The sequence below is a fragment of the Pandoraea sp. genome (assembly GCF_041919235.1).
GTDB lineage: Bacteria > Pseudomonadota > Gammaproteobacteria > Burkholderiales > Burkholderiaceae > Pandoraea.
The window spans coordinates 1-55039 of the sequence record NZ_JAYRUC010000020.1 but is presented as its reverse complement, the minus strand read 5'-3'; the positions used below and the strand labels follow the sequence as shown (position 1 = coordinate 55039).

The window sequence follows — 55039 nt, the reverse complement described above, 5'->3', positions numbered from 1 at the left end:
GCGAGACCGGCGCGGGAATATAGATGAGCTTGCGGCGTGCTTCGAGCATCAGCCGGTCCTGCACCAGATCGAAGGCCGATTTTCCTGCGATACGACGGCATAACCGATTGAGCTTGCTCTCGGTCACGTGCAGTCGTTCGGCATAAGCCGGCACGGCCCACGCTTCGGTGTAATGCGCCTCGACGAGGGCGCGAAAGCGCGCGAACAAATCCAGCTCCGTACGCCCGGCGCGAGTGGCCGAATCGTGATGCGCATGCAGGCGCGCGAGTAGCAACAGCACGCTGCGCGTGAGCCATCCCACCATTTCCGCGTGCCCTAACTGCGGGCGCGAAAACTCGTCCATGATGAGACCGAGCAGCGTGTCGAGGCGGTCGCGCGTCTGGGGCGCCTCGCCCAGCGGAAAGAGCCATGGCTTGCGCAGCAGAGACGCCATGTCGGCGTCGGCGCCGAGCGTGGCATCGAACGGTACGCTCTGCGCCATGGTCAGCACGAAGCCGTGCGCGCCGCGCGAGAAGCGGAAGTTATGGACGGCCGACGGATGCACCGTGATGACGGCCGGCCCTTGCACTTCCCACGTGGCATCGTCGACGTTCGCCTCCACCTTGCCTTCGAAAATCGCGAGGACCTGAAACAGTCCCAGATGTCGATGGGTGTCGATATGCCAGTCGTAGAGGCGGCTGCGCGTTTCGATCCATTCGATATGGACGAAATCGGCGCTGTCCGTCCCCGTCAATTCACCGTACAGCGAAAATTCCGGAATCGCCTCGCGCGCCGCGCGCAGCCGGGGTGACGCGCCTGACATACTGGTTTTCCCTTGGTTGAAGTTGTCGAAAAAGTACAAGAAAGGCGTCGATTCATCCATTCAATACAACGCGCGCGGTCCATAAGATATGACGCATTCACCCCTCGTGACAAGGCGTGAAAACCACTTTGGGCATGCTCGTTTACGCGCAGTCCTAAGGTGGCGCAGCGAGCGCAAGGCAGCAGAGAAATGCAAGCCGCACGCATGCGTCGACCTGTCGCGAGATGCCCCGGCACGACGGTGCCGGGCGCGGACAATGCCACTAAAGGAGACAACGCATGCGTACCCATTTCCCCGTCATCGTCGTCGGCGCCGGTCCCGCCGGACTCTTGCTTTCCCATTTGCTGCATCTGCAAGGCATCGAGTCCATCGTGCTTGAATCGCGTTCGCGCGCAGCGGTCGAGTCGACCATTCGCGCCGGTGTGCTGGAGCAGGGCACGATGGATATTCTCAACGAGACAGGCGTGGGCGAGCGCATGCGTCGTGAGGGCGCCTTGCATCACGGCATCGAACTGGCGTTCGGCGGCCAGCGTCATCGTATTGCGCTCACCGACCTGACGGGCCGCGCCATCACCGTCTACGCGCAACACGAAGTCATCAAGGACCTGATCGCGGCGCGCGCGGCGGTTCATGGCGACATGCTGTTCGACGTGTCGGACGTCTCCGTGCACGACATCGATAGCACGCAACCGAGCGTGCAGTTCAGGGTGAACGGCCAGGTGCGGCGGCTGACGTGCGACTTCATCGCGGGCTGCGACGGCTTCCATGGGGTGTGCCGTCCCGCCATGCCCGCTTCGGTGCGCGAGGAGTATCAGCGCGTGTATCCGTTCGGCTGGTTCGGCGTGCTGGTCGAGGCGCCGCCATCGTCGGACGAACTGATCTACGCGGCCCATGAGCGTGGCTTCGCGTTGATCAGCACGCGCTCCCCGACGGTGCAGCGCATGTATTTTCAATGCGATCCGAGCGAGCGTGCCGAGGCGTGGAGCGACGAGCGCATCTGGCACGAACTGCATACGCGCACGGAAAGCCATGACGGCTGGCGACTCAAGGAGGGCCCGATCTTCCAGAAGAGTGTGATCGCCATGCGAAGCTTCGTCTGCACGCCGATGCAGTACGGTCGCTTGTTTCTGGCGGGAGACTCGGCGCATATCGTGCCGCCGACCGGTGCCAAGGGCATGAATCTGGCCGTGGCCGACGTGTGGCGTCTGGCGCGCGCGCTCGACGATTTCTTCCACCGCGACGACGAAGCCGGTTTGCGAGGCTACTCGGAGGCCGCCCTCAAGCGGATCTGGCGCGCGGAGCACTTCTCGTACTGGATGACGCGCATGATGCACCGCCTCGACGACGCCCCCCCGTTCGAGCAGCAAATGCAGCGCTCGGAGCTGGAGTACGTTGTGAGTTCGCGCGCGGCGTCGCTCATGCTGGCGGAGAACTACGTGGGGCTGCCGATCGCTTGAGGCGCAGCGTGGAGTCATCGGCGCGCGGGCGTCGGTGCTCGCTGGCTCGTGTCCATAACCGTGCGTTATGGATGGTCTGACGAAAGATCATTTCGGCGACCGCTCGAAAGCCTTACAGTAGCGGCAGAAAATCGACGCCGCCAACCCGCGCATCACCTTGACCGACAAGCATGCCGCCGCCCCCCCGCGGGCACGGCGACGCGCATCCGCAGCGGCGAGATCCAAAATAACAAAGCGGTGACAACCGGGGTGGCAACGCCCCGAGGAGACAGTTTCATGAACCGGACGAGAACGGTGGACGTGCCCGCCTATATCAATGCACATCGATTTTCACGCTTCCAATGGCTGGTGCTGATCCTGTGCTTCTTCGTCGTTGCCATCGACGGCTTCGATACCGCCGCCATCGGCTACATTGCGCCGTCGCTGGTGCAGCAATGGCACATCGACCGAGGCTCGCTTGGCCCGGTGCTCTCTGCGGCGCTCTTCGGTCTGGCGGGCGGAGCGATCTTCGCCGGCCCGCTTGCCGACAAGCTCGGACGCAAAACGTTGCTGGTGCTCTCCGTCGTCTTCTTCGGCGTCGCGAGCCTGGCCACGGCTTTCGCTCAGGATCTCCAGACACTGACCGCGCTGCGCTTTCTGACAGGGCTCGGTCTGGGCGCGGCGATGCCCAACGCCGTGACGCTGATCTCGGAGTACGCACCGGAATCGCGCCGTGCGATTGTCGTCAACACAATGTTCTGCGGCTTTCCGCTGGGTGCATCGATGGGCGGCTTCGTCGCCTCGTGGCTGATTCCCCACTTCGGCTGGCATAGCGTGTTGGTGCTCGGTGGCGTGCTGCCGCTGGTGCTCTCGGTGCTGCTTATCGCGTGCTTGCCGGAGTCGGTCAGATTTCTCGTCGTGCGTCAGCGGCCGGTCGAGCGCGTGCGCCGCATTTTGTCGCGTATCTCGGGCGAATCGCTCGACGACGTCGGTACGTTCACGGTCAATGAGGCGGCACCGAAGCGCGCCGGTTCGGCCATCGGTGTCGTGCTGTCGAAGCCATACGGATTCGGCTCCTTGATGTTGTGGGTCACGTACTTCATGGGACTCGTGATCTTCTACTTGCTCACGAGCTGGATGCCGATTTTGTTCAAGGACGCAGGCTTCACGATCGAACGTGCCGCGCTCATTACGGCGCTATTCCCGCTCGGCGGCGGCATTGGCACGATTCTCTCGGGCTGGTGCATGGACAAGTTCAACGCGCAGAAAGTGGTCGCCGTGGGCTACGCGCTTACGGCAGTGCTGGTCTATGCGGTTGGCCAGGCCGTGGGCCACATCGGCTGGCTGGTGGTGCTGATCTTCCTCGCCGGTACCGCGATGAACGGCGCGCAGTCGTCGATGCCGTCGCTCGCGGCCATGTTCTACCCGACGCATGGCCGTGCCACGGGCGTGGCATGGATGCTCGGCGTTGGGCGCTTCGGCGGCATCGCGGGCGCGTTGCTCGGCGCGGAGCTGATGCGCCGTCATCTCGGCTTTGCCTCGACGTTCTCGCTGCTGGCAGTTCCTGCGGTGATCGCCACCTTCGCACTACTCGCGAAGAACGCCTGGGAGCGCGCGAGCGGCAATCGGCCCGAGACCTCGCGCGAGGCGCGCAACCCGGCGGCGATGCATTGACGTTTCGCCAAGTCGGCCGGGCTTGCGCCCGGGTGGCGGGGATCAGTTGCGTCGGCGTCCGAGATGAAGCATGCGCTCGCGTACCTCTTCTTCGGCGCGCCAGTGCTCGGCCGGTTTGACGAGATCGCTGCGGCTGATGATGCCGACGAGCTGACGCGATGTGGCATCGCTCACTACGGGCAGGCGTTCCAGTTGATGCGCCGCGAAGCGCGCCGACACGATCCGCCCGGTCTCCGACGCCAGCGCGACGAGCGGCGGATTCACACCGTATAGCTGGCCGAGGGTTTGCAGCCCTTGCGCCTGCGCGCGTGTGAGCGCTTGCCGGTCGACCATGCCCAGCACGGCGCGCGAGGCGTCGATCACGGGATACGCGCGATGGCGTTGGCCCGCGCCAAACGCCTGTTGTGCGGCGTCAGCAACCGCCATGTCGGCGGCGAGCGACACCGGCTCGCGGGTCATCAACTCGCCGACGTGCAGGCGTTCGAGCGGATCGACACCGTATTCGCGATGGATGTGGCGGCCGCGTCGCGCAATCTTCTCGGTCATGATCGAGCGCGGCATGATCCAGATCGTGACGCCGTACGAAATGCCACAGGTGAGCAGCAACGGCAGCAGCGCGTTCACGTTATGCGTGAGGCCGAGCGCGAAGACGATCGCGGTGAGGGGCGCGCCGAGCACGCCCGCGAGCGTGGCCGCCATGCAAACGAGCGCCCACAGCGAGACATCGCCGCCGGGCAGCATCGGCGCGAGCAGTGTGCCAAGTCCCGCACCGATCATGAGCAGCGGCGCGAGCACGCCGCCCGACGTGCACGAACCCAGCGCAATCGCCCAGATGATCGCCTTGACCAGTAGCAGGGCCAACGCGGCGTGCAAGGTGAAATGTCCGGCGAGCAGGTCGGCGATGACGTCATAGCCAACCCCCAGCGCTCGCGGCTCGAAGTAACCGCCAATGCCGACCGCCAGACCGCCGATGGCCGGCCACCACATCCAATGCACCGGGAGCTTGTGAAACCCGTCCTCGATGGCGTAGAGGGCGCGCGACATGCCGGCGGAAAGCGCGCCTGCGCAGACCCCGGCGATCACGCACGACAGCAGCGCGATGGGCGCGACATCGGAGGCCGCCATGGGGAAGAGCGGGCCAGCGTCGAGCATCAGCGGCCGCGCGAAGCCCGCGACTGCGCAAGCCACGATCACTGGCAGCAGGCTGCGCGGACGCCATTCGAACAGCAGCAGTTCGACCGCGAGCAGGACGGCCGCGACCGGGGTGCCGAACACGGCGGTCATGCCGGCGGCGGCGCCGGCGACAAGCAACGTCTTGCGCTCGGCGGCGCTCAGATGAAAGTACTGCGCGATAAGCGAGCCGACGGCACCGCCCGTCATGATGATCGGGCCCTCCGCACCGAACGGGCCACCGCTGCCGATCACGATACCTGACGATAGCGGCTTGAGAATGGCGACGCGCGGCGACATCTTGCTCTTGCCGAACAGAATCGCCTCGATGGCTTCGGGAATGCCGTGGCCGCGGATCTTGTCGCTGCCGAAACGCGCCATTGCACCGACGATCAGTCCGCCGACGACCGGCAGTGCGATGACGGCGGCGCCGAGCGTGTTACCTGCGGGCGAGCGAGGCGCGAACGAGAACGTCTGATAGAAGAAGAGGTTGGTGAAGCCCTGAATCAGGTGCAGCAGCAGCCATGCGGCAGGCACGCCGCAAAAGCCGATCACAGCGGCCAGTGCAATGAGTCGCGGCAGGCCTGGCGAACGCGAAAAGTCGCGCGCGTTGGCGGGCGCAGTCATCGGCGCGTGGGGCGAAGCGGTATGAGGAACGGAAGCCATGACAATGCCGTAATTACAGATGAACGCCACGAATGTGGAAGATGTCCGCGAAGGTGCTCAACTCGTTGCGGTGCTGCGCGGCGAGATTGGCAAGACACGCGTCGCCCGCCGCTGACAGATGCACTTCCACCACCCGCCGGTCGCTTTCGTTTTGGCGGCGGGTGACCAGCCCGGCCTTCTCGCAGCGAGCGACGAGCGCCACCACGCTGTGATGCACGGCTTGCAGACGCTCGGCCAATTCACTGATGGACGCCCAGTCGCGCCCCGGTATACCTTTGACGTGCAGCAGCAACAGGTATTGCTGCGGCGTGATGCCTTCGTCGCGCGCGGCCGTCTCGCTGAAATTGAGGAAGCGGCGCAGTCGGTAGCGGAATTCGGAGAGTGCTTCGAAATCGCTCTTGGTCAGCGCGTCGCGGGTGACCGGCGAAGTGGGCGAGGCAGGTGGAGGCATGAGTTGGGCAGGCGCTGGGCGCCGGGAAGTCCGAAAACGGGAAAATATATCATTTTGCGATATATTTTGGGGTCTTGGGGATGCCGGGGGTGACAAACGGGGTCCACTACGTGCAGAATCGCGAAAAAACGAGACTCAGCAGTGACTGGAACTCGACTCCCGCCGAGATGCTGGAATGCTGGTTGCCGCGCCGTGTTCATCGCGCGTTGGCAGCGAGCGTTGTTCGAGCGGGCCGACCTCTGACAGGGAGGAGACATGGCTTCCACGGTCCGACGCCGTTGGCGTACGGGAACGTTGTTGTTGCTATCGGTGGCCCTCGGCTCTACCGTTGCCGCCTATCATTACGCCACGGGTTTCGAACTCGGTGGTGGCGTCTTTCAACAGATCGGCTTCGGCCGTCAGAACGCGTCGTCCGGGCCGGGCGCGCATGCGCGCGGTGCGACGCCTTCCTGTTCGGGAAGCGATTGCCGCGGGAGTCCTGCCTCTGAGCCGCATTGATGCCGATCGGGGCATTACTATGGCGCGATGGACGCTCTGATTGCCGCTTCCGCACGTGCATTGACCGCCGGTGACCCGCTGGGTGCGCTGGACCGGGTCGCCCTTCGCGACGATCCGCCGGCGCTGGCGCTGCGCGGCATCGCGATGGCCCAGCTCGGCGACTATTCGCGGGCGCGCGAATTGCTCAAGCGCGCCGCGCGCGGCTTCGGCACCCATGAAGCGCTCGCCCGTGCGCGGTGCATCGTCGCCGATGCCGAAGTGGCCCTCGCCATGCGCGATCTGGGCGGTTCCACGCGCGCGCTGCACGCGGCCGCGTCGCTTCTCGCGGCGCACGCCGATATCCCCAATGCCATGCTCGCGCGGCTGCTCGTCGCGCGCCGTCTGTTGCTGCTCGGCAAGCTCGACGCTGCCGCACAGGCGCTGCATGAGGCCGCGTCGCCGAATGCGCCGGCACGCCATGTCGCGGTCCACGCGCTGGTCGTCGCGGAGCTGGCGCTGCGCACCCTGCGCGTCGCCGCCGCGCGCCGTGCGCTCGACCGTGCCCGGGTGGCCGCCGTCAATGCCGGTGTTCCCGCCCTCAGCGCCGAAATCGAACACCTGCGCGACACGTTGGCGCGTCCGGCGGCACGACAATGGCACGCCAACGGTGAACGTACGTTGAATCTGGACGAGGTCGCGGTGCTGCTGCACTCGGATACCCTGGTGATCGACGCCTGCCGCCGCGGCGTGAGCCTCGGCAACACGTGGCGTCCGTTGGCGAAGCGCCCCGTGCTGTTCACCCTGGCGTTGCACTTGGCACGCGCCTGGCCTGGCGATATCGATAGGGAAACGCTGATCGCCGAAGCCTTCCGTCTTCGCCGCCCCGACGAGACGCATCGTGCGCGGCTTCGGGTCGAAGTCGGACGCCTGCGCGCGTTGCTGGCGGGACTCGCCGAGATCGACGCGACAGCGCGCGGCTTTGCCTTGCGTGTCACCGCCGCGAAGGCGGTTACGGTGCTGCTGCCGCCGATCGACGGCGAGCGGGCGTCGCTGGCCGCACTGCTCGCGGACGGTGCGGCGTGGTCGACGTCCGCACTCGCGTTGGCGCTCGATGCGAGCCAGCGTACCGTCCAGCGCGCGCTGTGCGAGTTGGAAACCCAAGGACGGGTACGTGCCGTTGGCCGCGCGCGGGCGCAGCGCTGGATTGCGCCGCCGCTCACCGAATTCACGACGATTTTGTTACTCCCTGCTGGATGGTCGTTTGGCTAGAGTGGACATGCACGCCGACGACGGCGTCACAACCGGAGCCTGACATGACTAGCAAGCCTCAACGAGTGGAACGTAGCCTTCGCCCCGCGGCCGTGATGGTGGCCGATATCGTTTGTGAGTACGGCCCGTTTGCGGGCAACGAACGCATCCATGGCGTGACGTTCGACGGACGGCAGGTGTGGGCCGCGACGGGCGAGACCCTGATCGCCTTCGATCCCGCCAACGGCGAAGTCCAGCGCACGATCGACGCCCCGAGCGATGCCGGCACGGCCTTCGACGGCACGCATCTCTACCAGATCGCCGAGTCGCGTATCGACAAGATCGACCCGTCGACCGGCAAGGTCGTCTCGTCGATTCCCGCCCCTGATAGCGGCAGCAACTCGGGACTGACATGGGCCGAGGGCAGCCTATGGGTTGGGCAATATCGCGATCGCCGCATCCTTCAGATCGATCCCGCCAACGGGCAGGTGTTGCGCAGCATCGCGTCCGACCGGTTCGTGACCGGCGTGACCTGGGTGAACGACGAACTGTGGCACGGCACTTGGGAGAACGACGAGAGCGAACTGCGTCAGGTCGATCCCGCCAGCGGCGAAGTGCTCATGCGCATGGAGATGCCACAGGGCATCGGCGTGAGCGGGCTGGAGTACGACGGCGCCGATCTCTTCTTCTGTGGTGGCGGTGGAAGTGGCAAGGTTCGCGCCGTGCGTTACCCGCAGCGCTGACACGGTGACACGCTGAGCGCCGGGCAACGGCCGGTCCGGCGCAGTGTGGACAGGATGGCGGGAAAACCCACGAATCGCGGCATAAACCCGTCCAGGATTCTTGCCGCAATTCCACCGGTTCAACGCTCAATGACGCTCGACAGCAGGAGGTGCGGGAAGGCTACCGGTGCCGATAGCCCAAGCCAATCGAATAGATTTCAATAATCAATTTTGATGATTCGATAGCATTCGTCATACTGTCAACACTTTCCACCCCGTCAGAGAGACAACGACATGCCGATCATCAACAGCCAGATCAAGCCGTTCAAAGCCAACGCCTACCAGAATGGCGATTTCATCACCGTGACCGACGAAACCCTCAAGGGCAAGTGGTCCGTCGTGGTGTTCTACCCGGCCGACTTCACGTTTGTGTGCCCGACCGAGCTGGGCGATCTGGCCGATCATTACGATGAATTCAAGAAGCTGGGCGTGGAGATCTACAGCGTCTCGACCGATACCCACTTCACCCACAAGGCCTGGCACGACACGTCGGATACGATTCAGAAGATTCAGTACCCGATGGTGGCCGACCCGACGCTCGCGATCTCGCGCAACTTCGATGTCCTGATCGAAGAAGAGGGTCTGGCACTGCGCGGTACGTTCGTGATCAACCCGGAAGGCGAGATCAAGCTGTGCGAAATCCATGACAACGGCATCGGCCGCGACGCCAAGGAACTACTGCGCAAAGTGCAGGCTGCGCAGTACATCGCCGCGCATCCGGGCGAAGTCTGCCCCGCCAAGTGGACGCCGGGCGCGCAAACGCTGAGCCCGTCGCTCGACCTGATCGGCAAGATCTAAGCGCCACGCGCCACTACCGCAGCAAGCGCCGCGCTCTCGCAGAGCGGCGTCCCGCCAGCGCGGCGGCCCCCTGAACCCGCCGCGCCGGCCCCCGATTCCGATTGCCCGACGCTTACCTGCGCCTGCCTCCGGCCGACGCGGTGGCCTCTGCTCGCCCTTTCACCTATCGAGACGGATAAACGCCATGTTGGACGCCAACCTCAAAGCCCAGTTGCAAACGTATCTTCAGAAAGTCACGCGCCCCATCGAGATCGCCGTGTGGCTCGACGATAGCCCCAAGGCGGCCGAGATGAAGGCGCTGGTCGACGAGATCGCGCCGCTCTCGCCGCAGATCGCCGTCGCGGTCCACAACGACACCACTCAGGACGCCGGTGAGCGCCGTCCGTCGTTTGCCATCGGCACGCCGGGTGAGGCGCCGCGCATTCGTTTCGCCGGGCTGCCCATGGGCCACGAGTTCACGTCGCTGGTTCTTGCGCTGCTGCAAGTGGGCGGCCATCCGGTCAAGCTCGATGACGACACCATCGCGCAGATCCGGGCGCTCGACGGCGATTTCCGCTTCGAGACCTATATTTCCCTGTCGTGCCAGAACTGCCCGGAAGTCGTGCAGGCCTTGAACGTCATGGCGCTCATCAACCCGCGCATCCAACAGGTCACCATCGATGGTGCGCTGTTCCAGGGGGAAGTCGAAGCGCGTCAGGTGATGGCCGTGCCCACCGTGTTCCTCAACGGCGAATCCTTCACGCAAGGCCGCACGAGCGTGAAGGAACTGCTCGCGAAGCTCGATACCGGTGCGAGCGCACGTGCCGCGAAGGCCCTCGAGAAAAAGCCGGTCTACGACATGCTGATCGTGGGCGGTGGCCCGGCTGGCGCCGCTGCGGCCATCTACGCGGCGCGCAAGGGCATTGCCACGGGCGTGGTCGCCGAGCGTTTCGGCGGTCAGGTACTCGACACGATGGCGATCGAGAACTTCGTCTCGGTCTCGCATACGGAGGGGCCCAAGTTCGCGACGGCGCTGGAGCAGCACGTCAAGACATATGAGGTCGACGTGATCGACGCACAGCGCGCCGACGCCCTGATTCCGGGCAAGATTCATGAAGTGCATCTGGCCAGCGGCGCGGTGCTCAAGGCGCGTGCGGTGGTGCTCGCCACCGGGGCGCGCTGGCGCGAAATCGGCGTGCCGGGCGAGCGCGAGTACCGCAACCGAGGCGTGGCCTACTGCCCGCACTGTGACGGTCCGCTCTTCAAGGGCAAGCGCGTCGCCGTCGTCGGCGGCGGCAACTCGGGCGTGGAAGCCGCCATCGATCTGGCCGGCCTCGCCACGGAAGTCACGCTGATCGAATACGGCGCGCAACTGCGCGCGGACGACGTGCTTCAGCGCAAGCTGCGCAGCCTGCCGAACGTGCGTGTCCTGACGAACGCACAAACCACCGAGATCCGTGGCGACGCGCAAAAGGTGAACGCGCTCGTCTATCGGGATCGCACATCGGGTGCGACCGCCACGATAGCGCTCGAGGGCGTGTTCGTGCAGATCGGCCTCGTGCCGAACACCGAATGGCTCAAGGGGACCGTCGCGCTCTCGCGACACGGCGAGATCGAAGTCGATGCAAAGGGCGCGACTTCCGTGCCAGGCGTTTTCGCCGCAGGCGATGTCACGACCGTGCCATTCAAGCAGATCGTGATCGCCGTCGGCGAAGGGGCGAAGGCGTCGCTGGGCGCATTCGAGCACCTGATGCTCAGCTCGGTGGACGACGTGGCGACAACGCCCGAAAAAATCGCTGCCTGACATCCACAAAAGCGGCCTCGGCCGCGCACCCATGCCAGCAAAGCCCTCACGCCCAATGCGCGTGAGGGCTTTCTGCTTTTGTCGACGTCGCATGGAGCGGTCCACCAACGGACGAACGCACGAACGCGCGAACGCCGCGCGATATGCGGTAACGCATCGATTCAACTGTTAATGGGAAATTGCACCAAAAATATGGTTTGGATGCGGATGATGCCCAAAGACTACGCAGATTTTCGATAGTTGACGAAATCGTTGTCAACATGTGCTCCTTCAAATTGGCACACGACGCATGCGTCCATTGCGTCGAGCCTATGCCATGTAACGGACGTCGGATTGCGATCTGGCCGATCCGTGACTGGGTCAAGTGAATCGACATATGGGAATCGACAACATTTTTCGTGCGCTAGGCAGTGCGGGCACGCGATCGCGTGAGCGATGGCTGAAATGGCGCGCGCAGCCATCGGGCTTTGCCGGACAGTTGCGCAGCGCTGTACCGATCGTCGTCGCCGCCGGCGCCATTACCGCAGCCACGCTCGCCTGGTACTCGCGCGATACCGGCTATGCGCCGCTGTTCGGTCAGCACCAGCGCATTCCGATCGCGCAGGCGACCGGCGTGCTGGAGGCAGAGCAGATTCCGTTCCGCATGCATCCGGACACCGGCGCGATTCTCGTGCCGCATGACCGGCTGGGCCGTGCGCGTCTCGCGTTGGCCGCCAAGGGGGTCACACCGGAGCTGCCGCCTGGGTTGGAGCTGGTCGACCGAGACGAGCGTCTGGGCGTGCGCCAGTTCGTGCAGGACGTGCGCTTTCGCCGCGGGCTCGAGGGCGAGCTTGCGCGCACCATCATGTCGATCGATGCCGTCGATGCCGCCCGCGTGCACATCGCCCTCGCACCGCAGACGTCGTTTGTCACGCATACCAAGGCGTCGGCCAGCGCGTCGGTGCTGATCTCCGTTCGACCGGGGCAAAAGCTTGCGCCGCAACAGGTGAGCGCCATCGTCAAGCTTGTGTCCGGCAGCGTGAACGGCCTGGCGGCGGAGCAGGTTTCCGTCGTCGACCAGAAGGGCACGCCGCTCACCGCGAATCTCGATCTGGACGACGCGACCTACGGCAACGCGGAAGCCCGCACCCGCTCGCGGGACGACGCGCTTCGCAACGTGCGCGGCCTGCTCGACGGCATTCTCGGACCCGAGCGCTATCGCGCGAGCGTGAGCATCGATCTGGACGAAGACCTCGTGTCCAACACCACCGAGGCGCTTGGCGCCGATCCGCGCCTGATGCAGGAAGCCGTGCGCGAAGCGCGTGATGGCGACGCCCTCGTCGGGGGCGTGCCGGGCGCGATGTCCAACCGCCCGGTGGATGCCGCGCCGCTGCTCGCTGGCGAGGACGGTGCGACGCGCACGACCTCGGCCACGCGTCAATTCGCCTATGACCGCTCGATTACGCAGACGAAGCGTCACCGTGCGCGTGTGCGTCAGATGCACGTGGCTGTCATGGTCGATGCGCAGGCCGCACCGAGCGCCAACGGCTGGACGCCTGAGACCCTCGCCGAACTTGAGCGCGCATTGCGCGCGGGCACCGGAATTCAGGCGGCGCGCGGCGACACCCTGGTCGTGAGCGCAATACCGTTCGCCGCGTTCGATGGTGCCGCGAAATTCGATGCGCCGGAAGCTGCTTCGCAGGGCTCGCGCTTTACCGATACGCAATTGAAGTACGCCGCCATCGCTGGCGCGGCAGCGCTGCTGATCGCGCTGGTTCTGTGGGCAGCACTGGCCCGGCGGGCGCGACGCCGTAAGGCCGCCGCACGCGCCGCCGAGGCGCAGGCCCTTGAGCGCAGCCGCCGCGAGGCCGAGAGCGCCGCACAGAATGCCGCGTTGCCGGCATTCGCCTCGGACTTGCCGCCCGCGTCGGACGCCTCGTTCGACACGAAGCTGGCACGGCTGACAACACTGGCCGACACCGAGCCCGAGCGGGTCGCCCAAATCATCAAACAATGGATTGGAACGCATGCTTCTTCCCGCTGACACTTCCGCACTGAGCGAGATCAATGGCGTCGACCGTGCCGCCGTCCTGTTGCTTTGCATGGGTGAGAAAGCTGCCGCCGCCGTGATGGCGCAGCTCGCACCCGCCGAACTGCTGCGTGTGGCCCATGCCATGTCGCGTGCAGGGAGCGTGAAGAAGCACGACGTGCATGCCATCGTCGACCGATTTCTCGATGCCTGCATGCAGCACGGCGGCGCGAATGCCGCACCGCGTGCCTATCTTGAGCGCTCGCTTGCCGCCGCGCTCGGCGAGGGCATCGCGAGTAACGTGCTCGATGGCATCTATGGCGACCGGGTGCGTCCCAAGCTGGCGCGTCTGCAGTGGGTGAGCGTGGCACGGCTGGCCGACGTGCTCTCGCGTGAGCATCATCGTATGCAGGCGTTGCTGCTCGCCTATCTGCCCGCCGATCTTGCAGGGCAACTGCTTCGTGCGCTGCCCGAGTCGCAACAGGAAGCCCTGTTGTTGGCGACGGCGCAGCTCACGCGTGTCGATCGTGAAATGCTGGTCGACCTGGAACTGATCGCAGACCGTTGTCTGGCCGGATTGTCGGCCGAAAACGCCGATGTTCCGGGCACCCGCCTTGCCGCGCAGATCATCGGCCATGTGCCCGACGATCAGAAGCGCCTCATGGAGGCGTTGCGGGCACACGACGCGTCGCTCGCCGAGTCGGTGGAGGCAAGCATGTACAGCTTCGACATCCTCACGTATCAGGCCCCGGAAATCATCGATCTTGCCGTGGGCGAGGTGCCGACCGACATTTGGGCCATCGCGCTCAAGGGGACGGACCCACGGATGCGGCAAGTGGTGCGCGAGCGGATGTCCCGCCTTCAGGAAGACGCGCTCACGCAGGCGATGCAGCGCCTTGGCGCGGTCTCCGCTGCGCGAGTCGAAGCGGCACGCAGCGAGATCATGGCCGTGCTGCGCGCGCGAGCGCGCGAGGCGGATCTCTTCCTGCGTCTGGCCGACGGCGAGGTGCTCGAATGAAGCCGCACCGCTTCGGCACGAAGTCCGATGTTGCAGCCCAGCGCGGCTGGGTGCCGGTACAACCCGATTTGGACACCCTGCGCGCGCAAGCCTTCTCGCAGGGTGTAGCGCACGGCGCCGCGCAGGCGCATGACGCCGTTTGGCAGGAAGCCTTCGACGCGGGGCGCACTGCCGGTGAACAAGCGGCCGAGGCTCGCTTGCAGGCGTCGTACGCGGCGCGGCTGCGCGAGGAACTCGATGCGGTGACGCTACCGCTCGCCGCACTGCACGCGGCACGCGAGCAGGTGCACGCGCGGCTCGCCGCGAATGCGATCGATCTGTTGAGTGAAGTGGCCGCCAGCGCGGTGCAAACGATCGTGCAGCGCGAGTTGCACGCGGCGCCCGCCGACATCGCCGGCGTTGTGCAGCGTGTGCTTTCGCAGTTGGGTGCGAACGACGAGGCCGTCACCGTCTACGTCAGCCCGGACGACGCCCAGGCGATCACGGCGCGCATAGGCGACGCGCCGTCGCACGCCGATGGGCACAACCCGGTGTGGCGCATCGTTGCCGATCCCTCGCTCGTTCGTGGCGAGAGTCGCGTCGACGTCGACGGCCTGTGGTACGACGCGGGCTGCGACAGCCGCCAGGCGGCCGTACAGGCCGTCATGCGCGAGCGTCTGGCGGCATGGGTCGAGGCGTCGGTACAAGCTCCGATGCCAGTCGCGACGCACGAGGCACGACGATGAACGGCGATATCGCGCTCGCGACTCCGATGGCGTTCGTCACCCGGGCACATGGCGCGGTGCTTGAAGCGCGAGGGCAACGCTTCCCGCTCGGGCAACCCTGTCGCGTGGAGACAACTGCGGGACGATGGACCGACGCCGAAGTGGTCGGGTTCGCCGACGGCGCGCTGCAGCTTTTGACGTATGCGTGTGTGGCCGACATTGTGCCCGGCGCGCGTGTCTTGCCCGGGGCGTCGACGCAGGCGCTGCGTATCGGGCCTTCGTGGCTCGGTCGCGTGGTCGATGCGTTTGGACAGCCGCTCGACGGCAAAGGCGCGTTGCGGGGCGATGCGCTACTGGATACCCATTGCTCGCCGCCGGCCCCGCTGGAGCGTCGCGCCATTACCGAGCCGCTGGCCGTGGGCGTGCGTGCGATCGATGCTTTGCTGAGTCTTGGAAAGGGGCAGCGCGTAGGACTGTTGGCTGGCAGTGGGGTGGGCAAGAGCGTGCTGCTGGGCATGATGACCCGGCAGACCGAAGCGCAAATCGTCGTGGTCGGCCTGATCGGCGAACGCGGGCGGGAAGTGGGTGAATTCATCAGCGAGACCCTCGGCCGCGCGGGCCTTGCCAAGGCGATCGTGGTTGCCGCACCGGCCGACGCGCCGCCCGCGCAACGGATGAAAGCCACCGAGTTGTGCCATGCCGTCGCCGCGCATTTTCGCGACGCAGGCCACGACGTGCTGTTGCTCGTCGACTCGCTCACGCGATATGCCATGGCGTGCCGCGAGGTGGCGCTCTCGCTGGGTGAGGCCCCCGCCGCACGCGGCTACCCGGTATCGGTGTTCGCGCGCTTGCCACGGTTGGTCGAGTGTGCGGGCAATGGCGCGGGCGCAGGCAGTCTGAGCGCGATCTACACCGTGCTGGCCGAGGGCGACGACTTGCAGGACCCCGTCGTCGACACGGCCCGCGCAGTGCTCGACGGCCATATCGTGCTCTCACGAGCGCTGGCCGACGCTGGTCACTACCCGGCGATCGATATCGGCGCGTCGGTGAGCCGCTGCATGACGCAAGCGGTGGGTGCACGCCACGCTGCGGCGGCGCGCGCGTTCAAGGCGCAGTGGCACGCGTATCAACAAATTCGCGAACTGATTCCGCTGGGTGCGTACGTGCCGGGCGCTCACGCCGAGACCGACCGCGCCGTGTCGCGGCATCCCGCCATGCGCGAGTTTCTGTGCCAGAGCGCGGCGGATGACAGCGCGCCGCGCGATCTGTGCGCGCGACTGGAGGCGTTATGTCGATGACCGCCAGGACGCCCCGCGCACTGCTCGCCCTGTTGTCGATGCGCGATCGGGAACTCGAGGCGGCACAACGCGATGGCCGGCAACTTGCGGAACGCCATCTACGGCTTGCGCGTAACGTTGCCCAGCTCACGCAGCTCTACCGTGCTGTGGCGATCGTCGGCACGCGCGCGAGCGCGCACAGCTTTCAGAATCGCGCCGATTACAAGCGCACGTTAGTGGACATGATCGAGACGCAGCAAGCGCCCATGGCGCAGTTGGTGCGCTGGCAGTCGGTGGCGGCGCAAGCGGTGCGCGAGGCCCAGCGTCGACGCGAAGGTGTGGCGACCCTTGTCGCCCGCCACGAAGCGGCGGCGCGGCAAGCGCGATTGCAGCGCGAGGCGCGCGAGCAGACCGCGCAGGCGCTGGCGATTTGGCAGCAAGGTGTCTCCACGCGTGAGCGAAATGGGGAAATCGCCCCGGGTCTTTGCGTTGACAGGGCGCGGGCGGCGGTCGCTTTGTTCGGGAAAACCACGCGTTTCGCGTCTCGTGAACAACCCGAACCAGGAGTTTCGCCATGCTGCAAGTGAAAGACCGTATCGAGAAGCTGGCCCAAGATGTTGCCTCAAACCGCATGCGCGCCGAGTTCGGCCGCCTGGGAAAGGATAAAACCAGCAATGATGCGCGCCAGAAGGGCGTCGCAACGCTGAAGGACGTTCTGGGCACCTTCGAGAAGCAATTGCGGCGCATTGGCGACAGCGCGGATCTGCGTCAGCACAAGGCGACGCAATCGGGCGACCAGGCGTTCTCCGTCAAGCTGGAGAAGGGCGCGCAGCAGCTCGATTTCGATGTGCGCGTGAAGCAGCTTGCAACGGTGCATCAGGTGCAGATCCAGGATGTGGCGGCGCTTGTCAACGGCAAGGTGGCGCTTGCGGGGAACGGCACGCCGATCGCGCTCGATACGTCGGGGCTGAATCTGACGACGCCCGAGGGCGTCAGGGAACTGGCCCGACGGATCAACGCCGATCCCCAACTGAGCGCAAGCGTTCGCGCCGATCTGCGTTACGTCGCCAGCGAAGCCGTGCCTCGCCTGTTGCTGACGGCGACGACGTCCGGACTCGATGCCCGGTTCAGCGTCAGGAATGGCGCCGACGCGGAAAGCGGGACGGTGCTTGCGAGAGGCGACAACGCGATTGTGAGTCTCGGCGGCCCATCGGGGCAAGACGAGGCGTATCCGACCAACGAAATAGCGCTGTTCTCCGGTATCCGCCTTTCGTTGAAGAAGGCGCATGCCGGCACCGACACCACGCGCGTGTCGGTCGTGCCGGACATGGAGGGCACGGCTGCCAACATGCGAGCCCTCGTTCAGGCGTACGACGCGCTGCGCAAGCAGGTGCGCGAACTGATGGACCCCGGCACGCCGGGCACGACCGTTTCACTTGAAGACGACGAGAACAACGCCGAAAGCCAACCGGCCGGTCCGTTCTATGCCGATACCAGCGTGCGGGCGTTGTTACGCGATCTGGAGCGCAATTTCGAGAAGGCCGTGACGATCGACGGCAAGACGTTCGATCCCGCCAAGTTCGGGGTGACGCGCAATGCCGATGGCTCAGTCACCTTCGACCAGAAGCGGTTCGAAGTGGCCTATGCCGAAGACAAGGAGCTGCTTGCCAAGTGGTTCGGCGAGAGCGCCGATGTCATGAAGCGCGATACCCAGGCCGACCTGGACAAGCAACCGGCGGGCATGCGACTGGCGGTGCGCGTCCGGGAATGGACCGACGAGATCACTGGCGTGCTGAAACATCGTACGGATAACGACGAGATCGCTGCTCGCCGCTTATCCGAACAACAAGACCGGTTGGAAACCCGCTTTCGCGCGCTTGTGGCGCGCTACACCGGCGAATTCGCTCGCGCAGAGCAGGTTCGCCAGCAAATGAACGAGACACGCAGCTTTGTCGACGCGCTCTTCCGTGGATCGCGAAAGTCCGACGAGTGATGCGCGTCGTTATCCTTTAGGGAGTCACACCGATCATGACTTACCAGCACTACCACGCGTCGGATCTCGATGCCCGCATCGCTGGCGCGACGCCGTTGCAGCTCATGCTGATTCTGCTCGACGGCCTGCTCGACGAGCTGGCCCGCGTGCGCGCGCACATCGAACATTCGCGCCATGACGCGCGCCTGCGCAGCGTTACCAAATGCCTGAATCTGCTCAATGGGCTGGCGTCGCACATCGATACCGCCGACGGCCCGGGCGTGACGCAACCGCTGGCGACCGTATATGACTTCTGCATGCGCGGCGTTGCACAGGCGAGCGTGGACCTCGATGTCGCCAAGCTCGACGAGGTGACGGCCGTGATCACGCAGCTCACGCAAGGGTGGCGCTCGCTGGAGACGCGGTGTGGCTGATGCGGCGACCTTTCGGGCGCTGGCGCGCGACTTGCGACGACATTCTGCGGCGCGCGAGTGGGACTTGCTGCAGGCCACCGATGCGCTGTTCCGGCGCGCGTGGCGGCAGGCCCCCGCGCCTGCCGCTCGCGACGCGTTGCTCGCGCAGGCCATGGCCGATGCGCGCATCGCGCACGACCAGGCTTACTTGCTGTGCCAGAGAGCCACGTCGGAAGCCCGTCGGCATCTGGCCGGACTCGGCCATTGGCGCGACGGTGCGCTTGGCTATCTGAGGATGCACGATGATCGTTGAACCTGGACGTCTCATGACTCGCCCCTGTGCGGACCGATCGGCCAGCGTGGCCGATGGCCCGCTGCCCGTCGGGCCGGCGCAGATCGTATCGGACGCCGAGGCCGGGATGGCGTCGCTGGCGTCGCTCGACTTTGCCGAGTCGCTGGGTCGCTCGGCGGCACAAGGGCTCGATCGGCGTGCACACGCGGGCGAAGCCGAAGCAATTCCGGCCGCGACGGCGCCGCAGGACGCATCGACCGCAGAGGATGCCCTCGCCGCGACGATGGTCGTCGAAGCGTCAATCGTGCCCGCGCCGCCTTTGGCTGCGTCGGATTCGGCGAACGCCTCCGAGACGCGCGATAGCGCCGGCTTCGATGGCGACGGCGGCAATGACGGCAATGACGGCAATGACGGCAATGACGGCGACGCGGCCGGTGCCGCGCCGACGATTCCGGTCGCGACGACGGACGCCGCTCGGAATCTTGCCGATCTCATGGACGCCATGAACACGCACGGGCGCGCGGACCGATCGACCGCCGATGCGGCGTCGTCGCAAATCGCGACGCTGCTCGCCGCGCATGAGCATCGTATGCGGGGCGCGCTCGGTAGCGTGGCACAGCCGCAGCGGGCCGATGCGGCTGTCGGGGGGGCGACGCTTACTTTTGCGCCTGACGCCGTTGCCCGTGTCGCGATACCCGGGGGAGCAACGCCCGCTGGCTTGCCGTTCGCAGTGCCATCGGGATCACCATTGGCGATGCCCTCAATCGCGGTGGAGCCGGCGACGCTGGCCGGTACCGCAACCGACGGTGGCGCGACGCACGCGCTTCGCGCGATACATCTGCCTGCGTCGTTTGGAAACATGTTCGCCGGTGATGCTCTGGCGGCCGTGGGTCCGTCGGGGTTGGCGAGCAATGCGGCGGTGCCGGGCGGACAACTGGGTGGATACGGGGTGGCGGGCGACGCCGTGGGCGTTTCCCGGGCGCTGTCCGAACACGTGCAGTCGATGACGGCCAACGGCACCCATGAGGCGCGCATGCGCCTGATGCCGGCTGAACTGGGCGAGATTGGTGTTGTGGTGCGCAAGTCACCCATGCAGCTCAGTGTGAACCTGCAAGTGGCGCGTCCCGAGGTGTTGAGCCTCGTTCAGGGAACGGCGGCGCTGCTGCGCGACATGCTCTCGCAGCGGCACGCCGGGGAAGTTGTTGTGAGCGTCGCGGGCCTGCCGCAATACGGTGGTGACGGTGCGTCGGGTCACGCGCGTGAGCGGCATTCGCGCGATGACCCGTCCGCCGAGGCGACCCCGAGCCGCGCGCTTGGCGTGGCGGATCGCGACGGCGAGACATTTCAGCTATGAATACTCTGATGTACGGCCCCGTCACGCGCGCGCGCGATGAAGTGCGCGACGCACGGCGAGATGCAGAACGTGACGCTGGCCGCGATGCCGAGCGTGGTGCTGCCGCTAATACGCCGCGCCATGACCCGCGCCCGGCGAAGGTCGACGGCGGGCGGCGTGCGTCGACGCGCACGCATGCGTCTGCCGCAGTGCCGTCGAGCGCCGCATGGCATGCGATGCCGGTGGCCGATGAGCAAGCGCACGTATTGCGTCTGATGCCGGTGGTCGCCCGCATCGTGCGCTCGCTGGCGCCGCAAACAAGCGTCGCGATTGCCCAGGAAGACATGACGCAGATTGCGCTGATCGCGGCACTCGATGCCATCCGGCGATACGGCCCGCCCGACGAGCGATTTGTCGCCTACGCCGCAACGCGTATCCGCGGCGCCGTACTCGACGAACTCCGGCGGCTCGACTGGCGCCCGCGCACGCTGCGTCAGGCGTCGCACCGGCGGCGCGATGCCGAGCGCGAACTGACGCGCTCGCTCGGGCGCGCGCCCACCCGCGAGGAACTGCGTGCGCACGCCGGGATGGACGCCGCCACGTTGGAAGAAGCCGAGATGGCCGAGTACGCGGAGAGCATCGCGAGCTTCGATCAGTTGCTCGCCGATGGGGGCATGGCGGCAAACGAGGCGCTGGTCGAGCGGCGCAGTCCGGAAGACTTGGTCGCGATGCGCCAGAGCCTGTCGCGCTCGCTCGATGCGCTCGACGAGCGCGAGCAGCGCGTCGTGCAGTTTTACTACGAATTCGATATGAATCTCGAGGAGATCGGTGAAGTGCTGGGGCTGACCCGGGCGCGGATCTGCCAGATTCATCAGGTGGCGCTCAGGAAAATGAAGATCGCCATGCAAGACGCAGGGCGACGCGGCGCGCGCACGGTGCGCGCCCCACAACGCAATTGTTAGACGAGGCAAAGGAAATGAAACTACTGCTACTTGGGGCTGCCGTTATCGCGGGTAGCGTGTTCGGCATGTTCTGGCTCAATGGCGGCCAGTTCGAAACCGTATTTCATGTGAACGAGCTGGTGCTCGTTCTCGGCACCGCGCTGGGCGCGTTTCTGGTCGGCAATACGTCGCGCGTGTTGGGCGACCTGCGTGCCGTCGTCGCGGCGGCCATGCGTCGTCGCCGTCATGGCGCGGCGTTCGAGCAGGAATTGCTCACGCTCACCTACACGCTGCTGCAAACCTCGGCCCGCGACGGCGATCGCGCGCTCGACGCGCATCTCGACGAGCCGGCGCGCAGCCCCATCTTCCAGCGCAGCGCGCACGTGCTGGCAAACACGAAGCTGGTCGACTTCACGGTCGACGCGTTACGTGTCGCGGCGCTGAGCAAGGGCTCGCGCGGTGAACTCGATAGCCTGCTCGCGATGGAAATCGACAGCCGGGAGCGTCGCATGATGCATCCGGTGCACGCACTTCACAAGCTTGCGGAATCGATGCCGGGCTTCGGCATCATCGCGGCGGTGCTCGGTCTGGTGCTCGCCATGTACGACATCGGCGCCGGTGCGGCGACGGCCATGATTACCCGTCAGGTGGCGGTGGCCATGGTCGGCACGTTCTTCGGCGTGTTCGCGTGTTACGCCGTGTTGAGCCCGATCGCGAACCGCCTGTCGCAGTCCGTCGCCGTCGAGATGACCGGCTACGAATGCGTGCGCGCGGCGATCGTTGCATTCCTGAGCGGAAAAACGCCGCTGCTCTGCGCCGATGCCGGGCGCCGCATGTTGCAATATGGCGAGTTGCCGAGCTTCAATGCGCTCGAAGCCTGGGTGCGAAACGCCGAGGACGGGCGATGAGCACGCGTCGTTCGCGCGCCCCGCAGGAAGAGGGCAGCCATGCCTGGAAGGTGGCGTTTGCCGACCTGTGTCTGGTGCTCATGTGTCTGTTCGTCGTGATGTGGGTGCTCGAGCGGCGCGTATTCGAGTCGCCGCCGGCATCGGAGGCGCAGGCGGTCGGCACGCTGACCTCAACCGCTCCGAATTCGCCGTCGCAAGGTGCGTCGGCCGCGCAGCTCGAAGCGCTCCCCAACGGTCAGTTCGAGTCGCCCGCCGACATGGCGCGTCTGGCCACTGCCGTGCAACAGCTCAGCCAAGCCGCCCAGTTGTCGGATCACGTGAGTACGTCCATCACGCCGGACGGACTGCGTGTGCGTCTGGCCGATTCCGACGAACGGGGCATGTTCGAGCGCGGCAGCGCGACGCCGTCGCCGGGCGCGCGCGCACTGCTCGCGCGCATCGGTGCGCTGCTCGCCGGTGTGGACAACGCCCTGATGATCGTTGGGCACACCGATGCCGTGAGATACCGAACTTCCGCTGCCGACGGTTACACGAACTGGCACCTGTCGTCGGATCGTGCGCTGGCTGCGCGTACCGCACTTGTCGGCGGGGGCCTGCCGATCGGACGCGTGCTCATGGCCGTCGGCATGGCCGACCACGCGCCGTTGCTGGCGGACAATCCCACCGCAGCGGCGAATCGGCGGATCGAATTCGTGGTGCTCACGAAGACCCGAGCGACGCAGCTGGCCCAGATGTTCGGCGCATCGCATGAGGCGGAAATCGTGCTCTCTGGGCATAACGCTCAGGCGGATGCCGCCGAGATCGCCAAATTGCCCGCGCGTTTAACAAATGACGGCGATCGGTCGCCTGATTCGAGTGAACCGTAATTTCCGAGGACTTCTCTCATGCCCAAGATCGACGCGATAGCCAACGTCATGCCCATCGACATGGTGCGCATGCGCCCGACGGCAGCCGACGCCAGGCCGTCTTCCAAGTCGCCTGCGCCCGCCGGTGCGGCACGCGCCGTGGTGGCAGGCGCGAGCGAATGGCTCGCGAATGCACAAGCCGCAGTGGAATCGGTTCCCCGTATCGACGCGGGCAAGGTCGCCCGAATCAGGGCGCTGCTCGCGAGTGGCGAGTTGACGTTCGACAGCGAGCGCGTGGCGAGCCGGATTCTCAACCACCACGGGATGCTGCGTTGAGCACCGATGCCCAGCGTCTGCGCGATACATGCGTGGCGCGCATCGTGGCCGATGTCGATGCCGATCTCGCGGACTACCGCATGCTGATCGAAACGCTCGACGCGCTGCATCGCGCACTCATCGACGAGGCGCGCGACGCACTCGTGCTCGCGCACGAGCGCGCGGCGAAACTGGTGAGTCGTTTGCAAGTCCGCGCACGACGCCGCGTGCAGTATTTGTCACAGGCGTTCGGCGAAGCGTCGGCCGATTCGATGGCGCCGGTGTTGCAGTGGCTTGATGCCCCCGCCCGGCAAACCTTCTCGGCGCGCTGGCAAGCACTTCAATCAAGCGCAGCCCGCTGCAAGGCGAGCAACGCGCGAAACCTGCACGATATCGGCACGCGCCTTCAGGCACTCGAAGTCGTGTTGTCCGCTGTCCCGGCGACCTACGCGCCCCAGCGGTAAGTCGCCATTGGCGCCCGTCGTCGTCGGCAGCATTGCGTAGCCGCAAAAAACGAAGTCAATAGAAAGAGCGCTACGCAAGCAACGTCTTTTGCCCAAAACCGGCCTGTCCGTTTGGGAAACCCGTCAATTTCACGCGCATTTGTGCCGCTTTTCGATAGTTTTGCCGAAAATGGGGGTGTTCGTTATCAGTCACCCATGGAGGCGGAGTTTTGCAGACATTTTTTGCTCAGGCGCTAGGCGTTCACGCGGCGGCTTTGCGCGCGAGAGAGGAGCGCACACGTGTGCTTGCGGCCAACCTCGCGAATGAGGCAACACCCGGCTATCAGGCGCGTGACCTCGATTTCGGTGCGCGGGTGCAGCAGCATCTGAATGCAGGCGCGGCACCGGCGCACGGCGCGCACGGATTCGATGCAAGCGCGTCGTCCGAGGCGCTGCGATATCGGGTGCCGATGCAGGCACGCGCCGATGGCAACACGGTTGAACTCGGTATCGAACAGGCGCTCTTTGCGCAGAACCTGTCCGACTGGCAGGCCAGTCTTTCCTTTCTGAATCGACGTCTTTCCGGATTGCAGAAAGTCATCGATGGAGGCCGTTGACGATGAGCTTCAGAGAAATTGCGGGAATCGCCGGCTCGGCGATGGCCGCACAAACGATACGACTGAACACGGTGGCGAGCAATCTCGCGAACGCCAGCGCTGTCGCGGGTGACGCCGAGACGGCGTATCGCGCACGCAAGCCGGTGTTCGCCACCGTGCTCGGTGAAGCACAAGGCGCGCAGCATGTGCAAGTGATCGACATCTACGAAAGCGAGGATTTGCCGCGCGTTGCGCACGAGCCGGGAAACCCGCTCGCTGACGCCGACGGCAACGTCTTCTATGCGAACGTGAACGCGATCGAGGAAATGACGGACATGCTCGATGCGTCTCGTGCGTTCCAGACCAATCTGGAAGTGCTCGCTCGCGTGCGCGCGGCGCAGCAGGAACTGTTACGAATCGGAGAGCGCGGATGACGTTCACTATTGGAAGCGACGACGTCGCACGCGCGGCAGCGGCCGGCAGCGACGCGGCGTCCGTGTCAGCGAATGGCGCGGGCGAAGAGATGCGCGAGATGTTTACGAAGCTGCTCGTTGCGCAGATTCGCAATCAGGATCCGCTGAACCCGACCGATCCGGCGCAGTTCGTCGCCCAGCTCACGCAACTGAGTCAGGCGGAGTCGATGCAGCAGGTCAGTCAGCGTGTGCTTGCGCAAACCAAGGTGCTCTCGGGCATGCAAGGGTACGCCTTGGGCAGCCATGTCGGCCGCGAAGTCAGCGTAGAGACGGCGAGCGTCGAGCGCGTGCAAGGTCAGCCGATTCGAGGCTCGGTCGATCTGCCTGCCCAGAGCGAGGGTGCGCAGATCGTGCTTCGCGGCAGCGATGGCAAGACGATCCGCAAGCCGCTGCCGGCGGCCTCGGGACGAACGGAGTTCCGCATCGACGACGCCTGGTTCGCCGAGAACAATCTGGGCGCGGGCAAGTTCGAGATTCATGTCCAGGCCGGCAGCGTGACGCTGCCGGTCCGTATTTCGGGCCGTGTCGAACGCGTGCATCTGGGAGATGCCGGGGCGCGTGTCGATGTGTCCGGCGTAGGTGCGGACATCGATGCGGCAAATATCAGGGAATTGTCGGGCAGTGCGCCATCGGGCGCGGCCTAAGAACAGGAGTACAGCATGAGTTTCGATATCGCCCTGTCGGGCATCAACGCGATCAATCAGTCGCTTGACACGATCTCGCAGAATATCTCCAACGTTTCTACGAAGGGATACAAGTCTGCAAGAACCAATTTCGCCTCGGCGATGGCCGAAGCGCAGCCCGCCGGCGTGAAGGTCAGCGGTACCGAGTATTCCGTCGGCGCCAGCGGCAGCCTGCAAAATTCCGGCAATCGCCTTCACCAGGCGATTCAGGGCGACGGCTTCTTCGTGCTCAAGGAGACGAACGGGCAGCGCGTTTATTCGCGCGTCGGCGATTTCAATGTCGACAAGAACAACACGCTGGTCGATGGCAGCGGCCGGGCGGTGCAAGGCTTTGCGCAGGGGCAGACGAACGTGTCGGATGTGACGATCGACAAGAGCCCGGTGGCGGCCCTGCCGAGCACGGCGATCAATGTCACGGGACGTTTGCCCAACCCGTTGCCGGCAACGCCCGGACTCGTCGGTGAAACGTCGGTCACGTTCCGCGACGCCGGCGGCGAACTCGCGGTCAGGAACCTGCGCTTCACCATGACGGCGGGCAGTCCCGCAGCGCTCGAGGTTGCCGAGGTCGACGGGAGCAATGCGACCGTGCTGGGCACACTCGATCCGACGACGATGGATCTGGCCCGCGCGCCGGGTACCGGGACCCTGCCGACGCTCGACTTCAGCGGCATGACCTATCAGCTTGGCGCATTCTCCGCGAGTGCGACCGAAGTCGGTGGCCGCGAGGCGGGCGAGTTCGTTCGTGCCCGTATCGACAAGGATGGGTCGGTGGTCGCCGAGTACAGCAATGGCGCGAGCGAAACGCGATATCAACTCGCCCTCGGCGAATTCGCCAACGCGGGCGGCCTCGCCCCCGCAGACGGAACCGTCTGGCGTGAAACCGGCGAGTCCGGCGTTGTTCAACTGCGTCGTCCGGGCGAGGGCGCCACGGGCGTGCTCGTGAGCAATTCGCTGGAAGGCTCGAACGTCAACGTCACGGACGAACTCGTGAACCTGATGTCCGCACAGCGCAACTATCAGGCGAACACGAAGGTGATCTCGACGCAGAACGAGATGATGCGCAACCTGATGCAGTCGATCTGACGCGATGGATGCTCTGATCTATACCGCCATGTCCGGCGCGCAACGCGCGCAGGACTCGCAACATGTCGTGGCGCAGAATCTCGCCAACGTGTCGACGACCGGCTTTCGCGCTTCGCTGGCCGTGGCGCAGGCCAATGCCCTGCCTGGGGCGGGGCTTGCATCGCGCCACTATGCCGTGCAGGCGCCAGCCGGTCTGGACGCCACCCCCGGCGTGCTCGAACCGACCGGGCGCGCACTCGACGTTGCCATCGATGGCGACGGCTATCTCGCACTCGCCGCGCGGCCGGAAGACGACGCCGACGTTGTCTACGCGCGCGGTGGTTCGCTCACGCTCGATGGCGACGGCACCTTGCGACTCCACGGTCGCGCCGTGTTGGGCGACGGCGGCCCGATCGTGGTGCCGCCGCATCGCGAACTCGACATCGGCGAAGACGGCACGGTGGCGGTGGTGCTTGAGGGGACGTCCGATCTCGTACCCGTCGGCCGTTTGCAACGGGTGCTCGCCCAGCCGGGTGACATGCGCAACGCCGGTCATGGCGTTCTCGTCAGCGAGGCCGGCGTGCTGCCTGGCGACGATGTCACGCTGCGTGGCGCGCATCTGGAGGCGAGCAACGTGTCGGCCGTGGGCGCCATGGTCCAGAGCATGAACGCGAGCCGCGACTTCGAAATGCAGATGCGCGTGCTCAAGATCGCCGACGACATGGCGGAAGGCGGCAATCGCCTGATGCGCAGCTAAACCGACTCCATCCCCCAAATTTCCTTCGAGATGTCATGAATCCCGCTCTTCTCATCGCCCGCACGGCGGTCCACGCGCAAGACGCGCAACTGCAAACCATTGCCAACAACCTGGCCAATGTGAATACAAAGGGCTTCAAACGCGACCGGCTTGCGTTCGAAGACACTTTCTATCGCGCCGCTCGCCCGGCGGGCGCCCGCACGCAAGGTGATGCGACGTTGCCCGGCGGCATGTATTTCGGCACCGGCGTGCGACTGGCCGGCACCCAGAAGCAGTTCCTTAACGGCGCAGAACAAGACACGCAGAACCCGATGGATATCGCCATCACGGGCCGCGGCTTCCTCCAGATCGAAATGCCCGACGGCGAGACCGCGTACACGCGTGCCGGCAATCTTCGCCTCGACGCGGACGGACGTATGGTCACGCAGGCGGGCCTTCCTCTTGTGGGCGATATCGTTGTGCCGCCAGGGGCTCGCGATCTGACGATCAGCGCCGATGGCGACGTGAGCGCGCTGGAGCCTGGCGACACCGAACCGACCTCGCTCGGCCGCCTGCAACTCGCCGACTTCGTGAACCCGTCCGGCCTGCGCCCGATGGGCAGCAACCTGTTCGCCGAGACCGCCGCGAGCGGACCGGCCATCGAAGGCAATCCGGGGGAGGAGAACCTCGGCCTGTTGCGGCAGAAGGCGCTCGAAGGCTCGAACGTCGTTGCCATCGAGGAGATGGTGAACATGATTACTGCCCAGCGCGCGTATGAGATGAGCACCAAAGTGCTGTCCGCTGCCGACAACATGATGCAGAGCCTCGCGCAGGTTGCGCGATAACGGACGGAGGCGACAATGACGGACGGGACTGACTGCCGGCCGCGTAATGCCCGGGTGGCAAATTTTGGCGCGCGCGTTGCTGTCATGGCGACGCTTGCCGCCACGCTCGCGGGCTGCGCGGGTTTTCTGCCACCGCAGCTCGAAGAGAGCGACGACCTGCCGAGCGTGGCCGAGATGTCTTCGCAAGGACAGGCGGGCGGTCTCTTCTCGGCCGGGCATGCATTGTCGCTGACGTCGGATCAGCGCGCGTTCCGTGCGGGCGACGTGCTGACGATCGTGTTGCAGGAGCAAACGCAGGCGAGCAAGCGCGCGGGCACACGCCTCGACAAGCGCAGCGACATGTCCATCGACGACGCCGTGGTGATGGGGCGCCCGCTCATTGGCGATACCGCGCTCGGTGCGCGACGGGGCTTTCGCGGAGACAGTTCGAGCACGGCCCAGAATACGCTGCGCGGCGCGATCACGGTGATCGTGCATCGTGTGCTGCCCAGCGGGCTGTTGCATGTGCGTGGCGAGAAGCGCCTGTTTCTCAACCAGGGCGAGGAAACCGTGCGCGTGGCCGGATATGTGCGCGCAGGCGATATCGATACGACCAACCGCGTGTCGTCGCTGCGGGTGGCCAATGCGCGTATTCAGTATTTCGGCACGGGTGCGCTCGCCGACAGCAACAATCCCGGCTGGCTGACGCGCTTCTTCAACAGCCAGTACGCACCGCTCTGAGGGGAGTCCGAATGTTCAGAATGCCTGCCGCGCCAGCGCGTGTGCCTCGATGGAGTGGCGCGTTGTTCCTGGCGACGACGATCGCCCTGCTATCGGCCTTGGCCATCACGCCCGCCGCCCATGCGCAGACCGTGCGCAACTACGTCAATGTGGAAGGCGTACGCGACAACCAACTCGTTGGCTACGGACTTGTCGTGGGGCTTGCCGGCACCGGTGACGGCCCGCGCTCGCGCCACTCCAGCCAGTCGCTCGCCAACCTGCTCAAGCAGTTCGGCGTCAGCATGCCGGAGAACGTGCAATTGCGCTCGCGCAACGTCGCCGCCGTCATGGTCAGCGCGACGTACCCGTCGGGCTTCCTGCGCGGGCAGACCATCGACATCACCGTGTCGTCGATGGGCGATGCGCGCAGCCTGCGCGGCGGTACGCTGCTGCTCACGCAACTGCGCGCGGTCGATGGGCAGACCTACGCGCTCGCGCAGGGTAATCTGGTCGTGAGTGGCGTGCAAGCCGAGGGCCGCAGCGGCTCTCGCGTGCAAAAGAATACGCCGACCGCTGGACGAATTCCCAACGGGGCGACGATCGAGCAGGAAATTCCGGTCCCGGTCGGTGAGGGCGGCACCATGCGCCTGAGCCTGAAGCGCCCTGACTTCCAGCTCGCGGCAAATATTGCCGACGCCATCAACGCCCGCTTTGGCGAGCGGTTGGCGCAGGCAAAGAACGGCAGCACCGTCGAGGTGACGGCGCCCGAGGACGCCGATGCACGCGTGCGCTTTCTCGCAGACGTCCATTCGTTGTCCGTGCCGGGGGTGCGGCGGGTGCCGCGTGCGGTGATCAACGCGCGCTCGGGCACGGTGGTGATCTCGCAGGGCGTGACCGTTCGCCCGGTCGCGGTGTCGCACGGCTCGTTGCGCGTGACGGTGACCGAGTCGCCCGTGATCTCGCAGCCGGCGCCGTTCTCTCGCGGTCGCACGGCCGGTGCGCCGCGCTCGCGCGTCGACGTGCTGGAAGACGACATGGACATTCACGTTTGGCCGGCCGGCGTCGATCTGCAGACCATCGTCGACAGCCTGCGCCGCTCCGGCGCGACACCCGACGACGTGATTTCGATTCTGCAAGCGCTGGACGAAGCCGGTGCGCTCGATGGCGAACTGCACGTGATTTGAGAGAGATGATGACGCCGATGATGCCCAACGATTTGCCAATTTCCGCGACCGGGTCGCCTTTGCATGATGCAGGCGCAACGCCGGTGGCCCCGAACGAGAAACTGGAATCTGCCGCCGAGCAGTTTGAAGCGATCTTCGTCGCGCGCCTGCTCGGTGAGATGCGACGCGCGACCCAGGCGTTGCGCGACGACAACGACGACGCTGGCGGATTGGGCAAGCGCGATCGCTCCGCCGATGGACTGCATGAATGGGCGGACACGCAGGTTGCACAGGCGCTTGCGTCGCGTCGCGCATTCGGCATTGCCGACACGATCATCCGGCAAATGTCGGGCGCCAAGCGAGCGCCCGACTAACTCCGACAGGACAGTGACTCAACCATGAATATGCTGAACATCGCCACGCAAGGCGTGAAAACTGCGCAGTCCCTGCTCGATAACGAGGCGCTCAACATTTCGCAGATGAGCAATTCGGCGTATACGCGGCGCGACGTGCGCGTAACGTCACGCGCGGACGGTACGGTGCAGGCGCAAGAAGTGGTGCGCGTGGCCGGGTTGGAGCAACGGCGTCAGTTGTGGCGCGCGGTGTCCGGATCGCGCGAGCTCGACGTTCAGAAGCCGTACGCCGACGCGTTGCTCACGCAATTGGGGGGCACCGATGTCGCCAGCGATCCGCTCGGTTTGCGCGCCTTCGTCAAGGCGCTCGATCACGAGGCCCAGACGGTCGGCAGCGACGTTCACGCCGACGAGGTCTTCGCGGCATTGGGGCGCGTCGCCGAACGCACGAACACGATGTTCTCCGCGCTGGAGCGCATGCGCGAGAACCTCGACACGGTACGCACGGGCGAGGCCGAAAAGGTGAACCGCCTGGCGGCCACGCTGGCGGATCTGAATCGTCTGCACCGGCTGGCGCCGGACGAGGCGGGCCGCCTGGCGATCGAAGACCAACGCGATCAGACGCTGGGCGAGTTGGCGTCGTTTCTCGACGTGGACGTGCGAGAAGACGCCAGCGGCGCGTATCACGTGCTCACGCGAAGCGGGCACCCGCTGGTGCTGGGCAAAAGCGCCGCGCAGCTCGAAGCCCGTGCGGGCGGCGGCTATGCGCTCGTTGCCGGCGCGTCGCGCGTGAGCCTTCCGGCTGACGGGCTTGGCGGGCTTGGCGGGAGTTTGGGGGGGCTCGACAGATTTCTCGCGCGAGAGCTCGATCCGCGCATTGCCGACGTAGCGGAAGTGGCACGCACGGTCGTCGATCAATTGAACCGCGCGCACGCCGATGTCGCAACGGGACCCTTCACCGATACGCCGCTGTTGTCCCTGCGCGCCGGGCCGGGGGGCATGCTGCAGATGGTGCGCACGATCCAGACCCCGCAGGACCTCAATCTCAATGCGGATAGCGTCAATGCAAACGGCAAAACGTTGCATCGCCTGAAGGGCGCGCTGGCCGCTTCGGTGCCGCTCTCGGGCCGCGTGGGCACTCCGCTCGCGGAAGCCATGAGTGCGTTGGCCGCCGAAACCGGTCGTCGCGCGAGCGCCGTCGAGGAAAGCGCGGCGTCGGCCGGCGCGGTGCTGGTCTCGGCACGCACGCAGTTCCAGAAGCAGGCCGGGGTCGACGAGACCGAGTCCGGCGGTGCGCTCATGGCCTACATGAAACTCTACCGCGCGAACGCCCGGGTGGCGTCGGTGGCCAACGAGCTGTTCGACGCCACGCTGGCGATGGTCTGAGCGGCGTTCGGAAAAAGGAAATTACCATGCAAATCCATCATCACTTCAGCCGCTTCGAGCGTGAGCATACGCTGCGCGACATGAGCGAGCGGCTCGAACGCATGACGGAGCACGCACGTGAAGAAAAGCGCGTGCTTCGCGCCTCGGACGATCCGGTCGATTTCGAGCGCATCGCGCGCATCGACCGGCAGCAGCGCAACGTCGAGCGTCGCACGACGGTCATCGCAAGCCTGGAAGCCGATCTCAAACAAACGAGCGTGAGCCTCAAGAATGTATACGACCGGTTGAGCGCGTTCAAAAGCGACGTGTCGCTGAAAGCCGACTTGCTCAGCGTGGGCGACGCTCAAGGTTACGCCGGCAAGATCAACGATCTGATGAACGGTCTCGTCGGCGCGTTCAACACACGGCGTGCGGACGGGAGCTATCTCTTCTCCGGCAGCGGCGCGCCCATGACGGACACGGCCGGGCCGGGCGCTGCGGCGCCGAACTTCGCGCTCACGGGGAACGCGCAAGCGCCAACCCCTGTCGAGATTGGCGACGGCCTTTACCATACCAACCCGCCGCAGATGTGGCAGGGGTTGCCGGATCTGCTCAACCGTCTTGGGGCCGCAGCGGCAACGCTCACGCATGGGGGCCACGCAAGCGCGACGGCGGATGCGATCGTCGTGCTGCGCGACCTCGCCGGGCCGATTGACGATCAGGCGCGGCAGATCGCCGACATTCAATTCGTGAACGACCACAGCGCAAAGCGCCTGGATGCAGTGCGCAAGGATCACGTGCTGCAAAGCGAAGTCCTCGTCAAGGCGCGTGTCGCCATCGAGGGCAAGAGTGCTACCGAGGCATTGCCGGAACTGCTGGCCATGTATCGTGCCATCTCCGCTGCGCGCACGGCCCATGCCGAGGTAGGCAAGCTGTCGTTTTTCGATGTCATTTGATGGCGTCCTGTGTGCGTATCGGCTGACCGGACAGGACATCTTCCATGGTTGACGTGATTCGTGAGATTCCCGGGAGCGCTGCGCTCGATGACGCGCTCATCGCAGCGCGCGTGAATCCGCGCACGAGCGGCGCGGCGCAACCCGGCACGCCCACGCAGGCAACGCAGGCAACGCAGGCAACGACGCGCGCGCGCTCGCCAAACGCCGCACCGGGCGTGCGCGGCGCGGCGCGCGCTGGCGCGACATTGCGGACCGAGCCATCGCGGGTCGAGAAGTTCGACGGATCGCGTGTTGCGCGGGTGTCCGAACTGATTTCGCAGCATGCCACGGCGAGTCGTGCGAGCGCCGGCGCGCAATGGCTATCTCGGCTTCACGCATCGGCTGGCGTGGCGCTGGCGTCGCTCTCGCGCTGGCAGGACGGAGATCCGGTATCTCAGGCGCAGGCACGCCGTGCGCTCGACGCCCTCGGCGCCGAGTGGCAAGCACGCGAGCGCGCCAGCCTGGGCACGGTCGACGACCGGTTGCATTTCGATGCACACGGCCGCGCCCCGCGACGCTTCACCATCGACGGCGTCGCGCCCGCGCAGTGGCGCACATCGAAGACCGAGCAACTGACGCTCTATCCGGCGGGGCCGTATCGCGCCGGCGTCGAGATCGACGTGGCGAACGCGCTGTCGCAGGCGGGATTGCGTCGACGCACAGCGGGAGCACTGGCGGCCTATGGCATCACGCTTGAGCCGCCGCCCCCTGAGCGCGGGTGGGTCATGAGCACGCCGGGCGCCGCCTGGCCGTTGCTGGCGTCGCGCCTCGCGGTCGCCCAAACGGTTGCGCCCTCGGCAGCGTCGGCCATGCCCGGCGGTGCAGACGGCAACCCGATGCGCGCAACGCTTCGCGACGCGCCCGATGCCATCGCCCCCCAGACGTGGCGAGTCGATGGGCCGGACGCCGTTGCAACGACTCGACGCAAGGTCGCGTCGATGGTGGGGGCGATTCGCACGGCGCATGCCCTTGCAAAGAACGCAGCGAAAGCGTCTGCGCAGGCGGTCCACCGGTCCGTGTCGACCGACGCGCGTGCCGCCCCCGACGGGTCGGCCTACGACGCTGCACTGGCGTCGGCGAAGGCCTGGACATCGCGCTTGGACAAACAACCGCCCTTCGTGGCACTCACGCTGGCGATGCCGAAGGGAATGCCGGTCACGCGCGCGAACGCGCGTGCACTGCTTGGCGACGTTTGAGCCACGGTGTCGGCGCCCGATGACCGAATCTGGACGCGGCACATGCAGATGGGAAAAATCACCTCGGAAATGCATTAACAATTGCTGCGCAGGGACGCCTTAACACGGTGAGGCAGGCAATTCGGTCTGCCAAATCGCTCACCAGAACAAGGAGCCCTAGCAATGTTGACTCTGCATACCAACGTGGCGCAAATGTCGTCGCTGAACTCGCAACGCAGCACCGGCGGCAAGCTGAACGCCATCATGCGCGATCTGTCGACCGGCAAGAAGAACGACCTTTACAAGAACGACCCGGCGGCTGCCCGTATTTCGGCCATGCTCAATATGCACGCCAGCGGAACCAAGTCGGCGATCGGCAACATGAAGTACGCTCAATCGACCACCCGTGTTGCACAGGGCGCGCTCGACAAGGCCAACGAATTGCTCGTGACCATGAAGGATCTGGCCACGCAAGCCAAGGACGGTTTGAAGGGCGACGCCGAGAAGGCCGCGCTGCAGCAGCAATACACCAACAACGCGCAAGCGCTCCAGGCAATCTTCGAGAACACCACCTTCGCCGGTAAGAACCTGCTGAAGATGGATTTCAGCGGCAACTCGACCGGTATTCTCGCTGCGGGCAAGATCGACCTGCAAGTCGGTGCCGGCGCAGCCGAAACGAAGGTCCTCGACCTCAGCAGCGACCTTCGTAGCCTGTTTGCAAGCGTTGGCAATGCCACCGCCAATTTCGGCGCACGGACGACCCCGTCGTACCCGGCCAGTAGTTCCTTGAAGGACGCCATGGGGGCAGGTACGGATGATGAGGCGGCCGCTGAACTGGTCCAGGAGCTTTCGCAAAAGGCTGGCATCGGTGCGATCCTGAGCAAGGTTCAGAACGGCTCGAACTCCGCAACCTGGGAGACTTCGTTGACAGCGGTGATTGAAGCTGCGGCGGGCGCCACTCGTGCTGATTTCGATGCATTGCGCACGGCGCTCACCACACCGCTGAATGGTTTGGTGGCGACTGCGGGCAACACGCTTACCATGAGCGAGCACGCACAGCTCTTCAACGCATTTGACGAAGTGCTGAACGCGCGATTCAACTCGCCGGTTACGCAACTGGTCGACGCCAGCTCGGCTTCCAACGCCATCACCGACCTCGAATCCGCGATCGGCCAACTCGCCACCGTTCAAGCCAGCATCGGCGCCGCGATGATGGATCTGGATGGCCGCGAGGAAGTTCAGTCGACGCTGCTGCAGAACACGCGTGAAGCGAATTCGCGTCTGAACGAAGTGGACTTCGCTGAGTCGGTGTCGGAGCTGACCAAGCTGCAAACGCAGATGAACGTGAACCTGCAAATGCTGCAAAAGGCCGGCGAAATGCCGAGCATGATTCAGATGCTGTTGCGCTAATAGCGTTGCATCGGCCGGTCGACGTTTTCCGGCCGGTCAGTCTGAACCGAAGAGCCAACGGCTTCGTGCCGTTGGCTCTTTCGTTTTATGAGGGCGAGCGTTCATTGAAGGAAATGCTCGAGAATGTCATCACCCGCATCGTCTCGCTCCCCCGTCGGCGTCCAGCCCAGCTTGCGATAGAAGCCATACGAGCGAGAGGCCGGATCGGCCGAGCAAGCGAGAAACAGCCGATGGAAGCCTCGCGTTCGAAGCGCGTCGACCACCCGCTGCAAGAGGGCGCGACCCACTCCCAGACCTTCATGCTCGGGCAATACGGCGAGCACAAGAATTTCTCCCGTCTGGGCATCCGCAAAGCAATAGCCGATCACTTGATCGTCCACGCAGCATACATATCCCGGTACTGCACCGCTTTCGATGGCGTCGTGCCAGGTTTGCGCCGAGATGCCCAACGCCAACAACGCGTCGGCAGAAAACGCATTCTCACGGGTTCGACCGCGAATGTCGATACAGATGGCCGCATCGTCCGGACGTGCCGCCCGATAGCTTCTATGTGTCATGATCGCTCCAGGAAATTTGAGGGGTGCAAGCGTGTCTGCGCGAACGCGGACGGTGCCTGACACGATGCGACAAAGCGCCAACGACGGTCATGCCGCTGGCGCTTTGTCATGGTGTTCTCGAAGACGCGTTTGCGCGCGCCCCTTTTACCCCAACGTGCCCGCCACCTCGATCTCCTTGGTTTGTGGCACTTCGTTGTACGAGAGCACATGCAGGCCGTTTGCGAACATCCGGGCATAACGCGCGAGCATCGGCCGGAGCTGGGGCATCACGAGCAGCACGGGCGCGTGCCCGGTCTGCTTCATGTTCTCTCGCGCTTGCGGCAAGTGAGACTGTAACTGTTCGAGCAACTGCGGGTCGAGCGGGAAGGCATCGGCCGTCGACTTGCCGGCCTGCTGCGCGGCCGTGAATGCCCCCAGCAGCAGGTTCTCCAGATCCGTCGTCAACTGGTAGGCGTGCAGCGTCGGTGCGTCGCCAATCAGCCCGTGGACCAACCGTCGCTTGAGCGCGCTGCGCACCTCGGCCGCCAGCACCAGCGGGTCCTTGCTGACGGCGGCCGCATTGACCAGCGACGTCGCCAACACATCGATGTCCTGCAACGATACGGCCTCGGCGAGCAGCAGGCGAATGACAGCCAACTGCTGCTGATGCGTGAGCGCCTTGTCCAGCGCGTCGGCCAGCGCGGGCGACAGCTCGCGCAGCCGTTCGCTGAGCGATGTCACGTCCTGATACGTGAACAGATCGGCCAGATGCGCTTTCATCGCCTGCTGTACGTGCGTGGCGATCACGCCCGCCGGGTCGACGATCTGATAGCCCAGGCCCAGCGCATGTGCGCGCTGCTCCGGCTCGATCCATACCACCGGCATGTCGAAGGACGGATCGATGGCCGGCATGCCGTCGAGTTCTCCATAGCAATCGGGCGCTGCGATCGCCATCAGCCGATCGTGCGGCAGCGACGCACTGGCGACGCGAACTCCGCCGACGTCGATTGCGTACTCACTCGCGCCGAGCCCCAGCCCGGTATCGAGCCTGACCGCAGGCACGACGAAACCCATGGCCTGCGAGAGCGTTTGGCGCATGCCATGCAGACGCTGCACGAGCGGCGCGCCTTCGCGTTTGTCCACGAGACTCACGATCTGGTAGCCGAGGCTGACCGTCACCGGGGAGACGAAGGGCAGTTGCTGCCAGGTCAGCGCGGGCGGCTCGTGTGACGTGAGCGCGGCCTCGAGTGCCTCGGTGTCGTCGGCGGCGTCGGGCGCGCGCCGCTGGCTCACCCGCCAGGCAACGAACCCCATGACCGCCGCGAACGCCAGAAACGGCGCCGTCGGCATGCCCGGAATCATCGCCAGAACGAACATCAACACTGAGACGCTCGCCAGCACCGACGGCGACGCAAGCAACTGGTCCCCGACCTGCTTCTCGAAATCGCCGGCATCGGACACGCGCGTCACGATGATGGCCGCTGCCGCAGAGAGCAACAGCGCCGGAATCTGCGCGACCAGACCGTCACCGATGGTCAGCAGCGAGTACTGGCGGAACGCTTCGCCCGCGCTCATGCCATGCATCGTCACGCCGATGGCCGCACCGCCGATCAGGTTGATGAGCAGAATGAGGATGCTGGCAATGGCGTCGCCGCGCACGAACTTCGATGCGCCGTCCATCGCGCCATAGAAGTCGGCCTCGGCGCTCACCTCGCGACGGCGTGTCTGCGCGGCTTCCTGATTGATGAGCCCTGCATTGAGGTCGGCGTCGATGGCCATCTGCTTGCCGGGCAGCGCGTCGAGCGTGAAGCGCGCCGAGACTTCCGAGATGCGTTCTGCGCCCTTCGTGACCACCACGAAGTTGATGATCATCAGAATCACGAACACCACGAGGCCAACGACGAAGTTGCCGCCGATGACCACGTTGCCGAACGATTCGATCACGCTGCCGGCCGCGTGCGTGCCTTCGTTGCCGTTGAGCAGCACCACGCGGGTGGAGGCGACGTTCAGCGTCAGGCGCATGAGCGTCGTGGCGAGGATCACCGTCGGGAAGACGGAGAAATCGAGCGGGCGCCGCACCGACAGGCTCACCAGAATCACGACCATCGAGAGCACGATGTTGAACGTGAAGAGCGTGTCGAGCAGCAGCGGCGGCAACGGCAGGATCACCATCGCGAGGATGGCGAAGACGAGGAGCGGCGTCAGAAATTTGTGACGCCGAAGGTCGGTCAGTAGTCGGCTCATAAGTTCAGGGACTCAGTCGCGTGGAAGGGGGATCGGAGAGCGTCGCGGGCACGCGCGGCGTGTCGAGACGGTCGGGTTGCGTGGTGCGTTCGCCTGCGCGCCATGCGCGCAACTGCAAGACGTACGCCAGCACGACAGCCACCGCTTCGTAGAGCGCGGCGGGAATCTGCTGATTGACCTGGCTGGTGTGGTAGAGGGCGCGCGCGAGGGGCGGGGCGCTCACCACATCGATCTTGTGGTCGCGGGCGATCTGGCGCACTACGCCGGCCATCTCGTCGAGTCCGCGTGCCACCACGTACGGCGCTTGCGCTCGCCCGGTGTCGTACTTGAGTGCGATCGCATAGTGCGTCGGGTTGACGATCACCACGTCGGCCGTCGGGACCGTGCGGCGCAGGCTGCGCTCGGCCATTCGGCGCTGTATCTGGCGAATGCGTTGTTTGACTTCAGGGCGTCCCTCACTCTGCTTGTGCTCATTCTTGACTTCCTGCTTGGTCATGCGTTGATCGCGCAGGAACATGAAGCGTTGCAGCGGCAGGTCGAGCAGCGCAAACGCCACAAATGCGCCGCCAAGCACCAGCACAGCGTCGCGCAGCAGCAGGAGCCCTACGGCGATGGCTTCGCGCGGCGCGCTCGCCTGAAGGGCGAGCAGCGCATCCCAGCGCGCGCGCACGACGAAGACAAGCACGGTCGCCACCAATGTGACCTTGAGAATCGCGGTGCCCACCTGCGCGTAGTGCTTCATCGAGACCAGCCGGCCGAGGTTGGCCTTGGGCGAGAGCCGCTGCCATTTCGGTTTGAGCAGCGTCGTGCTGAAGACGTAGCCGCCAGGGAGCATGGCCGCGATGCCGATGCACAACGGAATGGCGCCCAGCGGGGCGATGAGCTTGACGAGCAGCCACATCGCGGCCGGCAGCAGGGCCGTCCAGGCGTCGTCGAAGCCGATGCCCGCGAGATCGGCGAACGCAGCGGCGTAGAGCGAGCGGAATCCGTCGAGTTGCGCGGGCGCGGCGATGGCGAGTACGGCCACGCTGCTCATGATGCCCACGGCCGTGGCGGTATCGCGCGAGCGCGCCACCTGGCCCTGCTCGCGTGCGCGGCGCAGCTTCTGTGAGGAAGCGGCTTCGGATTTGTCGCCGGTGTCTTGTGTCGTCATGAACTCACTCCGGTCGTGCGACGGGGCCGAGTGCGTCGAGTACGCGCTCGGTCAGCGTCAGGTAATGGGCGGGCAGCGCGGGAATCATGGCCGAGAGCACGATGAGCCCGACCAGCGTCGTCACGGCGAAGCCCAGGGAGAACAGGTTCAACGCCGGCGCGGCGCGATTGAGCAGGCCGAGACCGAACTGAACGACGAAGGTCGTGAGCACCACGGGCAGCGCCAGCGTGACAGCGGCCGCCAGCGTCCAGCCGAGCGCTCGCAGCAAGCCGCTCAGGTCACCGAGCGGCAGGCCGCCGCCCACAGGCCAGACCTCGAAACTGCGCCCGACGATGGACACGGCAATGAGGTGGGCGTCGGCGAGGAAGAACAGCAGCGTACCGAGGCAGACCATCAGCAGCGATACCGGCTCACTGGCCTCGCCGTTCATCGGATCGTTCATGGCCGCCATGGCCAGTCCCATTTGGGACGCACACAGATACCCCACGAGCGTGAGCAGACTGCGCACGATGAAGAACGCCAGACCGAGACATGCGCCGATGATCGCTTGCTCGGCGGCCAGCGCCATGCCTGCCAGCGAGAACGGATCGGTCGGGGGCATGCCGCCTTTGGCGAACACGGGCCACAGCGACAGGCTGAGCACGAGTGAGAGCAGCACGCGCCAGCGCATCGGCACGGTGCCTTCGCCAACGAGCGGCAGCATGCTCAACGCGGCGACGAAACGGCAGAACGGCCACCACAGCGTCACGAGCTGGGTGGGCCACTGCGCGAGCCAGCCTTCAAGGCCAGGCCAGGCGGCAAGGGAGAGAGGAAGCGGCATGATCGTTCGTCCGGCGGCGGGCATCGGCGGTGCGCCGCGCTACCCTGCCAACGTTGCCGCGCGGGCGAAGATGTCGGCGGCGAAGTCGGTGAGCGTGCCCGCGAGCCAAGGCGCCGCGAGTCCCAGCGTGAGCAGGGTGACGATCAGGCGCGGCAGGAACGACAGCGTTTGTTCGTTGATCTGCGTGGCGGCCTGAAAGAGCGCCACGACGAGCCCGGTGACGAGGCTCGGCACGATGAGCACCAGCACGATGACGATGACGAGCCGCAGCGCGTCGAGTCCGATGTCGATGGCGATATCGCTGGTGAGCATGGCGTTCCCCTCAGACCGCCTGCACGCTGGTGACGAGCGTGCTGACGGTGAGTGTCCAGCCGTCGATAAGCACGAACAGCAGGAGTTTGAGCGGCAACGACACGACCAGCGGCGAGAGCATCATCATGCCCATCGCCATGAGGACCGAGGCGACCACCAGATCGATGACGAGAAACGGCACGAACAGCATGGCGCCGACCTGAAACGCGGTCTTGAGCTCGCTCAACAGGAATGCGGACGCCTTGACCAGAAAGCTATGGGCCTGCGGCTCGGCGACGTCGGTCTCGCCGGTCAGCCGGGCCATGAGGTCGAGCGACGTCTGGCGGGTTTGCGCGAGCATGAAGCGCGAGAGCGGCGCCTCTGCGGTGCGGATGGCTTCGGTGAGCGTGATTCGATTTTCGTCGTAGGGCACGACGGCCTGCGTCCAGATCGCTTCGCCGACCGGGCGCATGACGAGCAGGCTAAGCAGCAATGCCATGCCGGTAAGCACGCGCGAGGGCAACCCCTGCTGGAGTCCCAGCGCCTGACGCAGCAGCGCGAGAATGATGGCGAAGCGCACGAACGTGGTCATCACCATCAGCAGCATGGGCAGCAGGCCCAGGAGCGTCATCAGAATGAGCAACTGGGTCTTGACGGTGAAGTCGGTCGTGCCGCCTTGCGTGCGCAGGCGCATCAGCTCGCCGGCCTCTTCGGCGCGCGCACCGGTGGCGAACAGGGCGAACCCGGTCGCCACAACGGCAAGCACGAGGGTCTCCGATGCACTCAGCGGAAAGCTCAGTCCACGCAAGCGCGGGAACCGCTGGCGCAGGAGATGTAGCGCGGCCTTCATCGGGCGAGCCGGTCCAGCTCGAGCGCGTCGAGCGTGAGAATCTTCAGCCCGTACTGCGCGCCCGAGACCACGACTTCCGCGAGTCCCACCGGCACGCCGTTGACCAGCACGGCCAGCGGCGCACCCGCCGCGCGATCGAGACTCAGCACGTCGTCGGCACGCAATGCCGCGAGCTCGCCCAGCGTGAGGCGCGTCGCGCCGACTTCGAGCGTGAGCTTCACGGGCACACGGCGCAGCGTCTCGCGCATGGCGAGCGCCACCGGCGCGGCGCTGGCCGCTTCCGATGAACGGGACGCGGGCGCCGAATCGCCGCCCGCGTCGCCGAGCCAGTCGCCCGCCAGGTCTTGCGAGAGATCGCCGAGGGCCGACAGATCGTCGGTCAGCGCATGTGCATGCAGGTCGGCCGCATGCAGGTCGGCCATATCGCCGGCGTGCGTCGTGATATCGGCCGGCGTGTGGCCGGACGGATCTTGGGGAAAGTTGGATGACATGACAGACATGGGTCCTTACTCAAGAGTTTGGAAGTGCGTGAGGCACAAATGCGCATCGCGCTCGACGATGTCGGCGCTCATCAGCGGGTCGTTGTCCACGCAGACGAGGGCGCGTTGCATGAAGCGCACCGGCAACACGTCGCCCGGTTGCGCGTCGAGTAGCGCGCCGAGCGAAAGGTCGACGTCGAGCCAGTGCGCGCTCAGACGCACCGGAATGGTGGCGACATCGCACGCGGGCGGTGTGTGTTGCGCGACGCGCTCCCCGACGTCGGGGCCTAGCATCGTGAGCCAGCGGCGCGCGTCCTCGGCGGCGAGCCGGAACGTGACCGTGCCCAGCGGCGCATCGCCGGCGCGCTCGGCGATGCGCGCGCCGATCCAGAGCGACGGGGGCGTCGATCGCGGGGCTGTCTCGATGATCTCCACACGCGCCGTGGCCGGTGACATCTCCGATGAGACCGCCTGACGCAGCGCATCGAGCATTTGCCGCGCGAAACGCGTCACGAAGCGCTCGTACGTGGCCAACGGCGGCGTGGCGTGAAACGCCGGCGGCCCCACGAAGTCGTCCGCGTCGTAGCGAAGTCGAAAGGCGTCGCGCAGCAGGCCCGCGTCGATCGACACGTCGATGCAGTGACCGTCAACGCGAAAGCGCTGCACGATGACATCGGTGACGTCCGGCGCGGCGGCGCTGACCGACATGGCGGCGACGCGCCACGCCATAGCATGACGATGGCGGACGTGCTGCGGTAATTGGACATCGAGTCGCGAGCGCAGCCGCTCGGTCAGCGGATCGAGTAGCTGCGTCGGCTGTCCCAGCCGGCACGGATCGAGTGCCCGGATCACGCCGGGCGGCGTAGGCGCGTGCATTGTATTCATGTGATTGGAAGACGGTTCGCAGCGCTGGTTAGCGCAGGGAAGTTCGCATCCTAAAGGCGTCCCCTGTCTGTGTTGATGGGGAATGACTCAACTGCGCGCGCTTTGGGGGATTCCCCATTCTGTGGTGGGGGGCGTGTGCGTAAAGTGCGGAGTCATGTCAATGCAGCCTGCGACGGTCGCGGGCGGCACACGTTCGAACTCATATTCGAACTCACTAAGGAGGTCCGAATGCCGGTCTCGATGGAACAGTCGCTGATGACTGAGATGGGTCGCATGCACGCGACACAACGCGCAATGGAGACGGCCGCAGGCGTGCGCGAGGCAGACTTCACGTCGCCCGGCGCATCGGTTGCGCCCGATTTTGGTGCGATGCTAAGAGGGGTGGACGCGGCCCAACGCGATGCGGGCGACCGCATGAAGGCGTTCGATCTGGGGCAGAGCGACGACCTGACCGGCGCGATGTTGGCGAGCGCTCAGGCCGACCTGTCGTTTTCGTTGCTCATGCGAACGCGCGACAAGGTCGTGGGCGCCGTGGAGGAACTGGTGCGCATGCCGTTCTGACGGCCGACGTGTCGTCGCGGGGCGACGACCGTCATGCCGGGGACCGCACGCCGATCACGGCAATGCCGGCGGATCGGCGGCGTTGCCCGCGAAGCATTGGGCGAGAAAGCGTTCGGTGGGACGCGACAGTGCGTCGGCGTGCGGTACGAGCGCGGTCAGCAGGCGCGTGAGGCCTTGCGGCGGATCGATGCGGACCGAGGCGAGCGCCGCATCTTCATGGCGCATCGACATAGCGGACACAAAGCCCACGCCCATGCCGGCGCGTACGGCTTCCTTGATACTCTCCACCCCGGCCAACTCGAGCGCCACGCGCGGTGCGAGCCCGGCGACCGAGAAGGCGCGGGCCACCAGCGCCCGCACCCCCGAGCCCGGTTCGCGCAATATCAGCGGATATTCGGCGATGGCCTGCAGCGATGCCCCTCCCGGAAGATGGGCAAGCGGGTGGTCGGCACGCGCAATGGCGACAATCTCGTCGTCGCGCCATGGACGCACCGCGACCTCAGGCGAGAGGCCCGGCGGCACGGCCCCCTCGATGAACGCGACGTCCAGCCGGTCGAGTTGCGCGACGATTTCACTGGTATTGCCGTCGACGATATGCAAGGCGACGGCCGGATAGCGTTGATGGAATTCCGCGATGACGTACGGCAACAGGTAGCTCGCCGGCGTCGTGCTCGCCCCGATGCGCAGCGCGCCGGTTTCCATGCCGCGCAGGCTGTCGCGCAACGCCATCGCCTGACGATAGTCCTGTCGGAGCTTGTTGGCATACACGGCCACCTGCTCGCCTACCGCCGTGAGCCGAATGCCGCGCCCGTCGCGCCGGTACAGCGGTTCGCCAAACGATTCCTGCAACAAGCGTAATTGCCCGGAAACCGCAGGCTGCGACAAGTGCAGCGCCTGCGCCGCATGGCTGATGTTGCCCAGCTCCGCTACGGTCGCGAAGGTCAGCAATTGGTCGGGCGTCATGTTCAATCCATCGAATAAGGTGATGATTGGCTGTCATCATAGCCATTATCCGGATGGTTGGCCTGACGATCGATCGAGCGATGAACGTCAGCGGGAGGGGCAGACGCGCTGAGGGCTTCGCCGAAGACGAGCAGGGCGGGAAGCGAAGAAACCCTCAAGTCGGCCGTTTTTCTCCCGTTATACTTTTCGACACCCTGGGGCTGAACAGACCCCTGCGTGTGGCGCGAATGTCTGCCGGGCGATTTCTTGCAGATGCGGCGATTGTCGCGCCCTCGTCATAACAAGCGGATCAGAGATGCGAGGAGACTGACGATGGGGCTATTCACGCGCACGCGGGGCGCTGCGCAAACCGTCAACATCATGAACGAGGTGGCCGCCGATGCGGGCACCCTTGGCGTCGAATTGTGCGATATCGCGGGTAACGTCGACGAAATCGCCGATCGAGTCAAGCGTCAGGCCGACGTGTTTCAAGCACTTCGCCGCGCCGCCGCCGATACCAGCGAAGGTAATCAGCGCATTGCCGTTGCCGCGCGCGAGGCGCGCGACGTGGCCGATCGCGCGAACGCGGAAATTGCGGCGTCGCGAACCACGGCAGACGCTTCGCTTGCCTCGATCCACGGCCTCGTGGAGGGCGTATCCGGCATGGCCGGTGAGATCGCGGGACTGCGCGAAGCGCTCGATCATGTTGGAAAGGTGGCAGAGGGCATTTCGGTCATCGCCCGCCAAACCAACCTGCTCGCGCTCAACGCCGCCATCGAAGCCGCGCGCGCCGGTGTGGCCGGTCGCAGTTTTGCTGTCGTCGCCACCGAGGTCAAATTGCTGGCGAGCAAAACGGCGGAGGCGACGCAGCAGATCGAGCACACGCTCGCCGCGCTGGGCGAGCGCACCGAACGTCTGATGCGCGAGAGCAACGCGAACGTTGCGCGTGCCAACGACGCCCGCGAGGGCACAAGTGCCATCGCCAGCGTGATCGAGACGGCGGGGACCGCACTCGATACGTTCGACCGTCAGGCCGGGCAGATCGCGCAGGCAAGCGAAGCCATCGAAAACGAGTGCGCGACGCTCGCTGCCCACGTGGATGAAATGGCCGACGGCGTATCGCATTCTGCAGAACACGTCGGGCGTGCGCGCGAGCGCATCAACGCACTGCTGTCTGTCTCCGAGCGCCTGATCGGCCTGATCGCCGAGGCCGACGTCGAGACGGAAGACACGCCGTTCATCCGCGCGGTGCGCCGGGCGGCCAAGCAGGTCGGGGAGAGTTTCGAGGCGGCGCTGGCCAAGGGCAAGATCAGCGAGCAGGCGTTGTTCGATCGCCGCTACGAGCCGATTCCCGGCTCGAACCCGCAGCAGTTGATGGCAAGCTTCACGCGCTTTACCGATGAGACACTGCCCGCCATTCAAGAGCCGCTGCTCGGACTCAACGATCGAATTGCCTTTTGTGCCGCCGTCGACGAGAACGGCTATCTGCCCACCCACAACCGCAAGTTCTCGCAAACACCGACCAACGATCCGGTATGGAACGCCGCGAACTGTCGCAACCGGCGTCTCTTCAACGACCGCACGGGCGCGGCCGCCGGGCGCAACACCAAGCCGCTGTTGCTGCAGACATACCGACGCGATATGGGCGGCGGGGCGTTCATGGTGATGAAGGACGCATCGGCGCCGATTTTTGTGAATGGGCGTCACTGGGGCGGCTTCCGGATTGCCTACCGGGTCGCGGGTTAGCCGCATTTCGCGGGGGTGTCGGTCAGAAAAAAACGCGCCACCGACTGAGAGGTCGGTGGCGCGTTGATATTTCGGCTGCCGGTTCTGCCGGCCGTCGAACGGTTAGCGATGCCAGTGGCCGTGACGCCAGTAGCCATGTCCGCCGTAGTAGGGGCGTCCGTAGTACGGACGACCGTAGTAGCCCGGAGGCGGGCCGTAATAGACCGGTGCCGGGCCGTAATAGACGGGCGGCGGCGCTACGTAGACCGGCGGGGGCGGCGCCACGTACACCGGGGCCGGCGCATAGATCGGCGCGGGCGCGATCAGCGGCAAGCCGATGCCGATGCCGACCGAGACGTGCGCCTGCGCCGTCCCGACCGCACCCGCCGCGAGCGCGATCCCTGCGATGACAAGGGCGGCAAATTTGGTTTTCATGACATTTCTCCTGCGGACTTGGCAGCGTACTGATGACGGCGCGCGGACGACACCATGCCGTTCAACGCGCCCGGTGCCTGCCGGCACCCTGGTTCGTCAGATTTCCTGGCTTTACTTTACTGAAGTTCCGAAACACGGGCGTGGCGCAATTGTTGCAAAGTATGCGCATGGACACGTCATGGGGAACGTTCGGGCGTAGAAAAGCGGCCGCCAAACGTGTAGATCAAGCCTCTATTTTATTCAGAATCAACGATTTGCGCTCGTTTCGGTCGACACCGTTCGACGTGATGCCTGCGCCCGGACACCCCGGCATGGGCGACACTTGTTACATTCATTTACATGGGCACATGCGGCGTGTGGCGCAAAAACAGCGGCGGATGCCGCGCTTGCGACATCCGCCGACTGTGGGCGTCTTCGTCGATCGATGAGACGCCCTCTCCTCCCCGCCAAAACGTCTCGGCCTTGACGGCCTGTCTCATGGTTGGTGCAGCCGCTGCGCTTACCGGGGAAGCGGGCTTTGGCGTGCGCCACGAAGGTGTCCTTGCCGCTTTGTCCGTCAGACTGTCGCAGCGCTCAAGCGCTCTGCCTTCGTCACGGCCGCGTCACTTGTTCCGGTCGGCGGCGCCCTGAATGGCTTCGCCGCCTCGTTCGACGTCCTTGCCCGCGCCGTGGATCGTGTTGCAACCGGCCAGGCCCAGCGCGAAGCCGCAGAGCAGTGCAATGGCGATCAATCGTTTCATTTTGGCTTCTCCTTTCGGGAAAGAGGGGGGTGAAGCGCCGGGAAGTGCGAAGACGAGGGGCGTGTCCCGCCTCCCGGCGGGCGTGGCGTGCCTTGCTTACCAGAGCTTGTGATGGTCGTTCCAGGTGTCGACCTCGCGTTCGGCATCGGCCTTTGCCTTGCCGTAGCGTTCCTGAATCACCCCCACGAACTTGTCGCGGTTGCCTTCGATCTTGAGCAGATCGTCGTCGGTCAGGTTGCCCCACTGCTTTTTCGCTTCGCCCTTAAGCTGATTCCACTTGCCCTTGATCAGATCCGAGTTCATGGCAACTCCTTATCGTTTGGTTGGGTTGGGTTGGGTTGGGTTGGGTTCGGTTGGGTCTGGACGTTTCCTTGCGACAGCGCGCGCAGTGCTACGCGTCGTTGCCGCGTTGCCGCACCCTTTGGGCGGCACGTGAATTCATGGTAAGCAGGGCGAGGGATTCGCGCTGTCAGTCGCGATATCGTTGCGACGTAGGCGGACTCGGGTTGCGCTGTCAGTGCATTCCGACGGGCGGCCCGGGATGCCGGGGCGGTTGCGGCGATGCGTCGGCCGTGTCACCGGCATGCTCGGCGGCAGGCGGGCGTGCGGCGGTGCTTGCGGTCACTTCGGTGGCAATGCCGGGCGCATCGGCCGGACTGCACAGCGGCAGCACGACCTGAATCTCGGTGCCGAGGCGTTGCGGCAGCGAGTGAATGTCGATGCGTCCCCCCTTGGCCGAGACCCGCTGGCGCATTCCGAACAGACCATGGGTCTTGGGCTTGTTGAACTGATCGGGCGTGAGGCCGATACCGTTGTCGATGACTTCAAGCCGCACGCGTTGTCCGTCGCATGCAAGCGCTACGCGCATTGCCGAGGCACGCGCGTATTTTCCCGCGTTCGTGAGCGCCTCCTGCGCAACGCGGAAGAGCACGATGGCCGTCGACTCCGGCAGCGCGAAGTCGTCTTCCGGCAGGTCGAGATCGAGTTGCCAGTGTTGTTGATCGGCGGTTTCCTCGGCAAGCGAGCGCAACGCCGTGACGAGACCGAAGTTGATCAGCACCGTCGGGCGAAGATTCTCGATAATGCGCCGCTTGGTCTGAATGCCGGCGTCCAGATTGCGCTGCGCGCGGGCGAGCTTCTCGGCAATCACCGGTTCGACATTGCGTAGCTTGTGGTGCGCCCACGTGACGTCCATCTTGCACGCGGTGAGAATCGCGCCGAGTTCGTCGTGCAACTCGCGCGACAGTCGGGTCTTCTCGTCTTCACTCACGTTGAGCAAGTGCGTGGCCAGTTCGTCGAGCTGTTCGGTGCGCTCGCGCACGAGCCGGTCCAAATGCGCCTGCTGTTCGTGCAACTGGTCGCGCGCGAGTCGCTCCTGCCGCATCTGCCGGCCGAGCGTGCGAAACAGCAAAACGAACAGCAGGATGGTGAGCAGGGAGAGCGCGCCGGCACTCACCGCCGAGATCGCCTGATCGAAGCGCCCGTCGTCCTGCGCGGTGCGTGCGCGTGCCAGTTCGCAGTTGTACAGATCGGTGATGGCGTTCTGCACCGGCTCAATGGTGCCGATGCCGAGATGGGTGGGTGAGAGCGCCTCTTCGAGGCTCATCTCCCCTTGCTTGACCGCCGCGCGGGCCGCTTCCATGGCGGTGATGCGCTCGGAGAACAGCGTCATTGCGTTGGCGAACGCCTTCGCAGCCTGCGCATCGCCCACGTCTTCGTAATGCTGGACGACGAGGGCTGCGAGATCGCGAATTCGCCGCACGGCGGAAAGATACGGATCGAGATAGATCGGATTGTTCGTGAGCAGGTAGCCGCGCTGGCTCGACACCACGGTCGAGGTGCGCGTCATGATCTCGTTGAGCTGGTTGGCCGCAGCCATGTCCCGCAGTGCCGCCTCGTAGGTGGACGCGAGCCGGCGGTGCGCCGACTCCAGCCCGATCAGGCTGCCGACCGTGATGACGATCGCGGCGATCATGGCGATGATCCAGCTTCGGCGACGCATCCAGGACGTGAGCAATCGGGGCATGGCGGCCTGTCGAGTGATTTTGACGTGTCGGACTAGGAATACCGATGATGAGACGCACTTCGATCATAAGTCGAAATTTGCGCCATTTCAGGAATTGTCAGCCGATTCCTACGCAAAAAACAGCGCAGTCCGGGCGGTTTCGAGCGCGCGCTTCCACTACCATACACTTAGCATTCGGCCGTTTGCACCGCGTTGTGCACACTGGTATGGCGGCATCGAGTGCAATGAAAGTCTCCGGAAACGATGCTTTCACCAAGGAGAGCGCTATGTTGAAGTGGGCGTTGTTGTTCGCACTGATCTCGATCGTGGCAGGCCTGTTGGGCTTTACCGGGATCGCTGCGGGTGCCGCCGGGGTTGCGAAGATTCTGTTCGTGCTGTTCCTGGTGCTGTTCGTGATCTTCCTGCTGCTTGGGCTGACTATCGCCAAGAAGATCGTTGACTAGAGGGGCTGTTGCAGCGCCGGACACGTCCCTGCGCTGGAGCGCGTCCGTGACGCATTGGTCATGGCGCTCATGGGCCCGGCCCCACATTCGAGGAGGTTGCGATGCTTCACTACGCTGTTGTGTTTTTCGTGATTGCATTGATCGCCGCGGTTTTCGGCTTCACGGGGATTGCCGCCGGTGCGGCCGAGATCGCGAAGATCCTGTTCTTCATCTTCCTGGTGATCTTCCTGGTCACATTGCTCTTCGGCGTGGTCCGACGATAGGCGCATACAACGCCTATGCCTTGCGCAAAGCGCCGGGCGGCTGTAATCGAATTCGACGATGAGGCGAGTCTCTGGAGCTTGGATGTCACCAACAATAAAAATTCTGATTGCCGACGACCACGCCATTGTCCGAACGGGATTCAAGCAATTCATCGCGGACGAATCGGACATGGAAGTGGCGGGCGAAGCGGCGAGCGGCGACGAGGTGATTCGTGCCGTTCGCGAGACGGCGTTCGATGTCGTGCTGCTCGATATCGCCATGCCCGACAAGAACGGCATCGACACTCTGCGTGTGATCAAACAGTTGCACCCGGAGCAGGGCGTGCTGTTCCTGTCGACGTATCCGGAGGCGCAGTATGCGGTCAATCTGCTGCGCGCCGGGGCGAACGGCTATTTGATGAAGGATGCGCCGCCCGAGGAGATCATTCGCGCGATCCGCACCGTGGCGCGCGGCCACCGGTATGTCAGTGAAGGGACCGCCGATCTGCTGGCACAAAAGCTGGATCAGCCGGGCGACGAGCCGATGCATGAACAGCTCTCGGAGCGTGAGTTCCAGGTGTTCTGCAAGCTCGCGCAAGGACGCACACCTACCGAGATCGCCGACGAGTTGCATCTGTCCGTCAAGACGGTCAGCACGTATCGCGCTCGCGTGCTGGAGAAGATGCATTTGAAAACCAACGCCGATTTGACGCTCTACGCGCTCAAGAACGGCTTGATCAGTTGATAGAGAGGCTGTCATGTCAACGGGGAACGCGGCAACGCTCACGGGGTCCCGTTCGCCCCTCCGGGTGCTGTTGATCGAAGACTCGGCGGTCATTCGCGAGAGTCTGTCCGAAGCGCTCGGCTCGTCCGGAATGCTTCAGGTGGCGGGGGTGGCCGAGACTGCCGACGACGCGGTTCGCACGCTGCAGGAAAATTCCTTCGACGCGGTGATCGTCGATATACAGTTGCGGCGTGGCTCGGGCATGGATGTCCTCTCGTATCTGCACGACGCCGGCTTGCTCCCGCAACTCATGGCCGTTGTGCTGACGAACTACGCATTGGCGGCGTACCGCAAGCGTTGCCAGCAGTTGGGCGTGCAGTACTTCTTCGACAAATCACTCGAATTCGATCGCGTGATCGAAGTGCTCGACGACTTTGCCGCCGGCCGACAAGCCTGAATCGTCCCACCTCCCGCCGCTCACCTGCCGCCTTCAGTCGAAATCCGATATAAGGCGATCAAATTTTATTATTTTCAACTATTTAGAAGCATGGGCTAGAATGACGCCTTTGCGCTAAATACCGAGTCCAGGCGGCGGCACTGCGGGCAGTTTCGGCAGTGGGGCTGCTATTTTTTTGCATGATCGAACTCCATAACATTACCCAGCGTTTCGCTGGACCCAAGGGGCCGATCGACGCGCTTTGCAATATCAGCCTGTCGATCGAGCGCGGCGAAGTTTTCGGCATCATCGGCCGAAGCGGCGCTGGCAAGAGCACGCTCGTGCGTGTCATCAATCTGCTCAACCGTCCGAGCGACGGCAGCGTGCGCGTCGATGGGCAGGACCTGACGTCACTCTCGCCCGATCAACTGCGTCAGGCCCGCCGGCGCATCGGGATGATCTTCCAGCACTTCAACCTGCTCAGCTCGCGCACCGTCTATGAGAACGTGGCGCTGCCGCTGGAGCTGGCGGGCGCGCCGGTCGCAGAGATTCGTGCGAAGGTCTTGCCGCTGCTCGAACTCGTGGGTCTGACCGCGCAGATGGATCGTTACCCGTCGCAGATTTCAGGGGGACAGAAGCAGCGCGTGGGCATCGCCCGTGCGCTCGCGAGCGAGCCGCAGGTCCTCCTCTCGGATGAGGCGACGTCGGCGCTCGATCCCGAGACGACGCGTTCGATTCTCGACCTGCTCAAGCGCATCAACCGCGAACTGGGCCTGACCGTCGTATTGATTACGCATCAGATGGAAGTCATCAAGCAGGTGTGCGACCGTGTCGCCGTGCTCGATGCCGGCCGCGTGGTCGAGCACGGTCGCGTCATCGACGTGTTCCTGCGTCCGCGCCACGACGTCACGCGCGCCCTCATCGGCGACGTGATTGCGCAGGAACTGCCGGCGGGCGTTCGTGAGCGAGTCGCGTCGCGCATCGGCAACGGTCACGATCATCTGTATCGACTGGCGTTTTCCGGCGCGGGGGTGGATCAACCGCTGCTCTCCGAGGCGATTCGCCGCTACGAACTCGATTTCAATATCCTGCATGGCCAGATCGACGAGATCCAGGGGCAGGCGTTCGGATCGCTCGCCGTCATGGCGGGCGGCACCCCGGCCCGCGTGGCCGAAGCCATGGCGTTCCTCGCCAGTCAAGGCGTTGTCGTTGAGGAGCTGAGCCATGTGGAGTGAAATGTTCGATCTCTTCGTCTCGTCGTTCTGGGAGACGCTCATCATGGTCGGGATTTCCGGCGTGATCGGTGCCGTCGTCGGCGTGCCGCTGGGGGTCCTGCTTTATTTGACGGACCGCAACGGCGTGTTGCAGAACCTCCCGACCAACCGCATCGTCGGCATCATCGTCAACGCGGTGCGCTCGACGCCGTTCATCATCCTGCTCGTCGCCGTGATTCCCTTCACGCGGCTGATCGTCGGTTCATCGATCGGCACCATGGCGGCCGTGGTGCCGCTCACCATCGCGGCGGCGCCGTTCGTGGCGCGTCTGGTCGAGACGGCATTGCGCGAAGTCGACCGCGGCCTGATCGAAGCGGCGCAGTCGATGGGCGCGACGACCGGCCAGATCGTCACGAAGGTGCTGCTGCCCGAGGCGCTGCCCGGCATCGTGGCCGGATTGACGATCACGTTCGTCAGTCTGGTCGGCTATTCCGCAATGGCCGGCGCGATCGGCGGCGGTGGCCTGGGCGACCTGGGCATCCGATACGGCTATCAGCGCTTCTTGCCGGAGGTCATGATTGCCGTGGTGCTGATCCTGATCGTTTTCGTGCAACTCGTGCAGACATTCGGCGACTGGTTGGTGCGCCGGCTGAGTCATAAGTAACATCCCGCATAACAACGCCGCCGGTGAACCGGCACAACATTCTCACGCGAGGTTTTCCATGCAACGTCGTACGCTCTTCAAGCTGCTGGCCGGTGTCGGTGCCGCTACGGTTTTCGCCACGCAGTTCACCGCCCCTGCCGTCGCCGCCGATGCCGTCACCCTGAAGGTCGGTGTCACGGGTGGCCCGCACGCCCAGATTTTCGACGAGGTGAAGAAGGTCGCGGCCAAAGACGGCCTGAACATCAAAGTCATCGAGTTCAGCGACTACGTGCAGCCGAACGCGGCGCTTTCGTCGGGCGATCTGGACGCAAACAGCTATCAGCACCAACCGTACCTCGACGCTCAAGTCAAGGACCGTGGCTACAAGCTCGAGTCGATCGCCAAGACCGTGATCTTCCCGATGGGCATCTATTCGAAGAAGATCAAGTCGCTGGCCGATCTGAAGTCGGGCGACAAGGTGTCGCTGCCGAACGATCCGACCAACGGCGGCCGCGCGCTGCTGTTGTTGCAAAAGCAAGGGCTGATCAAGCTGCGGGCGGACGCGGGTTTGAAGGCGACGCCGCTCGACGTGGTTGAAAACCCGAAAAAGCTGAAGTTCGTGGAGCTGGACGCCGCCCAACTGCCGCGCTCGCTCGACGACGTCGCTGTGGCTGTCATCAACACCAACTTTGCGATGGAAGCCGGCCTGAACCCGAAGCGTGACTCGATCGCCATCGAAGACGCCAACGGCCCCTACGCCAACGTGCTGGTGATTCGCACGGCCGACAAAAACAAGCCGTGGGTGGCCAAGCTGATCAAGGCCTACCATTCGCCGGAAGTGAAGGCCTTCATCGAAAAGAAGTTCGGCGGCTCGGTCGTGACGGCCTGGTAAGTCGCGGGCGCGCACTCCGGCTGACGGAGCGGCCCCCCGAACAAAACGGCAACGCTTTGCGGCGTTGCCGTTTTTTTGTTCCTGGGCTGGCGAGCGCCGCGCTCTGTGGCAATTCCGACACTGTCACGGTTCTGTCAAATAACGGCGATAGCCTGAGTGCCAAGTAAAAAGGGTGCCTGCGGGCATCGTTACAAGACGCGGATACGGGCCCCAGACCCGCGACCGCACGCGAAGCACGGGGAACGGGCGAGACACGCCATTGGCGCACCGCTTGCCGTCGGTGCGCGGGAACGCGTCCGAAGGATGCCCGCGCAACGTCATGCGGTTGGCGTGATCGGCGGCGCACCGCACCGCACCGAATTACGGAGTCTTAGTTGAACCCTCCCCCGTCTGCCGCGATACGTCCGCCGGCGCGTGTTGCCGAGCTTGCGACATCACACGATGTGAAGTTCGTGCCGCCCCATGCCGCCATGGCGTCTGCCGATCCCGACGAAAACGCGATGCTCGCTGCGCTGTGCGAAGGCATCGGCCTGACCTGCGTGTTCCAGCCGATTCTCGATTTTCGAACGTCGGGCATCGCCGGCTATGAAGGGTTGGTGCGGGGGCCCGCCGGGACCTCGATCCACTCGCCACTGGCGCTGTTCGCCGCAGCACGCCGTCACGGCTTGCTCGGTCCCCTGGAACTGGCGTGCCGCCGCACGGTGTTGCGTGGCTTCGTCGAGCAGGATTTGCCCGAACGCCTGTTTCTGAACATCGGTCCTGTCACTCGGGCACAACCGGGCGGCGGCGTGAGCGAGTCGCTCGGGCTCGATGAGACATTCGCCATGCTCCAGTCGTTTCGCCTCGCTCCCGAGCGCGTGGTGCTCGAACTCACGGAGCATGCGCCTGCACTGGATCTGGCGAGCACGCGCGCCGCGCTCACGGCGTATCGCGCGCAGGGTTTCGAACTCGCGCTAGACGACATGGGGGAGGGCTATGCGAGCTTGAGACTTTGGTCGGAGCTACGGCCCGATTACGTCAAGATCGACCGGCATTTCGTCGACGGCATCGACACCGATATCGTCAAACTCCAGTTCGTGCGATCGATGCGGCAGATCGCGGAGACAAGCGGCACGCGTATGATCGCCGAAGGCATCGAGCATGCCGAAGAGCTGCAGGTGGTGCGCGATCTCGGCATCTTCCTCGGTCAGGGGTATTTCATCGCGCGGCCCGAAGCGCAGCCGCAACGGGCGATTACCTCCAACGTGCGCGACGTCGTGAACGAGCGCCGCGCCTATGTGCATCAACAGCCGAGTCAACTGGGCTCGGGCAACGTGACGTTGGAGCGTATCGCCTCGTACGTGCCGCCCGTCTCGCCCGATACCCGCAGCGAGGATGTCGTGGCGCGTTTCGAGAGCGATCCGGCGCTTGAGGTGCTGCCGGTGGTCGAGCGCGACCGTCCGGTGGG

60 protein-coding genes (1 of these 60 cut by a window edge) are annotated in these 55039 nt (G+C 65.1%); 44 read left to right on the top strand and 16 right to left on the bottom strand.

What is annotated here, in order from left to right:
- Window positions 1-802 carry the 5' portion of a helix-turn-helix domain-containing protein gene (locus tag ACE3UG_RS16550; protein WP_374625828.1) on the bottom strand. Its footprint begins 128 nt before the window's first position, so only the first 802 of its 930 coding nucleotides appear in the window; its start codon is at window positions 800-802; its stop codon lies off the left edge, out of view.
- A gap of 278 nt (window positions 803-1080) precedes the next feature.
- On the opposite strand from ACE3UG_RS16550, the gene ACE3UG_RS16545 reads away from it, so the two are divergent.
- Both ACE3UG_RS16545 and ACE3UG_RS16540 read left to right on the top strand, forming a co-directional pair.
- Window positions 1081-2259, top strand: a complete 1179-nt coding sequence (locus ACE3UG_RS16545) for a 4-hydroxybenzoate 3-monooxygenase (RefSeq protein ID WP_374625826.1) — start codon at window positions 1081-1083, stop codon at window positions 2257-2259.
- Between the two features lie 276 nt (window positions 2260-2535).
- Entirely contained in the window at window positions 2536-3912 is a 1377-nt protein-coding gene (locus tag ACE3UG_RS16540) for an MFS transporter (protein ID WP_374625824.1), read from the top strand.
- Between the two features lie 42 nt (window positions 3913-3954).
- Here ACE3UG_RS16540 and ACE3UG_RS16535 read toward each other — a convergent pair whose 3' ends face one another.
- Together ACE3UG_RS16535 and ACE3UG_RS16530 are read right to left on the bottom strand one after the other, a co-directional pair.
- Entirely contained in the window at window positions 3955-5709 is a 1755-nt protein-coding gene (locus tag ACE3UG_RS16535; RefSeq protein ID WP_374625898.1) for a chloride channel protein, read from the bottom strand.
- A 52-nt stretch (window positions 5710-5761) separates the two neighbouring features.
- Window positions 5762-6199 carry a MarR family winged helix-turn-helix transcriptional regulator gene (locus ACE3UG_RS16530; protein ID WP_374625822.1) on the bottom strand — a complete coding sequence of 146 codons (438 nt, stop codon included), beginning with the start codon at window positions 6197-6199 and terminating at the stop codon, window positions 5762-5764.
- 255 nt (window positions 6200-6454) lie between these two features.
- Between ACE3UG_RS16530 and ACE3UG_RS16525 the strand changes: the two genes are divergently transcribed.
- The 32 genes from ACE3UG_RS16525 (at window position 6455) to ACE3UG_RS16370 (ending at window position 35311) form a co-directional block, all read left to right on the top strand.
- On the top strand, window positions 6455-6697 hold the full coding sequence (locus ACE3UG_RS16525; RefSeq protein WP_374625820.1) for a hypothetical protein: 243 nt from the start codon (window positions 6455-6457) through the stop codon (window positions 6695-6697).
- A gap of 27 nt (window positions 6698-6724) precedes the next feature.
- Entirely contained in the window at window positions 6725-7945 is a 1221-nt protein-coding gene (locus ACE3UG_RS16520; RefSeq protein WP_374625817.1) for a helix-turn-helix domain-containing protein, read from the top strand.
- 44 nt (window positions 7946-7989) lie between these two features.
- Entirely contained in the window at window positions 7990-8667 is a 678-nt protein-coding gene (locus ACE3UG_RS16515) for a hypothetical protein (RefSeq protein ID WP_374625815.1), read from the top strand.
- A 273-nt stretch (window positions 8668-8940) separates the two neighbouring features.
- Window positions 8941-9504 (top strand): alkyl hydroperoxide reductase subunit C, encoded by a 564-nt coding sequence (gene ahpC, locus ACE3UG_RS16510; protein ID WP_374625813.1) that lies wholly within the window; start codon window positions 8941-8943, stop codon window positions 9502-9504.
- Between the two features lie 184 nt (window positions 9505-9688).
- On the top strand, window positions 9689-11287 hold the full coding sequence (gene ahpF / locus ACE3UG_RS16505) for an alkyl hydroperoxide reductase subunit F (RefSeq protein WP_374625811.1): 1599 nt from the start codon (window positions 9689-9691) through the stop codon (window positions 11285-11287).
- Window positions 11288-11663: 376 nt separating this feature from the next.
- Complete coding sequence (gene fliF, locus ACE3UG_RS16500; protein WP_374625808.1) at window positions 11664-13310, top strand: flagellar basal-body MS-ring/collar protein FliF; 1647 nt, start codon at window positions 11664-11666, stop codon at window positions 13308-13310.
- Window positions 13294-14313: a FliG C-terminal domain-containing protein gene (locus ACE3UG_RS16495; RefSeq protein ID WP_374625806.1), complete on the top strand. Its 1020-nt coding sequence runs from the start codon at window positions 13294-13296 to the stop codon at window positions 14311-14313. Before fliF ends, ACE3UG_RS16495 begins: the two co-directional genes overlap by 17 nt.
- Window positions 14310-15038, top strand: a complete 729-nt coding sequence (locus ACE3UG_RS16490) for a FliH/SctL family protein (RefSeq protein ID WP_374625804.1) — start codon at window positions 14310-14312, stop codon at window positions 15036-15038. Before ACE3UG_RS16495 ends, ACE3UG_RS16490 begins: the two co-directional genes overlap by 4 nt.
- Complete coding sequence (locus ACE3UG_RS16485) at window positions 15035-16315, top strand: FliI/YscN family ATPase (protein ID WP_374625802.1); 1281 nt, start codon at window positions 15035-15037, stop codon at window positions 16313-16315. Before ACE3UG_RS16490 ends, ACE3UG_RS16485 begins: the two co-directional genes overlap by 4 nt.
- Window positions 16312-16881: a hypothetical protein gene (locus tag ACE3UG_RS16480; protein WP_374625800.1), complete on the top strand. Its 570-nt coding sequence runs from the start codon at window positions 16312-16314 to the stop codon at window positions 16879-16881. Before ACE3UG_RS16485 ends, ACE3UG_RS16480 begins: the two co-directional genes overlap by 4 nt.
- Window positions 16869-18287: a flagellar filament capping protein FliD gene (gene fliD, locus ACE3UG_RS16475; RefSeq protein WP_374625798.1), complete on the top strand. Its 1419-nt coding sequence runs from the start codon at window positions 16869-16871 to the stop codon at window positions 18285-18287. Before ACE3UG_RS16480 ends, fliD begins: the two co-directional genes overlap by 13 nt.
- Before the next feature lie 35 nt (window positions 18288-18322).
- Window positions 18323-18700, top strand: a complete 378-nt coding sequence (gene fliS, locus ACE3UG_RS16470) for a flagellar export chaperone FliS (RefSeq protein WP_374625796.1) — start codon at window positions 18323-18325, stop codon at window positions 18698-18700.
- Entirely contained in the window at window positions 18693-18992 is a 300-nt protein-coding gene (locus ACE3UG_RS16465) for a hypothetical protein (RefSeq protein WP_374625794.1), read from the top strand. The genes fliS and ACE3UG_RS16465 overlap by 8 nt, the downstream gene beginning before the upstream one ends.
- A 13-nt stretch (window positions 18993-19005) precedes the next feature.
- Window positions 19006-20325, top strand: coding sequence for a flagellar hook-length control protein FliK (locus tag ACE3UG_RS16460; RefSeq protein WP_374625792.1), 1320 nt, complete (start codon window positions 19006-19008; stop codon window positions 20323-20325).
- Window positions 20322-21266, top strand: a complete 945-nt coding sequence (locus ACE3UG_RS16455) for a FliA/WhiG family RNA polymerase sigma factor (RefSeq protein ID WP_374625790.1) — start codon at window positions 20322-20324, stop codon at window positions 21264-21266. The genes ACE3UG_RS16460 and ACE3UG_RS16455 overlap by 4 nt, the downstream gene beginning before the upstream one ends.
- Window positions 21267-21280: 14 nt before the next feature.
- Entirely contained in the window at window positions 21281-22153 is an 873-nt protein-coding gene (locus ACE3UG_RS16450; protein WP_374625787.1) for a motility-associated protein, read from the top strand.
- Window positions 22150-23019: an OmpA family protein gene (locus ACE3UG_RS16445; protein ID WP_374625785.1), complete on the top strand. Its 870-nt coding sequence runs from the start codon at window positions 22150-22152 to the stop codon at window positions 23017-23019. Before ACE3UG_RS16450 ends, ACE3UG_RS16445 begins: the two co-directional genes overlap by 4 nt.
- A gap of 18 nt (window positions 23020-23037) precedes the next feature.
- The gene (flgM, locus tag ACE3UG_RS16440) at window positions 23038-23334 is read left to right on the top strand and encodes a flagellar biosynthesis anti-sigma factor FlgM (protein WP_374625783.1); all 297 of its coding nucleotides are present in this window, start codon (window positions 23038-23040) and stop codon (window positions 23332-23334) included.
- Window positions 23331-23777 carry a flagellar export chaperone FlgN gene (gene flgN, locus ACE3UG_RS16435; RefSeq protein WP_374625781.1) on the top strand — a complete coding sequence of 149 codons (447 nt, stop codon included), beginning with the start codon at window positions 23331-23333 and terminating at the stop codon, window positions 23775-23777. The genes flgM and flgN overlap by 4 nt, the downstream gene beginning before the upstream one ends.
- A 209-nt stretch (window positions 23778-23986) precedes the next feature.
- The gene (gene flgB / locus ACE3UG_RS16430; RefSeq protein WP_374625779.1) at window positions 23987-24373 is read left to right on the top strand and encodes a flagellar basal body rod protein FlgB; all 387 of its coding nucleotides are present in this window, start codon (window positions 23987-23989) and stop codon (window positions 24371-24373) included.
- A 2-nt stretch (window positions 24374-24375) separates the two neighbouring features.
- Window positions 24376-24786: a flagellar basal body rod protein FlgC gene (flgC, locus tag ACE3UG_RS16425; protein ID WP_374625777.1), complete on the top strand. Its 411-nt coding sequence runs from the start codon at window positions 24376-24378 to the stop codon at window positions 24784-24786.
- A complete protein-coding gene (locus ACE3UG_RS16420; protein WP_374625775.1) occupies window positions 24783-25469 on the top strand; it encodes a flagellar hook assembly protein FlgD in 687 nt (228 codons plus the stop codon). Before flgC ends, ACE3UG_RS16420 begins: the two co-directional genes overlap by 4 nt.
- Window positions 25470-25484: 15 nt before the next feature.
- A complete protein-coding gene (locus ACE3UG_RS16415) occupies window positions 25485-26591 on the top strand; it encodes a flagellar hook protein FlgE (protein WP_374625773.1) in 1107 nt (368 codons plus the stop codon).
- A gap of 4 nt (window positions 26592-26595) precedes the next feature.
- Entirely contained in the window at window positions 26596-27327 is a 732-nt protein-coding gene (locus ACE3UG_RS16410; RefSeq protein WP_374625771.1) for a flagellar basal body rod protein FlgF, read from the top strand.
- A 35-nt stretch (window positions 27328-27362) separates the two neighbouring features.
- Window positions 27363-28151, top strand: a complete 789-nt coding sequence (gene flgG / locus ACE3UG_RS16405) for a flagellar basal-body rod protein FlgG (RefSeq protein WP_374625769.1) — start codon at window positions 27363-27365, stop codon at window positions 28149-28151.
- Between the two features lie 84 nt (window positions 28152-28235).
- Window positions 28236-28871 (top strand): flagellar basal body L-ring protein FlgH, encoded by a 636-nt coding sequence (flgH, locus tag ACE3UG_RS16400; RefSeq protein WP_374625767.1) that lies wholly within the window; start codon window positions 28236-28238, stop codon window positions 28869-28871.
- Window positions 28872-28882: 11 nt separating this feature from the next.
- Window positions 28883-30034: a flagellar basal body P-ring protein FlgI gene (locus tag ACE3UG_RS16395; RefSeq protein WP_374625765.1), complete on the top strand. Its 1152-nt coding sequence runs from the start codon at window positions 28883-28885 to the stop codon at window positions 30032-30034.
- A gap of 5 nt (window positions 30035-30039) precedes the next feature.
- Complete coding sequence (locus ACE3UG_RS16390) at window positions 30040-30387, top strand: hypothetical protein (protein ID WP_374625763.1); 348 nt, start codon at window positions 30040-30042, stop codon at window positions 30385-30387.
- A gap of 24 nt (window positions 30388-30411) precedes the next feature.
- Window positions 30412-31752 carry a hypothetical protein gene (locus tag ACE3UG_RS16385; RefSeq protein ID WP_374625761.1) on the top strand — a complete coding sequence of 447 codons (1341 nt, stop codon included), beginning with the start codon at window positions 30412-30414 and terminating at the stop codon, window positions 31750-31752.
- A gap of 26 nt (window positions 31753-31778) precedes the next feature.
- The gene (locus ACE3UG_RS16380; RefSeq protein ID WP_374625759.1) at window positions 31779-32687 is read left to right on the top strand and encodes a hypothetical protein; all 909 of its coding nucleotides are present in this window, start codon (window positions 31779-31781) and stop codon (window positions 32685-32687) included.
- A 44-nt stretch (window positions 32688-32731) separates the two neighbouring features.
- Entirely contained in the window at window positions 32732-33922 is a 1191-nt protein-coding gene (locus ACE3UG_RS16375) for a hypothetical protein (protein ID WP_374625757.1), read from the top strand.
- A 162-nt stretch (window positions 33923-34084) separates the two neighbouring features.
- Window positions 34085-35311 (top strand): flagellin, encoded by a 1227-nt coding sequence (locus ACE3UG_RS16370; RefSeq protein ID WP_374625755.1) that lies wholly within the window; start codon window positions 34085-34087, stop codon window positions 35309-35311.
- 101 nt (window positions 35312-35412) lie between these two features.
- Here ACE3UG_RS16370 and ACE3UG_RS16365 read toward each other — a convergent pair whose 3' ends face one another.
- The 8 genes from ACE3UG_RS16365 to ACE3UG_RS16330 form a co-directional block, all read right to left on the bottom strand.
- Window positions 35413-35868, bottom strand: coding sequence for an N-acetyltransferase family protein (locus tag ACE3UG_RS16365; RefSeq protein WP_374625753.1), 456 nt, complete (start codon window positions 35866-35868; stop codon window positions 35413-35415).
- A 144-nt stretch (window positions 35869-36012) separates the two neighbouring features.
- Window positions 36013-38091, bottom strand: coding sequence for a flagellar biosynthesis protein FlhA (locus ACE3UG_RS16360; protein WP_374625751.1), 2079 nt, complete (start codon window positions 38089-38091; stop codon window positions 36013-36015).
- A gap of 4 nt (window positions 38092-38095) precedes the next feature.
- The gene (flhB, locus tag ACE3UG_RS16355) at window positions 38096-39244 is read right to left on the bottom strand and encodes a flagellar type III secretion system protein FlhB (RefSeq protein ID WP_374625749.1); all 1149 of its coding nucleotides are present in this window, start codon (window positions 39242-39244) and stop codon (window positions 38096-38098) included.
- 4 nt (window positions 39245-39248) lie between these two features.
- The gene (locus ACE3UG_RS16350; RefSeq protein WP_374625747.1) at window positions 39249-40064 is read right to left on the bottom strand and encodes a flagellar biosynthetic protein FliR; all 816 of its coding nucleotides are present in this window, start codon (window positions 40062-40064) and stop codon (window positions 39249-39251) included.
- 39 nt (window positions 40065-40103) lie between these two features.
- Window positions 40104-40376 (bottom strand): flagellar biosynthesis protein FliQ, encoded by a 273-nt coding sequence (gene fliQ, locus ACE3UG_RS16345; RefSeq protein ID WP_301234752.1) that lies wholly within the window; start codon window positions 40374-40376, stop codon window positions 40104-40106.
- 10 nt (window positions 40377-40386) lie between these two features.
- Window positions 40387-41205 carry a flagellar type III secretion system pore protein FliP gene (locus ACE3UG_RS16340; RefSeq protein ID WP_374625744.1) on the bottom strand — a complete coding sequence of 273 codons (819 nt, stop codon included), beginning with the start codon at window positions 41203-41205 and terminating at the stop codon, window positions 40387-40389.
- The gene (locus tag ACE3UG_RS16335) at window positions 41202-41696 is read right to left on the bottom strand and encodes a FliM/FliN family flagellar motor switch protein (RefSeq protein WP_374625742.1); all 495 of its coding nucleotides are present in this window, start codon (window positions 41694-41696) and stop codon (window positions 41202-41204) included. Before ACE3UG_RS16335 ends, ACE3UG_RS16340 begins: the two co-directional genes overlap by 4 nt.
- 15 nt (window positions 41697-41711) lie before the next feature.
- On the bottom strand, window positions 41712-42569 hold the full coding sequence (locus tag ACE3UG_RS16330) for a FliM/FliN family flagellar motor switch protein (RefSeq protein ID WP_374625740.1): 858 nt from the start codon (window positions 42567-42569) through the stop codon (window positions 41712-41714).
- A 228-nt stretch (window positions 42570-42797) separates the two neighbouring features.
- Between ACE3UG_RS16330 and ACE3UG_RS16325 the strand changes: the two genes are divergently transcribed.
- The gene (locus ACE3UG_RS16325; protein WP_374625738.1) at window positions 42798-43130 is read left to right on the top strand and encodes a flagellar hook-basal body complex protein FliE; all 333 of its coding nucleotides are present in this window, start codon (window positions 42798-42800) and stop codon (window positions 43128-43130) included.
- A gap of 54 nt (window positions 43131-43184) precedes the next feature.
- On the opposite strand, the gene ACE3UG_RS16320 is transcribed toward ACE3UG_RS16325, so the two are convergent.
- Window positions 43185-44093 carry a LysR family transcriptional regulator gene (locus ACE3UG_RS16320; protein ID WP_374625736.1) on the bottom strand — a complete coding sequence of 303 codons (909 nt, stop codon included), beginning with the start codon at window positions 44091-44093 and terminating at the stop codon, window positions 43185-43187.
- Window positions 44094-44405: 312 nt separating this feature from the next.
- Here ACE3UG_RS16320 and ACE3UG_RS16315 point away from each other — a divergent pair, with 312 nt between their 5' ends.
- Window positions 44406-45818, top strand: a complete 1413-nt coding sequence (locus ACE3UG_RS16315; RefSeq protein WP_374625734.1) for a methyl-accepting chemotaxis protein — start codon at window positions 44406-44408, stop codon at window positions 45816-45818.
- A 102-nt stretch (window positions 45819-45920) separates the two neighbouring features.
- On the opposite strand, the gene ACE3UG_RS16310 is transcribed toward ACE3UG_RS16315, so the two are convergent.
- The 4 genes from ACE3UG_RS16310 to ACE3UG_RS16295 form a co-directional block, all read right to left on the bottom strand.
- Entirely contained in the window at window positions 45921-46232 is a 312-nt protein-coding gene (locus ACE3UG_RS16310) for a hypothetical protein (RefSeq protein ID WP_374625732.1), read from the bottom strand.
- Between the two features lie 602 nt (window positions 46233-46834).
- Entirely contained in the window at window positions 46835-46972 is a 138-nt protein-coding gene (locus ACE3UG_RS16305; RefSeq protein WP_374625730.1) for an entericidin A/B family lipoprotein, read from the bottom strand.
- Between the two features lie 96 nt (window positions 46973-47068).
- Window positions 47069-47275 carry a CsbD family protein gene (locus ACE3UG_RS16300; protein WP_374625728.1) on the bottom strand — a complete coding sequence of 69 codons (207 nt, stop codon included), beginning with the start codon at window positions 47273-47275 and terminating at the stop codon, window positions 47069-47071.
- A 211-nt stretch (window positions 47276-47486) separates the two neighbouring features.
- Window positions 47487-48998, bottom strand: a complete 1512-nt coding sequence (locus ACE3UG_RS16295; protein WP_374625726.1) for a histidine kinase — start codon at window positions 48996-48998, stop codon at window positions 47487-47489.
- A gap of 266 nt (window positions 48999-49264) precedes the next feature.
- Here ACE3UG_RS16295 and ACE3UG_RS16290 point away from each other — a divergent pair, with 266 nt between their 5' ends.
- The 8 genes from ACE3UG_RS16290 to ACE3UG_RS16255 form a co-directional block, all read left to right on the top strand.
- Entirely contained in the window at window positions 49265-49441 is a 177-nt protein-coding gene (locus tag ACE3UG_RS16290) for a DUF1328 family protein (protein ID WP_374625724.1), read from the top strand.
- A gap of 101 nt (window positions 49442-49542) precedes the next feature.
- On the top strand, window positions 49543-49704 hold the full coding sequence (locus ACE3UG_RS16285; RefSeq protein WP_039374862.1) for a DUF1328 domain-containing protein: 162 nt from the start codon (window positions 49543-49545) through the stop codon (window positions 49702-49704).
- A gap of 82 nt (window positions 49705-49786) precedes the next feature.
- Window positions 49787-50428 carry a response regulator gene (locus ACE3UG_RS16280; protein ID WP_374625721.1) on the top strand — a complete coding sequence of 214 codons (642 nt, stop codon included), beginning with the start codon at window positions 49787-49789 and terminating at the stop codon, window positions 50426-50428.
- Between the two features lie 13 nt (window positions 50429-50441).
- Window positions 50442-50864 carry a response regulator gene (locus tag ACE3UG_RS16275; RefSeq protein WP_374625718.1) on the top strand — a complete coding sequence of 141 codons (423 nt, stop codon included), beginning with the start codon at window positions 50442-50444 and terminating at the stop codon, window positions 50862-50864.
- A 179-nt stretch (window positions 50865-51043) separates the two neighbouring features.
- Window positions 51044-52078: a methionine ABC transporter ATP-binding protein gene (locus ACE3UG_RS16270; protein ID WP_374625716.1), complete on the top strand. Its 1035-nt coding sequence runs from the start codon at window positions 51044-51046 to the stop codon at window positions 52076-52078.
- Window positions 52068-52721: a methionine ABC transporter permease gene (locus tag ACE3UG_RS16265; RefSeq protein WP_374625712.1), complete on the top strand. Its 654-nt coding sequence runs from the start codon at window positions 52068-52070 to the stop codon at window positions 52719-52721. Before ACE3UG_RS16270 ends, ACE3UG_RS16265 begins: the two co-directional genes overlap by 11 nt.
- A gap of 58 nt (window positions 52722-52779) precedes the next feature.
- Window positions 52780-53592, top strand: coding sequence for a MetQ/NlpA family ABC transporter substrate-binding protein (locus ACE3UG_RS16260; RefSeq protein WP_374625709.1), 813 nt, complete (start codon window positions 52780-52782; stop codon window positions 53590-53592).
- 374 nt (window positions 53593-53966) lie between these two features.
- On the top strand, window positions 53967-55039 hold a 1073-nt coding region (locus ACE3UG_RS16255; RefSeq protein WP_374625706.1), incomplete at its 3' end, for an EAL domain-containing protein.

Excerpts from the sequence above, each read along its gene's own strand:
- ACE3UG_RS16545 (WP_374625826.1), top strand. The coding sequence starts at position 1,081 with ATGCGTACCCATTTCCCCGTCATCGTCGTCGGCGCCGGTCCCGCCGGA.
- ACE3UG_RS16540 (WP_374625824.1), top strand. The coding sequence starts at position 2,536 with ATGAACCGGACGAGAACGGTGGACGTGCCCGCCTATATCAATGCACAT.
- ACE3UG_RS16535 (WP_374625898.1), bottom strand. The coding sequence starts at position 5,709 with ATGACTGCGCCCGCCAACGCGCGCGACTTTTCGCGTTCGCCAGGCCTG.
- ACE3UG_RS16530 (WP_374625822.1), bottom strand. The coding sequence starts at position 6,199 with ATGCCTCCACCTGCCTCGCCCACTTCGCCGGTCACCCGCGACGCGCTG.
- ACE3UG_RS16525 (WP_374625820.1), top strand. The coding sequence starts at position 6,455 with ATGGCTTCCACGGTCCGACGCCGTTGGCGTACGGGAACGTTGTTGTTG.
- ACE3UG_RS16520 (WP_374625817.1), top strand. The coding sequence starts at position 6,725 with ATGGACGCTCTGATTGCCGCTTCCGCACGTGCATTGACCGCCGGTGAC.
- ACE3UG_RS16515 (WP_374625815.1), top strand. The coding sequence starts at position 7,990 with ATGACTAGCAAGCCTCAACGAGTGGAACGTAGCCTTCGCCCCGCGGCC.
- ahpC (WP_374625813.1), top strand. The coding sequence starts at position 8,941 with ATGCCGATCATCAACAGCCAGATCAAGCCGTTCAAAGCCAACGCCTAC.
- ahpF (WP_374625811.1), top strand. The coding sequence starts at position 9,689 with ATGTTGGACGCCAACCTCAAAGCCCAGTTGCAAACGTATCTTCAGAAA.
- fliF (WP_374625808.1), top strand. The coding sequence starts at position 11,664 with ATGGGAATCGACAACATTTTTCGTGCGCTAGGCAGTGCGGGCACGCGA.
- ACE3UG_RS16495 (WP_374625806.1), top strand. The coding sequence starts at position 13,294 with ATGCTTCTTCCCGCTGACACTTCCGCACTGAGCGAGATCAATGGCGTC.
- ACE3UG_RS16490 (WP_374625804.1), top strand. The coding sequence starts at position 14,310 with ATGAAGCCGCACCGCTTCGGCACGAAGTCCGATGTTGCAGCCCAGCGC.
- ACE3UG_RS16485 (WP_374625802.1), top strand. The coding sequence starts at position 15,035 with ATGAACGGCGATATCGCGCTCGCGACTCCGATGGCGTTCGTCACCCGG.
- ACE3UG_RS16480 (WP_374625800.1), top strand. The coding sequence starts at position 16,312 with ATGACCGCCAGGACGCCCCGCGCACTGCTCGCCCTGTTGTCGATGCGC.
- fliD (WP_374625798.1), top strand. The coding sequence starts at position 16,869 with ATGCTGCAAGTGAAAGACCGTATCGAGAAGCTGGCCCAAGATGTTGCC.
- fliS (WP_374625796.1), top strand. The coding sequence starts at position 18,323 with ATGACTTACCAGCACTACCACGCGTCGGATCTCGATGCCCGCATCGCT.
- ACE3UG_RS16460 (WP_374625792.1), top strand. The coding sequence starts at position 19,006 with ATGACTCGCCCCTGTGCGGACCGATCGGCCAGCGTGGCCGATGGCCCG.
- ACE3UG_RS16455 (WP_374625790.1), top strand. The coding sequence starts at position 20,322 with ATGAATACTCTGATGTACGGCCCCGTCACGCGCGCGCGCGATGAAGTG.
- ACE3UG_RS16450 (WP_374625787.1), top strand. The coding sequence starts at position 21,281 with ATGAAACTACTGCTACTTGGGGCTGCCGTTATCGCGGGTAGCGTGTTC.
- ACE3UG_RS16445 (WP_374625785.1), top strand. The coding sequence starts at position 22,150 with ATGAGCACGCGTCGTTCGCGCGCCCCGCAGGAAGAGGGCAGCCATGCC.
- flgM (WP_374625783.1), top strand. The coding sequence starts at position 23,038 with ATGCCCAAGATCGACGCGATAGCCAACGTCATGCCCATCGACATGGTG.
- flgC (WP_374625777.1), top strand. The coding sequence starts at position 24,376 with ATGAGCTTCAGAGAAATTGCGGGAATCGCCGGCTCGGCGATGGCCGCA.
- ACE3UG_RS16420 (WP_374625775.1), top strand. The coding sequence starts at position 24,783 with ATGACGTTCACTATTGGAAGCGACGACGTCGCACGCGCGGCAGCGGCC.
- ACE3UG_RS16415 (WP_374625773.1), top strand. The coding sequence starts at position 25,485 with ATGAGTTTCGATATCGCCCTGTCGGGCATCAACGCGATCAATCAGTCG.
- ACE3UG_RS16410 (WP_374625771.1), top strand. The coding sequence starts at position 26,596 with ATGGATGCTCTGATCTATACCGCCATGTCCGGCGCGCAACGCGCGCAG.
- flgG (WP_374625769.1), top strand. The coding sequence starts at position 27,363 with ATGAATCCCGCTCTTCTCATCGCCCGCACGGCGGTCCACGCGCAAGAC.
- flgH (WP_374625767.1), top strand. The coding sequence starts at position 28,236 with ATGGCGACGCTTGCCGCCACGCTCGCGGGCTGCGCGGGTTTTCTGCCA.
- ACE3UG_RS16395 (WP_374625765.1), top strand. The coding sequence starts at position 28,883 with ATGTTCAGAATGCCTGCCGCGCCAGCGCGTGTGCCTCGATGGAGTGGC.
- ACE3UG_RS16390 (WP_374625763.1), top strand. The coding sequence starts at position 30,040 with ATGATGACGCCGATGATGCCCAACGATTTGCCAATTTCCGCGACCGGG.
- ACE3UG_RS16385 (WP_374625761.1), top strand. The coding sequence starts at position 30,412 with ATGAATATGCTGAACATCGCCACGCAAGGCGTGAAAACTGCGCAGTCC.
- ACE3UG_RS16380 (WP_374625759.1), top strand. The coding sequence starts at position 31,779 with ATGCAAATCCATCATCACTTCAGCCGCTTCGAGCGTGAGCATACGCTG.
- ACE3UG_RS16375 (WP_374625757.1), top strand. The coding sequence starts at position 32,732 with ATGGTTGACGTGATTCGTGAGATTCCCGGGAGCGCTGCGCTCGATGAC.
- ACE3UG_RS16370 (WP_374625755.1), top strand. The coding sequence starts at position 34,085 with ATGTTGACTCTGCATACCAACGTGGCGCAAATGTCGTCGCTGAACTCG.
- ACE3UG_RS16365 (WP_374625753.1), bottom strand. The coding sequence starts at position 35,868 with ATGACACATAGAAGCTATCGGGCGGCACGTCCGGACGATGCGGCCATC.
- ACE3UG_RS16360 (WP_374625751.1), bottom strand. The coding sequence starts at position 38,091 with ATGAGCCGACTACTGACCGACCTTCGGCGTCACAAATTTCTGACGCCG.
- flhB (WP_374625749.1), bottom strand. The coding sequence starts at position 39,244 with ATGACGACACAAGACACCGGCGACAAATCCGAAGCCGCTTCCTCACAG.
- ACE3UG_RS16350 (WP_374625747.1), bottom strand. The coding sequence starts at position 40,064 with ATGCCGCTTCCTCTCTCCCTTGCCGCCTGGCCTGGCCTTGAAGGCTGG.
- fliQ (WP_301234752.1), bottom strand. The coding sequence starts at position 40,376 with ATGCTCACCAGCGATATCGCCATCGACATCGGACTCGACGCGCTGCGG.
- ACE3UG_RS16340 (WP_374625744.1), bottom strand. The coding sequence starts at position 41,205 with ATGAAGGCCGCGCTACATCTCCTGCGCCAGCGGTTCCCGCGCTTGCGT.
- ACE3UG_RS16335 (WP_374625742.1), bottom strand. The coding sequence starts at position 41,696 with ATGTCATCCAACTTTCCCCAAGATCCGTCCGGCCACACGCCGGCCGAT.
- ACE3UG_RS16330 (WP_374625740.1), bottom strand. The coding sequence starts at position 42,569 with ATGAATACAATGCACGCGCCTACGCCGCCCGGCGTGATCCGGGCACTC.
- ACE3UG_RS16325 (WP_374625738.1), top strand. The coding sequence starts at position 42,798 with ATGCCGGTCTCGATGGAACAGTCGCTGATGACTGAGATGGGTCGCATG.
- ACE3UG_RS16320 (WP_374625736.1), bottom strand. The coding sequence starts at position 44,093 with ATGACGCCCGACCAATTGCTGACCTTCGCGACCGTAGCGGAGCTGGGC.
- ACE3UG_RS16315 (WP_374625734.1), top strand. The coding sequence starts at position 44,406 with ATGGGGCTATTCACGCGCACGCGGGGCGCTGCGCAAACCGTCAACATC.
- ACE3UG_RS16310 (WP_374625732.1), bottom strand. The coding sequence starts at position 46,232 with ATGAAAACCAAATTTGCCGCCCTTGTCATCGCAGGGATCGCGCTCGCG.
- ACE3UG_RS16305 (WP_374625730.1), bottom strand. The coding sequence starts at position 46,972 with ATGAAACGATTGATCGCCATTGCACTGCTCTGCGGCTTCGCGCTGGGC.
- ACE3UG_RS16300 (WP_374625728.1), bottom strand. The coding sequence starts at position 47,275 with ATGAACTCGGATCTGATCAAGGGCAAGTGGAATCAGCTTAAGGGCGAA.
- ACE3UG_RS16295 (WP_374625726.1), bottom strand. The coding sequence starts at position 48,998 with ATGCCCCGATTGCTCACGTCCTGGATGCGTCGCCGAAGCTGGATCATC.
- ACE3UG_RS16290 (WP_374625724.1), top strand. The coding sequence starts at position 49,265 with ATGTTGAAGTGGGCGTTGTTGTTCGCACTGATCTCGATCGTGGCAGGC.
- ACE3UG_RS16285 (WP_039374862.1), top strand. The coding sequence starts at position 49,543 with ATGCTTCACTACGCTGTTGTGTTTTTCGTGATTGCATTGATCGCCGCG.
- ACE3UG_RS16280 (WP_374625721.1), top strand. The coding sequence starts at position 49,787 with ATGTCACCAACAATAAAAATTCTGATTGCCGACGACCACGCCATTGTC.
- ACE3UG_RS16275 (WP_374625718.1), top strand. The coding sequence starts at position 50,442 with ATGTCAACGGGGAACGCGGCAACGCTCACGGGGTCCCGTTCGCCCCTC.
- ACE3UG_RS16270 (WP_374625716.1), top strand. The coding sequence starts at position 51,044 with ATGATCGAACTCCATAACATTACCCAGCGTTTCGCTGGACCCAAGGGG.
- ACE3UG_RS16265 (WP_374625712.1), top strand. The coding sequence starts at position 52,068 with ATGTGGAGTGAAATGTTCGATCTCTTCGTCTCGTCGTTCTGGGAGACG.
- ACE3UG_RS16260 (WP_374625709.1), top strand. The coding sequence starts at position 52,780 with ATGCAACGTCGTACGCTCTTCAAGCTGCTGGCCGGTGTCGGTGCCGCT.